This is a genomic window from Kineococcus aridisoli, from assembly GCF_050871885.1.
Classification (GTDB): Bacteria; Actinomycetota; Actinomycetes; order Actinomycetales; family Kineococcaceae; genus Kineococcus.
Genome location: NZ_JBJLSF010000015.1, coordinates 1 through 56022 on the forward strand (window position 1 = coordinate 1; position 56022 = coordinate 56022).

56 protein-coding genes and 1 tRNA gene (1 of these 57 only partly in view) are annotated in these 56022 nt (G+C 75.9%); 30 read left to right on the forward strand and 27 right to left on the reverse strand.

Annotation, left to right across the window (positions count from 1 at the left end):
* Positions 1-18: 18 nt before the first annotated feature.
* Entirely contained in the window at positions 19-657 is a 639-nt protein-coding gene (locus ACRYM2_RS06340) for a hypothetical protein (RefSeq protein ID WP_432520756.1), read from the reverse strand.
* Positions 658-989: 332 nt separating this feature from the next.
* Between ACRYM2_RS06340 and ACRYM2_RS06345 the strand changes: the two genes are divergently transcribed.
* Genes ACRYM2_RS06345 through ispF form a run of 3 tightly spaced genes read left to right on the forward strand, consistent with a single transcriptional unit; the run spans position 990 to position 2628 of the window.
* On the forward strand, positions 990-1472 hold the full coding sequence (locus ACRYM2_RS06345) for a CarD family transcriptional regulator (RefSeq protein WP_166615106.1): 483 nt from the start codon (positions 990-992) through the stop codon (positions 1470-1472).
* Complete coding sequence (ispD, locus tag ACRYM2_RS06350) at positions 1469-2152, forward strand: 2-C-methyl-D-erythritol 4-phosphate cytidylyltransferase (RefSeq protein WP_432520851.1); 684 nt, start codon at positions 1469-1471, stop codon at positions 2150-2152. Before ACRYM2_RS06345 ends, ispD begins: the two co-directional genes overlap by 4 nt.
* Complete coding sequence (gene ispF, locus ACRYM2_RS06355; protein WP_432520758.1) at positions 2149-2628, forward strand: 2-C-methyl-D-erythritol 2,4-cyclodiphosphate synthase; 480 nt, start codon at positions 2149-2151, stop codon at positions 2626-2628. Before ispD ends, ispF begins: the two co-directional genes overlap by 4 nt.
* Before the next feature lie 63 nt (positions 2629-2691).
* Here ispF and ACRYM2_RS06360 read toward each other — a convergent pair whose 3' ends face one another.
* From ACRYM2_RS06360 to ACRYM2_RS06370, 3 genes are all read right to left on the reverse strand, one after another.
* Positions 2692-3915: an AI-2E family transporter gene (locus ACRYM2_RS06360; RefSeq protein ID WP_432520760.1), complete on the reverse strand. Its 1224-nt coding sequence runs from the start codon at positions 3913-3915 to the stop codon at positions 2692-2694.
* A 125-nt stretch (positions 3916-4040) separates the two neighbouring features.
* Positions 4041-4682, reverse strand: a complete 642-nt coding sequence (locus ACRYM2_RS06365; RefSeq protein ID WP_432520761.1) for an MBL fold metallo-hydrolase — start codon at positions 4680-4682, stop codon at positions 4041-4043.
* Positions 4679-5812 carry an S-(hydroxymethyl)mycothiol dehydrogenase gene (locus tag ACRYM2_RS06370; RefSeq protein WP_432520762.1) on the reverse strand — a complete coding sequence of 378 codons (1134 nt, stop codon included), beginning with the start codon at positions 5810-5812 and terminating at the stop codon, positions 4679-4681. The genes ACRYM2_RS06365 and ACRYM2_RS06370 overlap by 4 nt, the downstream gene beginning before the upstream one ends.
* 57 nt (positions 5813-5869) lie before the next feature.
* Between ACRYM2_RS06370 and cysS the strand changes: the two genes are divergently transcribed.
* The 3 genes from cysS to ACRYM2_RS06385 are packed head-to-tail and all read left to right on the forward strand — an operon-like array spanning position 5870 to position 8812.
* On the forward strand, positions 5870-7285 hold the full coding sequence (gene cysS / locus ACRYM2_RS06375; protein ID WP_432520763.1) for a cysteine--tRNA ligase: 1416 nt from the start codon (positions 5870-5872) through the stop codon (positions 7283-7285).
* A complete protein-coding gene (rlmB, locus tag ACRYM2_RS06380) occupies positions 7285-8262 on the forward strand; it encodes a 23S rRNA (guanosine(2251)-2'-O)-methyltransferase RlmB (RefSeq protein ID WP_432520765.1) in 978 nt (325 codons plus the stop codon). Before cysS ends, rlmB begins: the two co-directional genes overlap by 1 nt.
* Positions 8263-8305: 43 nt before the next feature.
* Positions 8306-8812 carry a MarR family winged helix-turn-helix transcriptional regulator gene (locus ACRYM2_RS06385; protein WP_432520767.1) on the forward strand — a complete coding sequence of 169 codons (507 nt, stop codon included), beginning with the start codon at positions 8306-8308 and terminating at the stop codon, positions 8810-8812.
* Between the two features lie 45 nt (positions 8813-8857).
* Here ACRYM2_RS06385 and ACRYM2_RS06390 read toward each other — a convergent pair whose 3' ends face one another.
* From ACRYM2_RS06390 to ACRYM2_RS06400, 3 genes are all read right to left on the reverse strand, one after another.
* Positions 8858-9745: an NAD-dependent epimerase/dehydratase family protein gene (locus ACRYM2_RS06390; protein ID WP_432520769.1), complete on the reverse strand. Its 888-nt coding sequence runs from the start codon at positions 9743-9745 to the stop codon at positions 8858-8860.
* A 23-nt stretch (positions 9746-9768) separates the two neighbouring features.
* Positions 9769-11031 carry a DUF4032 domain-containing protein gene (locus ACRYM2_RS06395; RefSeq protein WP_432520770.1) on the reverse strand — a complete coding sequence of 421 codons (1263 nt, stop codon included), beginning with the start codon at positions 11029-11031 and terminating at the stop codon, positions 9769-9771.
* Positions 11032-11136: 105 nt separating this feature from the next.
* Complete coding sequence (locus tag ACRYM2_RS06400) at positions 11137-12213, reverse strand: ABC transporter ATP-binding protein (RefSeq protein ID WP_432520772.1); 1077 nt, start codon at positions 12211-12213, stop codon at positions 11137-11139.
* 306 nt (positions 12214-12519) lie between these two features.
* On the opposite strand from ACRYM2_RS06400, the gene ACRYM2_RS06405 reads away from it, so the two are divergent.
* A complete protein-coding gene (locus ACRYM2_RS06405) occupies positions 12520-13002 on the forward strand; it encodes a cation:proton antiporter regulatory subunit (RefSeq protein WP_432520773.1) in 483 nt (160 codons plus the stop codon).
* A 64-nt stretch (positions 13003-13066) separates the two neighbouring features.
* Positions 13067-14248 carry a cation:proton antiporter gene (locus ACRYM2_RS06410; protein ID WP_432520775.1) on the forward strand — a complete coding sequence of 394 codons (1182 nt, stop codon included), beginning with the start codon at positions 13067-13069 and terminating at the stop codon, positions 14246-14248.
* 42 nt (positions 14249-14290) lie between these two features.
* On the opposite strand, the gene otsB is transcribed toward ACRYM2_RS06410, so the two are convergent.
* Both otsB and otsA read right to left on the reverse strand, forming a co-directional pair.
* Entirely contained in the window at positions 14291-15073 is a 783-nt protein-coding gene (gene otsB, locus ACRYM2_RS06415) for a trehalose-phosphatase (RefSeq protein ID WP_432520776.1), read from the reverse strand.
* The gene (gene otsA / locus ACRYM2_RS06420; protein WP_432520777.1) at positions 15070-16494 is read right to left on the reverse strand and encodes an alpha,alpha-trehalose-phosphate synthase (UDP-forming); all 1425 of its coding nucleotides are present in this window, start codon (positions 16492-16494) and stop codon (positions 15070-15072) included. Before otsA ends, otsB begins: the two co-directional genes overlap by 4 nt.
* A 171-nt stretch (positions 16495-16665) precedes the next feature.
* Between otsA and ACRYM2_RS06425 the strand changes: the two genes are divergently transcribed.
* Positions 16666-18627 (forward strand): serine/threonine-protein kinase, encoded by a 1962-nt coding sequence (locus ACRYM2_RS06425; protein ID WP_432520779.1) that lies wholly within the window; start codon positions 16666-16668, stop codon positions 18625-18627.
* Between the two features lie 37 nt (positions 18628-18664).
* Here the strand turns inward: ACRYM2_RS06425 and ACRYM2_RS06430 are convergent, their stop codons facing one another.
* From ACRYM2_RS06430 to ACRYM2_RS06445, 4 genes are all read right to left on the reverse strand, one after another.
* Entirely contained in the window at positions 18665-19768 is a 1104-nt protein-coding gene (locus ACRYM2_RS06430; protein ID WP_432520781.1) for a LacI family DNA-binding transcriptional regulator, read from the reverse strand.
* A 26-nt stretch (positions 19769-19794) separates the two neighbouring features.
* On the reverse strand, positions 19795-20085 hold the full coding sequence (locus ACRYM2_RS06435; RefSeq protein ID WP_432520783.1) for a GNAT family N-acetyltransferase: 291 nt from the start codon (positions 20083-20085) through the stop codon (positions 19795-19797).
* 109 nt (positions 20086-20194) lie between these two features.
* Complete coding sequence (locus tag ACRYM2_RS06440) at positions 20195-20938, reverse strand: HAD family hydrolase (RefSeq protein WP_432520785.1); 744 nt, start codon at positions 20936-20938, stop codon at positions 20195-20197.
* Entirely contained in the window at positions 20935-22473 is a 1539-nt protein-coding gene (locus ACRYM2_RS06445) for a mannitol dehydrogenase family protein (protein ID WP_432520787.1), read from the reverse strand. The genes ACRYM2_RS06440 and ACRYM2_RS06445 overlap by 4 nt, the downstream gene beginning before the upstream one ends.
* Positions 22474-22682: 209 nt before the next feature.
* On the opposite strand from ACRYM2_RS06445, the gene ACRYM2_RS06450 reads away from it, so the two are divergent.
* The gene (locus ACRYM2_RS06450; RefSeq protein ID WP_432520789.1) at positions 22683-23486 is read left to right on the forward strand and encodes a formate/nitrite transporter family protein; all 804 of its coding nucleotides are present in this window, start codon (positions 22683-22685) and stop codon (positions 23484-23486) included.
* A gap of 20 nt (positions 23487-23506) precedes the next feature.
* On the opposite strand, the gene ACRYM2_RS06455 is transcribed toward ACRYM2_RS06450, so the two are convergent.
* A tRNA-Thr gene (locus ACRYM2_RS06455) sits at positions 23507-23582 on the reverse strand.
* 72 nt (positions 23583-23654) lie between these two features.
* On the opposite strand from ACRYM2_RS06455, the gene ACRYM2_RS06460 reads away from it, so the two are divergent.
* Positions 23655-24233 carry a hypothetical protein gene (locus ACRYM2_RS06460; RefSeq protein ID WP_432520790.1) on the forward strand — a complete coding sequence of 193 codons (579 nt, stop codon included), beginning with the start codon at positions 23655-23657 and terminating at the stop codon, positions 24231-24233.
* A gap of 23 nt (positions 24234-24256) precedes the next feature.
* On the forward strand, positions 24257-24724 hold the full coding sequence (locus ACRYM2_RS06465; RefSeq protein ID WP_432520791.1) for a hypothetical protein: 468 nt from the start codon (positions 24257-24259) through the stop codon (positions 24722-24724).
* On the opposite strand, the gene ACRYM2_RS06470 is transcribed toward ACRYM2_RS06465, so the two are convergent.
* Both ACRYM2_RS06470 and ACRYM2_RS06475 read right to left on the reverse strand, forming a co-directional pair.
* On the reverse strand, positions 24725-25150 hold the full coding sequence (locus ACRYM2_RS06470) for a DoxX family protein (RefSeq protein ID WP_432520792.1): 426 nt from the start codon (positions 25148-25150) through the stop codon (positions 24725-24727).
* A complete protein-coding gene (locus tag ACRYM2_RS06475) occupies positions 25150-25572 on the reverse strand; it encodes an organic hydroperoxide resistance protein (RefSeq protein ID WP_432520793.1) in 423 nt (140 codons plus the stop codon). The genes ACRYM2_RS06470 and ACRYM2_RS06475 overlap by 1 nt, the downstream gene beginning before the upstream one ends.
* Positions 25573-25678: 106 nt before the next feature.
* On the opposite strand from ACRYM2_RS06475, the gene ACRYM2_RS06480 reads away from it, so the two are divergent.
* Positions 25679-26248: a TetR/AcrR family transcriptional regulator gene (locus ACRYM2_RS06480; protein ID WP_432520795.1), complete on the forward strand. Its 570-nt coding sequence runs from the start codon at positions 25679-25681 to the stop codon at positions 26246-26248.
* 30 nt (positions 26249-26278) lie between these two features.
* Here ACRYM2_RS06480 and ACRYM2_RS06485 read toward each other — a convergent pair whose 3' ends face one another.
* Both ACRYM2_RS06485 and ACRYM2_RS06490 read right to left on the reverse strand, forming a co-directional pair.
* Complete coding sequence (locus tag ACRYM2_RS06485; RefSeq protein ID WP_432520797.1) at positions 26279-27547, reverse strand: APC family permease; 1269 nt, start codon at positions 27545-27547, stop codon at positions 26279-26281.
* Between the two features lie 111 nt (positions 27548-27658).
* Positions 27659-28090, reverse strand: coding sequence for a LuxR C-terminal-related transcriptional regulator (locus ACRYM2_RS06490; RefSeq protein WP_432520798.1), 432 nt, complete (start codon positions 28088-28090; stop codon positions 27659-27661).
* Between the two features lie 128 nt (positions 28091-28218).
* Between ACRYM2_RS06490 and ACRYM2_RS06495 the strand changes: the two genes are divergently transcribed.
* Both ACRYM2_RS06495 and ACRYM2_RS06500 read left to right on the forward strand, forming a co-directional pair.
* The gene (locus tag ACRYM2_RS06495; protein WP_432520800.1) at positions 28219-29268 is read left to right on the forward strand and encodes a LacI family DNA-binding transcriptional regulator; all 1050 of its coding nucleotides are present in this window, start codon (positions 28219-28221) and stop codon (positions 29266-29268) included.
* 95 nt (positions 29269-29363) lie between these two features.
* Positions 29364-30338, forward strand: coding sequence for a universal stress protein (locus ACRYM2_RS06500; protein ID WP_432520802.1), 975 nt, complete (start codon positions 29364-29366; stop codon positions 30336-30338).
* A gap of 32 nt (positions 30339-30370) precedes the next feature.
* Here ACRYM2_RS06500 and ACRYM2_RS06505 read toward each other — a convergent pair whose 3' ends face one another.
* Entirely contained in the window at positions 30371-31018 is a 648-nt protein-coding gene (locus tag ACRYM2_RS06505) for a CBS domain-containing protein (protein ID WP_432520804.1), read from the reverse strand.
* Between the two features lie 203 nt (positions 31019-31221).
* Here ACRYM2_RS06505 and ACRYM2_RS06510 point away from each other — a divergent pair, with 203 nt between their 5' ends.
* The gene (locus ACRYM2_RS06510; RefSeq protein WP_432520806.1) at positions 31222-33666 is read left to right on the forward strand and encodes a phosphoketolase family protein; all 2445 of its coding nucleotides are present in this window, start codon (positions 31222-31224) and stop codon (positions 33664-33666) included.
* Between the two features lie 10 nt (positions 33667-33676).
* On the opposite strand, the gene ACRYM2_RS06515 is transcribed toward ACRYM2_RS06510, so the two are convergent.
* Complete coding sequence (locus tag ACRYM2_RS06515; protein WP_432520807.1) at positions 33677-34729, reverse strand: PP2C family protein-serine/threonine phosphatase; 1053 nt, start codon at positions 34727-34729, stop codon at positions 33677-33679.
* Between the two features lie 70 nt (positions 34730-34799).
* Between ACRYM2_RS06515 and ACRYM2_RS06520 the strand changes: the two genes are divergently transcribed.
* The 4 genes from ACRYM2_RS06520 to ACRYM2_RS06535 are packed head-to-tail and all read left to right on the forward strand — an operon-like array spanning position 34800 to position 39943.
* Positions 34800-35585: a GNAT family N-acetyltransferase gene (locus ACRYM2_RS06520; protein WP_432520809.1), complete on the forward strand. Its 786-nt coding sequence runs from the start codon at positions 34800-34802 to the stop codon at positions 35583-35585.
* A gap of 33 nt (positions 35586-35618) precedes the next feature.
* Positions 35619-36806: a hypothetical protein gene (locus ACRYM2_RS06525; RefSeq protein ID WP_432520810.1), complete on the forward strand. Its 1188-nt coding sequence runs from the start codon at positions 35619-35621 to the stop codon at positions 36804-36806.
* On the forward strand, positions 36803-37558 hold the full coding sequence (locus ACRYM2_RS06530) for a DUF72 domain-containing protein (RefSeq protein ID WP_432520811.1): 756 nt from the start codon (positions 36803-36805) through the stop codon (positions 37556-37558). Before ACRYM2_RS06525 ends, ACRYM2_RS06530 begins: the two co-directional genes overlap by 4 nt.
* A 60-nt stretch (positions 37559-37618) precedes the next feature.
* Positions 37619-39943 carry an EAL domain-containing protein gene (locus tag ACRYM2_RS06535; RefSeq protein WP_432520813.1) on the forward strand — a complete coding sequence of 775 codons (2325 nt, stop codon included), beginning with the start codon at positions 37619-37621 and terminating at the stop codon, positions 39941-39943.
* A gap of 80 nt (positions 39944-40023) precedes the next feature.
* On the opposite strand, the gene ACRYM2_RS06540 is transcribed toward ACRYM2_RS06535, so the two are convergent.
* Positions 40024-40845 carry a helix-turn-helix domain-containing protein gene (locus ACRYM2_RS06540; RefSeq protein ID WP_432520815.1) on the reverse strand — a complete coding sequence of 274 codons (822 nt, stop codon included), beginning with the start codon at positions 40843-40845 and terminating at the stop codon, positions 40024-40026.
* A 78-nt stretch (positions 40846-40923) separates the two neighbouring features.
* Here ACRYM2_RS06540 and ACRYM2_RS06545 point away from each other — a divergent pair, with 78 nt between their 5' ends.
* Genes ACRYM2_RS06545 through ACRYM2_RS06555 form a run of 3 tightly spaced genes read left to right on the forward strand, consistent with a single transcriptional unit; the run spans position 40924 to position 42884 of the window.
* A complete protein-coding gene (locus ACRYM2_RS06545; RefSeq protein WP_432520817.1) occupies positions 40924-41451 on the forward strand; it encodes a VOC family protein in 528 nt (175 codons plus the stop codon).
* Between the two features lie 46 nt (positions 41452-41497).
* The gene (locus tag ACRYM2_RS06550; RefSeq protein WP_432520819.1) at positions 41498-42022 is read left to right on the forward strand and encodes a DnaJ family domain-containing protein; all 525 of its coding nucleotides are present in this window, start codon (positions 41498-41500) and stop codon (positions 42020-42022) included.
* 10 nt (positions 42023-42032) lie between these two features.
* The gene (locus ACRYM2_RS06555; protein ID WP_432520821.1) at positions 42033-42884 is read left to right on the forward strand and encodes an LLM class flavin-dependent oxidoreductase; all 852 of its coding nucleotides are present in this window, start codon (positions 42033-42035) and stop codon (positions 42882-42884) included.
* Between the two features lie 57 nt (positions 42885-42941).
* On the opposite strand, the gene ACRYM2_RS06560 is transcribed toward ACRYM2_RS06555, so the two are convergent.
* The 4 genes from ACRYM2_RS06560 to ACRYM2_RS06575 are packed head-to-tail and all read right to left on the reverse strand — an operon-like array spanning position 42942 to position 47798.
* On the reverse strand, positions 42942-44504 hold the full coding sequence (locus tag ACRYM2_RS06560) for an alpha-N-arabinofuranosidase (RefSeq protein WP_432520823.1): 1563 nt from the start codon (positions 44502-44504) through the stop codon (positions 42942-42944).
* Between the two features lie 7 nt (positions 44505-44511).
* Positions 44512-45432 (reverse strand): carbohydrate ABC transporter permease, encoded by a 921-nt coding sequence (locus ACRYM2_RS06565; RefSeq protein WP_432520825.1) that lies wholly within the window; start codon positions 45430-45432, stop codon positions 44512-44514.
* A gap of 1 nt (position 45433) precedes the next feature.
* A complete protein-coding gene (locus ACRYM2_RS06570; protein ID WP_432520827.1) occupies positions 45434-46375 on the reverse strand; it encodes a carbohydrate ABC transporter permease in 942 nt (313 codons plus the stop codon).
* 37 nt (positions 46376-46412) lie between these two features.
* A complete protein-coding gene (locus tag ACRYM2_RS06575) occupies positions 46413-47798 on the reverse strand; it encodes an extracellular solute-binding protein (protein WP_432520828.1) in 1386 nt (461 codons plus the stop codon).
* 371 nt (positions 47799-48169) lie between these two features.
* Between ACRYM2_RS06575 and ACRYM2_RS06580 the strand changes: the two genes are divergently transcribed.
* The 4 genes from ACRYM2_RS06580 (at position 48170) to ACRYM2_RS06595 (ending at position 53027) form a co-directional block, all read left to right on the forward strand.
* Positions 48170-50011 (forward strand): glycoside hydrolase family 2 protein, encoded by a 1842-nt coding sequence (locus tag ACRYM2_RS06580; protein ID WP_432520853.1) that lies wholly within the window; start codon positions 48170-48172, stop codon positions 50009-50011.
* 102 nt (positions 50012-50113) lie between these two features.
* Positions 50114-51523, forward strand: coding sequence for a CAP domain-containing protein (locus tag ACRYM2_RS06585; RefSeq protein WP_432520830.1), 1410 nt, complete (start codon positions 50114-50116; stop codon positions 51521-51523).
* Between the two features lie 25 nt (positions 51524-51548).
* Positions 51549-52598 carry an aldo/keto reductase gene (locus ACRYM2_RS06590; protein ID WP_432520832.1) on the forward strand — a complete coding sequence of 350 codons (1050 nt, stop codon included), beginning with the start codon at positions 51549-51551 and terminating at the stop codon, positions 52596-52598.
* A gap of 117 nt (positions 52599-52715) precedes the next feature.
* Positions 52716-53027 (forward strand): ANTAR domain-containing protein, encoded by a 312-nt coding sequence (locus ACRYM2_RS06595; protein WP_432520833.1) that lies wholly within the window; start codon positions 52716-52718, stop codon positions 53025-53027.
* Here the strand turns inward: ACRYM2_RS06595 and ACRYM2_RS06600 are convergent.
* Positions 52981-53844: an endonuclease/exonuclease/phosphatase family protein gene (locus ACRYM2_RS06600; protein ID WP_432520834.1), complete on the reverse strand. Its 864-nt coding sequence runs from the start codon at positions 53842-53844 to the stop codon at positions 52981-52983. The two genes, ACRYM2_RS06595 and ACRYM2_RS06600, sit on opposite strands and share 47 nt — an antisense overlap.
* Before the next feature lie 36 nt (positions 53845-53880).
* Between ACRYM2_RS06600 and ACRYM2_RS06605 the strand changes: the two genes are divergently transcribed.
* Entirely contained in the window at positions 53881-54495 is a 615-nt protein-coding gene (locus ACRYM2_RS06605; protein WP_432520836.1) for a nucleotidyltransferase family protein, read from the forward strand.
* 19 nt (positions 54496-54514) lie between these two features.
* Here ACRYM2_RS06605 and ACRYM2_RS06610 read toward each other — a convergent pair whose 3' ends face one another.
* Positions 54515-54754, reverse strand: coding sequence for a hypothetical protein (locus tag ACRYM2_RS06610; RefSeq protein WP_432520838.1), 240 nt, complete (start codon positions 54752-54754; stop codon positions 54515-54517).
* A 175-nt stretch (positions 54755-54929) separates the two neighbouring features.
* Between ACRYM2_RS06610 and ACRYM2_RS06615 the strand changes: the two genes are divergently transcribed.
* Together ACRYM2_RS06615 and ACRYM2_RS06620 are read left to right on the forward strand one after the other, a co-directional pair.
* Positions 54930-55565 (forward strand): biliverdin-producing heme oxygenase, encoded by a 636-nt coding sequence (locus tag ACRYM2_RS06615; protein WP_432520839.1) that lies wholly within the window; start codon positions 54930-54932, stop codon positions 55563-55565.
* A protein-coding gene (locus tag ACRYM2_RS06620) for a SpoIIE family protein phosphatase (protein WP_432520840.1) crosses the window boundary here: on the forward strand, positions 55562-56022 show its beginning. Its footprint extends 1792 nt past the window's final position; the window shows 461 of its 2253 coding nt (coding positions 1-461); it begins with the start codon at positions 55562-55564; its stop codon lies off the right edge, out of view. Before ACRYM2_RS06615 ends, ACRYM2_RS06620 begins: the two co-directional genes overlap by 4 nt.

A 56022-nucleotide genomic window follows, 5' to 3' on the forward strand; every position in this document is an offset into this window, starting at 1 on the left:
AGTTGTGATATAAGAGTGTTAAGCGGGTGCCGCGGCCCCCCCGGCCGCCGCGGCGGCGCTCGGGTCGGCGGTCGCCGAGGCGGCCGCACCGGAGGTCGGGGGGACCGGGGCCGGGGTGGGGGTGAGCTGCGCGTACTCGAAGCACGGCAGCACGACGGGGGCCTCGACGACCCGGTCCGTGCCGGCGACGGTGAACGTCATGGGCACCGTCTGGCCCGGCAGCACCGGCACCTGCGGGATCTGCACCCAGCCCGCCTGCTGGCCCGGCCCGCCGACGGCCCGGCCGTCGGTGTTGTCGCCGGCGGCCGCGCTCGGGTCGCCGATCTGCACCGTGGCGCCCGCGGGCACGGTGAACGTCTGCGGCGGCGTGCTGCCCGCATCGACGTCCACGCTCACGCCGACCGAGGCCTCGTCGTCGCCGGCGTTGACGAAGACCACCGACAGCACGCCGGGCTCGTCGATCCCCGAGGAGACGACGAGGGCGTTGCGGATCGCGACGTCCCCGACGGCCGTGCCCATGCCGTCGCTGGGGTCGTAGGGCTTGTGCACGATCGCGGGCGAGAACACCGAGCAGCCGGCGATCCCGAGGGTGCTGGCGACGGTGACGAGCGCCACGGCGGAGCGGTGCGCGGCGGGTCGGCGCAGGCGGAGCTTCACGCGTTCAGACTACCGGCAGTCGTAGCCGGGGTCGCAGCGGAGCGGTGCGCGCGCCGCCCCGCGCGGGCTGCGGGCGGAGCGGGGACGGGCCCGCGGACGGGCCCGCGGACGGGCCGGGGGGCGGAGCGGGGGACGGGCCGGGAGGCGGCGCGGCGTGCTCGCGCGATCACCGTCGGCGAACGCCCGTTGCGCGCGCGAAGCACGCGAACGCGGGCCTGTCAAGAGCTCCGCACTGGAGGTGTGAGCCTCTGACCTGCGCAAACGCTGCGCGCGGGGCTGGGATCCACTGGTTCGCCGTGGTAATCTGGAGCCAGGGAAAGGGGTCACGTTCTATGGCTTTCACGGTCGGCGAAACGGTCGTCTACCCCCACCACGGGGCTGCACTGATCGAGGAGATCAAGACCCGCACCATCAAGGGCGAGGAGAAGCTCTACCTCGTGCTCAAGGTCGCCCAGGGCGACCTGACGATCGAGGTGCCCGCGGACAACGTCGACCTCGTGGGCGTCCGCGACGTCGTCGGCCGCGAGGGGCTGGACCGGGTGTTCTCGGTCCTGCGCACCCCCTACGCGGAGGAGCCCACCAACTGGTCCCGCCGCTACAAGGCGAACCTGGAGAAGCTCGCGTCCGGGGACGTCGTGAAGGTGGCCGAGGTCGTCCGCGACCTGTGGCGCCGCGACCAGGACCGCGGCCTGTCCGCGGGGGAGAAGCGGATGCTCGCCAAGGCGCGGCAGATCCTCGTCTCCGAGCTCGCCCTGGCCGAGAACACCAACGAGGACAAGGCCGAGTCGCTGCTCGACGAGGTCCTGGCCTCCTGAGGTCGGCGCTCGTCGTCCCGGCCGCCGGCCGGGGCGACCGCCTCGGGGCCTCGCGTCCCAAGGCGCTCGTGCCACTCGCGGGCGAACCGCTCCTCGTGCACGCGCTCCGGCGCGCGGCCGCCTCCGGCGTCGTCGACGTCGTGGTGGTCGTCGCGCCGGCCGGCGCGTGCGACGAGGTGCGGGACGTGCTCGCGGGCCTGTCCCTGCCCGACCTGCGGGTCGTGCCCGGTGGCGCCGAGCGGCAGGACTCCGTCCGCCTCGGGCTCGCGGCCCTGCCCGGCGACGTCGACGTGGTGCTCGTGCACGACGCCGCGCGCTGCCTGACGCCCCCGGCCGTCTTCGCGCTCGTCGTGCGGACCGTGCGGGCCGGCCACCCGGCCGTCGTGCCCGCGCTGCCCGTCTCCGACACCGTCAAGCGCGTGGCCGGCGACGCCGTCGTCGAGACCGTCGACCGCAGCGAGCTCGTGGCCGTGCAGACACCGCAGGGCTTCGCGGCCGCACCGCTGCGCGCCGCCCACGAGGCCGCCGCCGCCACGGCCCCGGCCACCGACGACGCGGGGATGCTGGAGGCCCTGGGCCACCCCGTGTGCACCGTGCCCGGTGACGACCGCGCCTTCAAGGTCACCCGCCCGCTGGACCTCGTCCTGGCCGAGGCGCTGCTCGCGCGGGCACCCTCGTGAGCGCCCTGCCGCGGGTGGGCACCGGCGTCGACGTCCACCCGCTGGCCCCGGGCCGGCCCTGCTGGGTCGCCGGCCTGCTGTGGCCCGACGAGCCCACCGGTCCCGAGGGCCACTCCGACGGGGACGTGGCCGCGCACGCCTGCTGCGACGCCCTCTTCGCCGCCGCCGGGCTCGGCGACCTCGGTGCCCACTTCGGCACCGCGCGCCCGGAGCTGGCCGGAGCCTCCGGCGTGCGGCTGCTCGGCGAGGCGGCCCGGCTGGTGCGCGCGGCGGGCTTCGAGATCGGCAACGTCTCGGTGCAGGTCGTCGGCAACCGCCCCAAGATCGGCAGCCGCCGCCGCGAGGCGCAGGAGGCGCTGTCGGCGGCGTGCGGCGCCCCCGTCTCGGTGGCCGGCACGACGACCGACGGCCTCGGTCTCACCGGTCGCGGCGAGGGCATCGCCGCGATCGCCACCGCCCTCGTCGTCGCCCGCTGACGCCCCGCCGACCACCCGCCGCTCGGCGGGAGCCGGTGGGGAGCCGGCGGGCAGGCGGTGTCCTCAGGACGTGGGCGCGGTGCCGCCGTCCGCCGCGGGCGGTCCGCTCGTCGCGTCCGTCTCCGGCGAGCGCACCCGGCGGCGGCGCTTGTTCGTCTCCTCGTGCACGTTCGGGTTCTCCGGCTCGTCCGGCACGAGCTGGTGGTGCACGTAGCGCAGGACCACGGTCACGATCGCCGCGACCGGCACGGCGAGGAACGCGCCGGTGATGCCGAAGACGGTGCCGCCGAGGGTGACCGAGCCGATGACGACCACCGGGTGCAGCGCCAGGGACTTGCCGACGAGCAGCGGCTGCAGGACGTTGCCCTCCAGCTGCTGCACCAGCAGCACGATCCCGAGCACGATGAGCGCCTGCACCCACCCGAGGGTGACGAGCGCGATGAGGATGGCGATCGCGCCGGAGGCGACGGCACCGACGATCGGGATGAACGCGGCGAAGAAGATGAGCACGGCCAGCGGCAGCGCCAGGGGCACGTCGAGGATCCACAGCCCGATGCCGATGAAGACCGCGTCGACGAGGGCGACCGCCGCCTGGGAGAGCACGTAGCCGCGCACGGCCGACCAGATCCGGCTGCCCAGCGCCACGGCGTGGGTGTGCGAGCGCTCGTCCAGCCAGCGGCGCGACCAGGGCAGCAGCCGGTCCCCGTCGGCGAGGCAGAAGAACGACAGCACGAGCACGAGCAGCGTGGTGACGACACCGGAGCCGACGCTGGAGGCGCCGGCGATGACGCCGCCGGCGATGTTCTGCGCGTTCGCCTGCAGCTCGGCGACGCCCCGGTCGATGAGGTTGTTGATCTGGGTGTCGCCCAGGTTGAGGGGCGGGCCGCTGACGTAGGTCTGCAGCGTGTTGAGGCCGGCGATCGCGGAGTCGCTGATCTGCGTGGCCTGCCCGGCGACGTTGGGGATCAGGGCGGCGAAGATGCCGAGGACGGCGACGATGAGCAGCAGCAGCGCCAGGATCGCCGCCAGCGAGCGCGGCAGCACCGTGCGCAGCACCTGCGCCAACGGCCACAGGATCGCGCTGAGCAGGACGCCCAGCAGCAGCGGCAGCACCAGGGACCAGCCCTTGCCGAGCAGCCAGAACAGCCCGGCGAGGGCGAAGGCGATGACGAGCAGCCGCACCGACCACCAGAACGCCGTGTCGATCCCGCGCTGCACGGCGCGGGTCGGGCGTTCCAGCGGGCCTCGGTGCGACCCGGTGGGCGGGGTGTTCGCCTGATCACTCACGCCGAGGATGCTCTCAGCAGATCCCGCCACCGGCACCTCGCAGCGGCGACGGGCACCGCCCGCCGCCGCTCAGCACCCCCCGCCGGCGCCCGAGGCGCCTCGCCCGCCGCTCCTGCGGCCGCCGGTCAGTGCCCCCGCGCGATCCACTCGGCCAGGTGCGGGGCCTCGTCGCCGATCGTGGTGTCCTCGCCGTGGCCGGTGTGCACGCGGGTGTCGGCGGGCAGCTGCAGCAGCACGTCGCGGATCGAGTCCACGATGGTGGGGAAGCTGGAGAAGGAGCGCCCCGTCGCCCCCGGCCCGCCCTTGAAGAGGGTGTCGCCGGTGAAGACCGTCGCCAGCTCCGGGGCGTAGAAGGACACCGCGCCGGGGGTGTGGCCGGGGGTGTGCAGCACGTGCAGGTCGGTGCCGGCCACCGTCAGCACCTGCCCGTGGGCCAGGTCGGTGGTGGGCACCCCGGGGTTCGTCAGCTCCCACACCTCGCGGTCGGCCGGGTGCAGCAGCACCGGCACGCGCCGTTCGGCGGTGCTGCAGCGCTGCGCCAGGGCCGGTGCCTCGCGGACGTGGTCGTCGTGGGCGTGCGTGCAGGCCACGGCCAGCAGCAGCCGGTCGCCCACGGCCGCGGCGATGGCCTCCGCGTCGTGCGGGGCGTCCAGGACGACCACCTCGGAGTCGTCGCCGACCAGCCAGACGTTGTTGTCCACCTCGAAGCTCTGCCCGTCGAGGGTGAAGGTGCCCGAGGTGACCAGGTGCTCGATGTGCGCGCTCACGCGCCCGCCCCGTCCAGCACCACGACGCTGCGCAGGACCTCGCCGCGCGCCATCGTCGCGAAGGCCTCCTCCACCCCGTCCAGGCCGATGCGCTCGGAGACGAAGGCCTCCAGCGGCAGCCGCCCGCGCGCGTGCAGCTCCAGCAGCGCCGGGAAGTCCCGCTCGGGCAGGCAGTCGCCGTACCAGGAGCTCTTCAGGGCCCCGCCGCGCCCGAAGACGTCCAGCAGCGGCACCTCCAGCTGCATCTGCGGGGTCGGCACCCCCACCAGCACGACCGTGCCGGCCAGGTCGCGGGCGTAGAAGGCCTGCCGCCAGGTCTCCGGGCGCCCCACCGCGTCGATGACGACGTCGGCGCCGAAGGAGCCGGTCAGCTCCTGCACCGCGGAGACGACCTGCTCCTCGGACATGCCCCGGGAGTCGATCGTGTGGCTGGCGCCCAGGGCCTGCGCCCACGTCAGCTTCTTGGCGTCCACGTCGATCGCGATGACGCGCCGCGCGCCGGCCAGCACCGCCCCGGCGATCGCCGCGCAGCCCACTCCGCCGCAGCCGATGACGGCCACGGTGTCCCCGCGCTGCACCGGGGCGGTGTTCACCGCGGCACCGATGCCGGCCATGACGCCGCAGCCGAGCAGCCCGGCCACGGCCGGGTCGAAGTCCAGCGCGGAGCCGTCGTAAATCGAGGTGTCGATCCTCGTGGCCTGCCCGGCGGCCACCAGCGTCTTGGGTGCGAAGGCGCCGATGCCCAGCGCCGGGCTCAGCGGCGTGCCGTCGGTCAGCGTCATCTTCTGCGTGGCGTTGTGCGTGGCGAAGCAGTACTGCGGGCGCCCGCGCTTGCAGGCGCGGCACTGCCCGCACACCGCGCGCCAGTTGAGGACCACGGTGTCGCCGACGGCGACGCCCTCGACGCCCTCGCCGACCGCGGAGACGGTGCCGGCGGCCTCGTGGCCCAGCAGGAAGGGGTAGTCGTCGTTGATGCCGCCCTCGCGGTAGTGCAGGTCGGTGTGGCAGACGCCGCACGCGGCGACGTCGACGACGACCTCACCGGCGATCGGGTCCGGCACCACGATGTCGACGGTCTCGACGGGGGCGCCCTTGGCGCGCGAGATCACTCCGGGAACGGTCCAGGCCATGCCAGGGACACTAACGACGATCCCGGACACCCCGCACGCGCCGGTAGCCTGGCCCCCGTGACCCTGCACCTGCACGACAGCGCCGCCGGCGCGGTGCGCGAGTTCGCGCCGCTGGTCCCCGGGCGGGTCGGCATCTACGTGTGCGGCGCCACCCCGCAGGGCTCTCCCCACCTCGGCCACGTGCGCGCGCAGGTCGCCTTCGACGTGCTGCGCCGCTGGCTGCTGCGCACCGGTCACGAGGTGACGATGGTCCGCAACGTCACCGACATCGACGACAAGATCCTCGCCAAGGCCGCCGAGGCCGGGGTGCCGTGGTGGGCGCACGCCTACCGCTTCGAGCGGGAGTTCGCCGCGGCCTACGACGCCCTGGGCGTCCTGCCGCCCACGGTGGAGCCGCGCGCCACCGGGCACGTGCCGGAGATGGTCGAGCTCATCGCCCGCCTGGTCGAGCGCGGCCACGCCTACGCGGCACCCGACGGCTCCGGGGACGTCTACTTCGACGTGCGCAGCTGGCCCTCCTACGGCGAGCTGACCCACCAGTCGCTGGACGACATGGAGCCGGCCGCCGACGCCGACCCCCGCGGCAAGCGCGACCCGCGCGACTTCGCGCTGTGGAAGGGCGCCAAGCCCTCCGAGCCCGCGAGCGCGTCCTGGGACACCCCGTGGGGGCGCGGGCGCCCCGGCTGGCACCTGGAGTGCTCGGCGATGGCCGGCCGCTACCTGGGCCCGCGCTTCGACGTCCACGGCGGCGGCCTGGACCTGCGCTTCCCCCACCACGAGAACGAGCAGGCGCAGTCGCGCGCGGCCGGCGACGGCTTCGCGAACTTCTGGCTGCACAACCACTTCGTGACGATGGCCGGCGAGAAGATGAGCAAGTCGCTGGGCAACGTCCTCGGCATCCCGCACCTGCTGCGCGAGCACCGCGCGGTGGTGCTGCGCTACTACCTGGTCTCCGCGCACTACCGCACCGCGCTGGAGCACTCGGCGACCTCCCTGGTGGAGGCCGAGGCGGCCTACTCCCGGCTGGAGGGCTTCGTGCGCCGGGCCGCCGAGCGCCTCGGCGAGCAGCCCGCCGGGCAGGTGCCGGACGCGTTCGCCGCCGCGATGGACGACGACCTGGCGACCCCGGCGGCGCTGGCGGTCCTGCACGAGGCCGTCCGCGCCGGCAACTCCGCCCTCGCCGCGGGCGACGAGGCGGCGCTGCGCACCGCGTACGAGCAGGTGCGGGCCGGGCTCGACGTGCTGGGCCTGGACCCCTTCAGCGAACCCTGGGCCTCGCAGGCGCAGGGTTCGGACACCGCGCGGGCGGCACTCGACGTGCTCGTCCGCGCCCGGCTGCAGGACCGTGCGACCGCCCGCGCCGCACGCGACTTCGCCACCGCCGACGCGGTGCGCGACGCACTCAAGGACGCGGGCATCGTGATCGAGGACACGCCCACCGGCGCCCGGTGGTCGTTGGAGGGCGAGCAGTAGTGGCAGGCAACTCGAAGCGGCGCGGAGCCGTGGCCAAGGGCAAGAAGGGCCCGACCGTCGGCAGCGGCGGCAAGAACCGTCGCGCCCTGGAGGGCAGGGGCCCGACGCCGAAGGCGAGCGACCGCCCGTACCACCCGGCGGCGAAGGCGGCGAACAAGGCGGCGCACCGCGCGGCCACGTCGAACGCGCCGGCCGGCACCCGCAGCGGTGGCCGTCCGCCGGTGCGCCGCAAGGCCGGCGGCGAGACGGAGTGGATCGCCGGGCGGAACTCGATCGTGGAGGCGATCCGCGCGGAGCTGCCGATCACGGCGATCCACGTCGCGAGCCGCATCGACGCCGACGAGCGGGTCAAGGAGATCCTGACCGCCGCCGGTGACCTGGGCATCCCGCTGCTGGAGTCCTCCCGCCAGGACCTGGACCGCCTCACCGACGGCGCGGTCCACCAGGGCGTCGCCGCCAGCGTCCCGCCCTACGACTACGCCCACCCGCAGGACCTGCTGGAGCGCGCCGCGGACAGCGGCCGCCCGCCGCTCGTCGTCGCGCTGGACGGGGTGACCGACCCGCGCAACTTGGGTGCCGTCGTCCGCTCGGTCGGCGCGTTCGGCGGCCACGGCGTCGTCGTGCCCGAGCGGCGCGCGGCCGGGATGACCGCCTCGGCGTGGAAGACGTCGGCCGGTGCCGCGGCCCGCGTGCCGGTGGCGCGGGCCACCAACCTCGTGCGCGCGCTGGTGGAGTACAAGGAGGCCGGCCTGTTCGTCGTCGGCCTGGACGCCGACGGCGACGTCTCGCTGCCCGAGCTGCGGCTGGCCGACGGCCCGCTGGTGGTCGTGGTGGGTGCGGAGGGGGCCGGGCTCTCGCGCCTGGTGCGCGAGAAGTGCGACCAGGTCGTCAGCATCCCCATGTCGGGGGCCGTGGAGTCGCTCAACGCCGGTGTGGCGGCGGGCATCGCGCTCTACGAGGTCTCGCGGCACCGCTGACGCGGAACGTGAAGCGGCAAGTACCTGAGGGTACGATCCCGGGATGGACGAGCAGACGCCGCAGCCGCGCTGGTTGAGCACCGAGGAACGCCGGGTGTGGCTGCGGCTCAGCGCCGTCATGGAGCTGCTGCCGGCGGCCCTGGACGCGCAGCTGCAGCGCGACGCCGGCCTGACCGTCACCGGCTACCTCACGCTGGCGATGCTGTCGGAGGAGCCCACGCGCAGCCTGCGGATGAGCGAGCTGGGCGCGCGCTCCAACGCCAGCCCGTCGCGCATCTCCCACGTCGTCAGCCGCCTGGAGAAGGACGGCTGGGTGCGGCGGGAGCGCAGCGCCGACGACGGCCGCGGGCAGGTCGCGATCCTCACCGACGCCGGCTGGGACAAGGTCGTCGCGACCGCGCCCGGTCACGTGGAGCGGGTCCGCCAGCTGGTCTTCGACCCGCTGCAGGACGGGGACGTCGCCGACCTGGACCGCACGATCACCCGGGTCCTGGACGTCCTGGACCCGGACGCGCGCTTCGCCGCCACGGCGCTGGCCCGCGAGGTCTGAGCCGGCGCCGCGGCACGGGCGGCGGGTGCGGGGGGAGGCGGGGCCTCAGACGTGGTCGCGCCAGGAGTGCTGCGGGTCGTAGCCCAGCACCCGGCGGGCCTTGTCGATGGACAGCAGCGTCTCGTGCTCCCCGAGCTCCTTGCGGACCTCCACGCCCGGGTACACCTCGGCCATGAGCTCGGCCGAGGAGCGGCCCATGACGGTGTCGGCGTTGGCGATGACGAACACCTCCACCCCGGGGTCGGTGCGCTGCAGCGAGCGCCGGACGGCCTGGGCGCCGTCGCGGGCGTCGATGTAGCCCCACAGGTTCCACTTGCGCAGCTGCGGGTCGGCGTCGAAGGAGGGGAAGGCCGCGTAGTCCTCGACGTGCATGACGTTGGAGAAGCGCAGGCCCGTCATCGTCAGCTGCGGCTCCCACCGGCAGAAGTGGTGGGCCATCTCCTCCTCGAGCGCCTTGACGAGGGAGTACGTGGACTCCGGGCGGACCCGGTACTCCTCGTCCAGCGGGGCGTACGGCGGGGGAGCGGCGTCGAAGGGCAGGCCGAGCAGGGTCTCGCTGGAGGCCCACACCACGTTGCGGATCCCCGCCGAGCGGGCGGCGTCGAACACGTTCCACGTCGCCGCGGAGTTGTTGCGGAACGTCGCGGAGTTGCTCAGCAGCCCCGGCGCCGGGACGGCGGCCAGGTGCACGACGGCGTCGAAGGGGCCGGGGCGCTCGTCGGTGCGCCCGGCGAGGGCCTCGAGCACCTGGCCGTGGTCGGTGAGGTCGATGCGCAGGAACTGCGCGTCGTCCTGCTCGGTCAGGCCCGGCGGGCGCACCTGGTCCAGGGCGAGCACGGAGAACCCGTGCTCCAGCAGGTCGCGCAGCACGACCCGCCCGAGCTTGCCCGCGGCGCCGGTGAGCGCGACGCGGGGTGCGGTGGGAGTGGACAACCTCGTCCTCCTGGTCGGTGGGGTCAGCGTTCCGCGATGACGCGGATGGCCTGGGTGTCGACACCGAGCACGGCGCGCTCGTCGGGCTTGGTGGGCAGCACGCTCTCCACGTACGAGTGCACGGCCTCGTCGAGGCCGACGTCGCGGCCGGCGCGCTCGGACAGGTACCAGCGGTGCTCCAGCACCTCGTGGAACAGCTCGGCGGCCTCCAGCTTGCCGCGCATCTCGCGCGGCACGGCGCGCTGCACGGGTTCGAAGACCTCGGCCATCCAGTCGTGGGCGACGATCTCCTCGTCCTCGTTCTGCCGGTCGACGGCCGCCATGTAGGAGTCGAGGTCGTTGAGCAGCCGGCGCGCCTGGTTCTCCTCGGCGTCCAGGCCGGTCAGGCGCAGCAGGCGCCGGGAGTGGTGCCCGGCGTCCACGACCTTGGGCTCGATGCGCACGCTGGTGCCGTCGATGTCGGTGGTGATCGCCAGCTCGCCGACGTCGAAGCCGAGGTCGTTGAGGCGCCGGATGCGGGCCTCCACGCGCCAGCGCTCGCCGCGCTCGAAGGACTCCGGCTCGGTCAGCTCCGACCACAGCGCCCGGTAGCGGGAGACGATGCGGTCGGAGATGGCCAGGACCTCGTCGAGGTCGGCGTCCAGCGCCTCGGAGGCCACGACGTCCAGGAGCTCGCCGGCGATGTTGGTGCGCGCCAGGTCCAGGTCGTACTCGCGCTGGCCGGTGGACAGCTCGTCGTACAGCTCGCCGGTCTCGGCGTCGACGAGGTAGGCGGCGAAGGCGCCGGCGTCGCGGCGGAACAGCGTGTTCGACAGGGACACGTCGCCCCAGTAGAAGCCGGTCAGGTGCAGCCGCACGAGCAGGACCGCGAGGGCGTCCACGGCGCGCTTGGCGGTGTCGGGGCGCAGCGTCTGGCTGTACAGGGCGCGGTAGGGCAGCGAGTACTGCAGGTGCCGGGTGACGAGCACGGAGTTCAGCGGCTCGCCGTCGCGTCCGACGCGGCCGGTGATGACGGCGACGGGGGAGACGGAGGGCACCTCGAGCCGGTTGAGCATGCGCAGCATCCGGTACTCGCGGTGGGCGATCTCCGCGTTGGTCTCCTTGACGGCGAGCACGCGGTTGCCCAGCTTCACGAAGCGCACGATGTGCCGGGAGATGCCCCGCGGCAGCGCCGCCAGGTGCTTGTCGGGCCACTCCTCCAGCGGCACCTCCCACGGCAGGTCGAGCAGTTCGGGGTAGGGCCTGGCCGCGGTGATCTGCAGGGAGGCCGTGGTGGGCGCGCTCACGCTGGTCATCCTCTCAGGAGCGGCGCGTGGCCGGAGGGCCCGGACGCGGCACGGGCCGCCACCCCGTCGTGCGGGGTGGCGGCCCGTGCCGTGGTGCCGGGGCGCTCAGGCCTCGATGCGCTGACCGGTGGTGTGGTCGAACAGGTGCACGTGACCCACCTTGGGGGTGAAGTGGACCGTCGAGCCCTTCTCCGGGGGACGGCGGCCGTCGACGCGCGCGATGACCTGGTGGGCCTCGCCACCCGGCTGGGCCAGCGAGCCGTAGATGTAGGCGTCCGCGCCGAGCTCCTCGACGACCTCCACCTGCACCGGCAGGCCCGCGCTGGACAGCTCCAGGTCCTCCGGGCGCACGCCCAGGGTCATCTTGCTGCCGGTGCCGGCCAGCGCGGCGCGCTCGACCGGGTGCACGGTGTCGCCGAAGCGCACCCCGCCCTCGGTGACGTCCAGGGTCAGCAGGTTCATGGCCGGGGAGCCGATGAAGCCGGCGACGAAGACGTTGTTGGGGTGGTCGTACATGCGCCGCGGGGTGTCGACCTGCTGCAGGATGCCGTCCTTGAGCACCGCCACGCGGTCGCCCATGGTCATGGCCTCGGTCTGGTCGTGGGTGACGTAGACCGTGGTGACGCCCAGGCGCCGCTGCAGGGAGGCGATCTGGGTGCGCGTCTGCACGCGCAGCTTGGCGTCCAGGTTGGACAGCGGCTCGTCCATGAGGAAGACCTGCGGCTGGCGCACGATGGCGCGGCCCATGGCCACGCGCTGGCGCTGGCCGCCGGAGAGGGCCTTGGGCTTGCGGGTCAGGTACTGCTCCAGGTCCAGGATCTTCGCCGCCTCCTGCACGCGGCGCTTGATCTCGTCCTTGGGGGTGCCGGCGATCTTGAGGGCGAAGCCCATGTTGTCGGCGACCGTCATGTGCGGGTAGAGCGCGTAGTTCTGGAACACCATCGCGATGTCGCGGTCCTTCGGGGGAACCGTGGTGACGTCGCGGTCACCGATGAGGATGCGTCCGCCGTTGACGTCCTCGAGACCGGCGAGCATGCGCAGGGAGGTGGACTTGCCGCAGCCGGAGGGGCCGACGAGGACGAGGAACTCGCCGTCCTCGACGTGCAGGTCCAGGGCGTCCACGGCGGGCTTGTCACCGCCGGGGTAGATGCGCGTCGCCTTGTCGAACGTGACCGTGGCCATCGTTGCGTCCTTCCACCGGCAGGTACGTGCCGGACGATCCGTCGTGGAGGACCCGGTCGCGGAGGGCGCCCGGGCGATCTTCGGTTGTGCCGTGGCGCCGTCGCCCCTGCATCGGATCGCGGCGCCGCGGTGGTCGGATCATGCACGACGGATCGCGGGAGGGCAAGGGCCGGTGCCGGGACGCGTGCCGGGATGCGCTCGGGCCCGCGCGGTGTTGGAGGGTGTGGACACCGCAGCGGTGCGGCGTCCGGGGGACAGCTGACGCCCTGGTCGTCGGCTCCCCTCGCCCTGGAGGACACTGGAACCGTGGACCTGGAAGAGACCAAGCTGCCCGGGGTCGGCCTGCGGCACGACTTCACCACCGCGCGCGGCCGGCGCATCGGCGTCATCTCGACCCGCGGCGGTGAGCGGGAGCTGCTCGTCTACTCCCAAGACGACCCCGACGCCTGCCACGCCGTCGTGGACCTCGACGGCGACGAGGCCGAGGTCCTCGCCGAGCTGCTCGGCCAGCCGCGCGTCATCGAGCGCCTGGCCCGCCTGCGCGAGCAGATCGAGGGCCTGGCCACCGAGGGCATCTACCTGGAGGACGGCTCGCCGTACGTCGGCAGGACGCTCGGCGACGCGGCCGTGCGCAGCCGCACGGGCGCCTCCGTCGTCGCGCTGGTGCGCAACGGCGAGGTCATCCCCTCGCCCGCGCCGTCCCAGGAGTTCCGCTCGGGTGACAAGATCGTGGTCGTCGGCACCCAGGAGGGCGTGCGGGCGACTGCCGACCTGCTGCACAACGGCTGACGACGAGGGGCGGCTGACGCCGCGGACCGGCTGACGCGGCCGGGGGGAAGGACGGTCTCGACAGGTGCACACCGCTGCTCTGCTCATCGAGCTCGGCGCGGTGATCCTCGGGCTCGGGCTCGTCGGCCGCCTCGCCGGGCGGCTCGGCATCTCCCCGGTGCCGCTGTACCTGCTGGCGGGGCTGGCCTTCGGGGCCGGCGGCATCCTGCCGCTCAACGCCCCCGACGAGTTCCTCGAGGCCTCCTCGGAGATCGGCGTCGTCATGCTCCTGCTGCTGCTGGGGCTGGAGTACTCCGCCGGGGACCTGCTGGGCAACCTCAAGCGGCAGGCGCCCGTCGGCGTGCTGGACCTCTTCCTCAACGGCCTGCCGGGCGCGGCCTTCGGCCTGCTGCTCGGCTTCGGCCCCGTCGGCGCGCTGGCCATGTTCGGCATCACCGCGGTCAGCTCCTCCGGCATCGTCGCCAAGGTGCTGGCCGACCTGGGCCGGCTGGGCAACCGGGAGACCCCCTCCGTGCTCGGGATCCTCGTGCTCGAGGACCTCGGCATGGCCGTCTACCTGCCGGTCCTCACCGCGGTGCTGGCCGCCTCCGGGGTGTGGGAGGCCACCGGTTCCGTGCTCGTCGCGCTGGCCTGCCTGGCCGTGGCCCTCGTGGTCGCGCTGCGCTGGGGGTCGGTCATCTCGAGGTTCGTCTCCGGCGGTTCCGGCGAGGTGACGCTGCTGCGCGTGCTGGGCCTGGCGCTGCTGGTGGCCGGGGTGGCCGAGCAGCTGCACGTGTCCGCCGCCGTCGGCGCGTTCCTGCTGGGCATCGCCCTCTCCAACGACCTGGAGGAGGAGGCCCACCACCGGCTGGAGCCGCTGCGCGACCTGTTCGCCGCCGTCTTCTTCGTCTCCTTCGGGCTCTCCACGGACCCCAGCAGCCTGCCGCCGGTCCTGCTGCCCGCCCTGGCCCTCGTCGTCGTCGGGGTCGCCACCAAGCTGGTGACCGGCTGGTTCGCCGCCAAGCGCGCGGGCATCGCCCTGCCCGGCCGCGTGCGGGCCGGCGCGGCGCTGATCCCGCGCGGGGAGTTCTCCATCGTCATCGCGGGGCTGGCCACGGCGGCCGGCGTGGACGGCCGGCTGGCGGCGCTGGCGGCCGCCTACGTGCTCGCGATGGCCGTCCTGGGTCCCGTCCTGGCCCGCTTCGCCGACCCGTGGGCCCGCGCCTACGCGCGGCGCCAGCGCGAGCGCGCCGTCACCGCCCGCTGAGGCCCGCACCGCCCGCTCGGCGGGGGACGGGCCCGCGGCGGGTCAGGCGCGCAGGTCGGCGAGGGTGGTCAGCAGTTCGGCCACGGCCGCCGGGTCCGCCACGCGCAGGGCCGCGGCCGTGGCGCCCTCGCCGACCTTCACCGTCACGTCGCCGTCGGCGGGGGACAGGGCCGCGAACGCGTCCTCGTCGGTGACGTCGTCGCCGGCGAAGAGGACGGCCCGCACGGGCGGGCCCTCGGCGGACAGCTCCTCGCGCAGCCGCAGCAGCCCACCGCCCTTGCCCAGCGGCACCGCGCCGAGCTCGACGACCTCCTTGCCGCGCAGCGCGTGCACACCCGCCCAGGTGGCCGGCCCGGCCAGCGCCGCAGCCGTGGCCGCCTCGGCGTCCGGGCGCGCGGCGCGCCGGGTGTGCAGGACCGCCGACATCGGCTTGCGCTCGACGGAGACGCCCGCGCGGCCCGCGGCGATCTCGTCGAGGGCGCCGCCCAGCCGCGCCAGCAGCTCCTGCTCCCCGGCCGAGAGCACCGCCGTGCCCGCCGTCGAGCGCGAGCTCTGGGTGCCGTGACCGCCCACGAGCACGACCTCCGGCGGCACGGCGGCGCGGGCGCGCAGGTCGGCCAGGTCGCGGCCGGAGACGAGCGCGACGTCGGTGCCCGCCACCAGCCGCTCCAGCGCGGCGCTCGCGGCCGGCAGGGCGCGGGCGGCGTCCGGGTCGTCGACGATGGGGGCGAGCACGCCGTCGAAGTCCAGCGCCACGAGGACGCGGCCGCGGCCGGCGAAGGCCTCCAGCGCCGCGCGGACCTCCCCGGGCAGCCCGCCGCTCACGAGGCCCGTCCGGCGACCTGGCCGTGGTGCTCCTCGAGGGCCTCCAGGAAGGAGGCCGCCCAGCGCTGCACGTCGTGGTCGGCGACCCGCCGCCGCAGGGCCCGCATGCGCCGGGCCTGCTCGCGCGGGGACATCCGCATCGCGCGCACGATCGCGTCCTTGAGGCCGTCGATGTCGTGCGGGTTGACCATGAGCGCCTGCCCGAGCTCGTCGGCGGCGCCGGTGAACTCGCTGAGCACGAGCACGCCCCGCTCGTCGTGGCGGGAGGCGATGTACTCCTTGGCGACGAGGTTCATCCCGTCGCGCAGCGCCGTGACGAGCATGACGTCGGCGGCCAGGAACAGCGCCGCCATCTCCTCGCGGCCGTAGGAGTGGTGCAGGTAGTGCACCGCGGTGTGCGCGATCGTCGCGTGCGTGCCGTTGATGCGCCCGACGGTCACCTCGACGTCCTGGCGCAGCTGCACGTACTGCTCGACGCGCTCGCGGCTGGGGGTGGCCACCTGCACGAGCACGGCCTCGCCGACGTCGCTGCGGCCGTCGTCGAGCAGCTCCTCGAAGGCCTTCAGCCGGTGCAGGATGCCCTTGGTGTAGTCCAGCCGGTCCACGCCGAGCAGCAGGAACTCGGGGTTGCCGAGGTCGCGGCGGATCTCCGCGGCGCGGGCCTCGACGTCCTCGCGCTGGGCGAGCTCGTCGAGGGCCTTGTAGTCGATGGAGATGGGGAACGAGGCGGCCCGCACCTCCCGCCCTCCCTCGGCGTCCAGCCGGATGCGCCCCGAGCGCGCGGGCAGGTTGGAGGCCCGGCGGCAGGCGCGGGTGAAGTTGTTGGCGTCCGCGGCGCGCTGGAAGCCCACGAGGTCCGCGCCCAGCAGGCCGTCGATGATCGCCTTGCGCCAGGGCAGCTGCGCGAAGATCTCGAACGGCGGGAACGGGATGTGGTTGAAGAAGCCGATGGACAGGTCCGGCCGGCGCCGGCGCAGCATCCGCGGCACCAGCTGCAGCTGGTAGTCCTGCACCCACACCGTGGCGCCCTCGGCGGCCTGCTGCGCCGCCGCCTCCGCGAAGCGCTCGTTGACGCGCACGTACGCCTCCCACCAGCTGCGGTGGTAGCCGGGCGCGACGATGACGTCGTGGTACAGCGGCCACAGGGTGCCGTTGGAGAAGCCCTCGTAGTACTCCTGGACCTCCTCGGCCGACAGCCCGATGGGCACGCAGCGCACGCCCTCGGCGTCGAAGGGCTCCGGGGGCTCGCCGGGCGCCCCGGCCCAGCCGACCCACGCGCCGTCCTCGCGCTTCATCACCGGTTCCAGCGCCGTCACCAGGCCGCCGGGGCTGCGCCGCCACGACGTGGAGCCGTCGGGCTCCTCCACGCGGTCGACGGGGAGGCGGTTGGCCACCACCACCAGGTCGTAGTCGCCGGCCATCCGGGAACCCTCCTCGCGCTCGGTCGCGGCCGACCCTACCCGGCGGTGCACCGGGTCACCCGTCGTGATCCGGAGGCCGCCGGGCGGCGCCCCGGCCGCGGCCGTGTCACGAGGACGTGGAGGAGTCGTGCGCACCCGGGGAGCGCGCCCCTCCTGCCGTACGGTGGGGGCGTGGTCACCCCCTACCCGCAGTCGCCGGGCGAGGCGCGCACGCGCGCCGTCGGCACCGGGGCGGCGGGCCGCGAGCACCACGCCCCGCAGCACGCCCCGCAGCTCGATCCGCAGCTCGATCCGCAGCCCGGTCGCACCCCCGCCGCCACCTGGCACCCGCCGGCGCACGCGCCCTCGCCCGGCGAGCGCCTCGGCCGCTACCGGCTGGACCGCGAGATCGGCCAGGGCGGGATGGGCATCGTCTACCTGGGCCTGGACGACGAGCACCGCGCCGTCGCCCTGAAGGTCCTCAAGCCGCACATCGCCGCCGACCCGCAGGCCCGCCAGCGGCTGGCCCGCGAGGTGCAGACCCTCGAGCGGGTCCGCTCCCCGCGCGTGGCCGAGGTGCTGTCCGCCGACGTCGACGGCACGTGGCCGCACCTGGTCACCCGCTACGTGCCCGGGCCCCCGCTGGAGCACGTCGTGCAGACGCGCGGGCCGCTGCGCGGCACCCGGCTGCGCGACCTCGGGCACGGGCTGGCCGAGGCGCTGCACGCCATCCACGCCGCCGGCGTCGTCCACCGCGACCTCAAGCCGAGCAACGTGCTGCTGCTGGACGGCCTGCCGGTGGTCATCGACTTCGGCATCGCCCACGTCGCCGACGACGTCCGGCTCACCTCCACGGGCCTGGTCATGGGCACCCCCGGCTACCTCTCGCCCGAGGTCGTGGCGGGCGGGCTGGTCTCCCCGGCGACCGACTGGTGGGGCTGGGCGGCCACCGTGGCCTACGCCGCAAGCGGGCGGCCGCCGTTCGGCACCGGCCCGATGGAGGTCGTGCTGGACCGCGTCCGCCGCGCCGACGTGGACCTGTCCGGCGTCCCCGCCGACCTGCGCGGGCCGCTGCTCGCCGCGCTGGCGGTCAACCCCTCGCACCGCCCGCACCCCGAGGCGCTGCTGCGCGCGCTCGACGGCGCCACGACGGGTCCGCTGGAGCAGTCCGGTGCGGCGGCCACGACCGCCGTGCCCACGCCGCACGGCGCCTCCCCGCGACCCGCGCCGCAGGAGCCGTCCGCGCGCTCGCGCTTCGCCTCGCTCATCTCCGACGAGACCACCCAGCTGCCCGCCGCGGCGCCCGCCACCCGGCAGGTGCCGCCGCCGGGCGCGCGGGCGCACGCCCCGGCGGACCTGCCGGCGGACGCCACGCGCACGCTCCCGCCGGTGGCGGGGCCCGCGCCGCAGGGCCCGCCCGTGCACCAGGCCCCGCCCGGCTGGATCCCCCGCGCCCCCGGTCCCGGGCCGCTGGCCCCGCCGCCCGGCTACCCCCCGCTGGGGCAGCGGGGCGGCCACCCGGTCGCGCCCCGTCCCGGCGAGCAGGAACCCGTGCGCCGGGGCACCAGCGGCGAGCCGGCGCGCCCGCAGCGCACGTGGACGCTGCTCGCGGGCCTGCTCGCGCTCGTGGGCGTCTTCGCCGTCGCGCCCGCGGCGGGCGTCGTGCTGAGCCTGGTCGCGGCGGCCGCCGCGCGCACCGTCGACCGGGCGGCCGCCGGGCTGTTCCGCCGCCGCTGGGAGGCGGGCCCGCGCGCCAGCGACGCGCTGGCCGTCGGCGCGGCGACCCCCTGGCACGCCGTCCGCGCGGCGGTGTCGACGGCCTTCGCGGCCGTGGTCCCGCTGCTGGTGGGCACCAGCGTCGTCTTCGTCCTCGGCACGTTCGGCGGCTCCGGCCGGCTGGCCCACGGAGCCCCGCTGACCCTGGCGCTCGGCGGGCTCGCCGGTGTGCTCGTCGCGTGGAACGGGCCCGGCAGCCGCTCGCTGCAGCGCGGCACCCGCACGGTGGTGCGCAGCGTGCTGCGCGGCGAGCGCGCGACGGGCGTCGCGATCGGCGTGCTGCTGCTCGTCGCCTTCGCCGCGCTGCTCGTCGTGCTCGGCGGCGGGCAGCCCGACTGGCGCCCGCTGACCTCCTCGCCGCTGACCTGGCTGAGCTGACCCCTCCTCCGGCGGCGGGGCGCGGGCCGCGGCCGGCTCAGGCCGACGCCTCGGCCTCGGCCCCTGGAGGCTGTGCGGGGGTGCTGGCGCGCAGCAGCACCTCGCTGTCGACGTGCCGGTGGCGCACCCGCCCGTCCTCGGCGGACTCGACGAGGTCGAACGCGGCGGCGCCGATGTCGGCCAGCGGCAGGCGCACCGTCGTCAGCGCCGGGGCGATGTCGCGCAGCGTCGGGATGTCGTCGAAGCCGGCGACGGCGAGGTCCTCGGGCACCCGCAGCCCCGCGTCGCGCGCCGCGGCCATCGCCCCCACGGCCATGACGTCGTTGGCGGCCAGCACCACCGGCCGGCGCCCCCCGGTGCGCGGCGGGGGCCCCTCGCGCAGCGCCCGCGCGAGGGCGGCGTACGCGCCGTCGCGGGTGAAGGAGCTGTCCAGCACGGCCTGCGGCACCAGCCCGCGGGCCTGCAGGCCCGCGCGGAAGCCCGCCGTCCGCTCGGCCGCCGTCGACAGCTCCTGCGGGCCGGGCAGCAGCCAGAACTCCCGGTAGCCCGCGTCGACGAGCGCCGCGGCGAGCCGCCCGGCCGCGCCGCGGTTGTCGACGAGGACGGTGTCGACCCCCAGCACGTCCTGCGTCACCGCGGCCACCCGCCCGCCGCCGGAGCGGAAGGCCTCCAGCTCCGCGCGCAGCGCGCTCGTCGACGCCCCGTCCTGCCAGCGCGAACCCGCCAGCAGCACCGCCCGCACCCGCTGGCGGCGCAGGGCCGCCACGTGCTGCACCTCGCGCCAGGGGTCCCCGCCGGTGACGGCCAGGGTGACGATGACGTCGGAGCCCGCGGCGCGCGCCATGACGCCCGCCGCGATCGTGGAGAAGTACGGGTCGGCGATGTCGTGCACGACCAGGCCCACCACGTTCGAGCGTCCCCGGGCCATCGCCTGCGCCTGCGCGTTGGCGCTGTAGTCCAGCCGCTCGGCGGCGGCCGTCACCCGCTCGCGCAGCGCCTCGCCGACGACCCGGGTGCTGCCGTTGAGCACGCGCGAGGCGGTGGCCAGCGAGACCCCCGCCTCGCGGGCGACGTCGTCCAGGGTCACCGGCCCGCCGGCGCGCTGGCGGGGGCGTCGGCGAGGGGGGGCGGGGTCGGCCACGCCGACATCCTGCCGCGCCGGCGCGCTCACAGGATGTCGGCGTGCTCCTCGGCGTGCCGCCGCAGGTGCAGCCGCACGAACGAGCACGCGGGGACGACCTTCAACCCGCGCGCCCGCACGTCGGCGAGGGCGGCCTCGACGACCTTGGTCGCCAGCCCCTCGTGCTCGTGCTCGGGCGCCACCTCGGTGTGCACCATCGCGATCGCCCCGTCCTGCGGGACGTAGTCGGCCAGCGCGACGACCCGCCCCTCGAGGCGGCCCTCCCACCGGTGCGCCTGCTCGTCGTGCGTGACGACCAGGTCGTCCACTGCTGCCACGTCCGGCTCCCTCCGCCCGTCGGCCGCGCCCTCGCGCGTCCCGCCGTGCCAACCCGCGCGGGCGCGGCGGCGTTCCCGGCCACCCCGCCGCCGCGCGCCGGGGCGCGGCTCAGCCGGGCAGCAGCAGCTCGCACGCCTGCTCCCACGAGGAGACGACGGCCGCGCAGCCGGCCTCGCGCAGCCCGGCGGTGCGCGCCTCGCGCTCGGCGGGCGGCACGAACTGCACGGTGCCGATGGTGCGGAAGCCCGCGGCCACGGCCGACAGCGCACCGTTGAGGGAGTCCTCCACGGCCACCGCCCGGTCGGGGGTGACGCCGAGCCGCTCGCCCGCCAGCACGTAGACGGCCGGGTCGGGCTTGCTCGTGGGCTCGGGCAGGGAGTCCTCGGCGCTGAAGCGGTGCCGGGGCTCGAACAGGTCCTCCAGCCCCGTCACCGCCAGGCAGGCGTCCAGCCGCGAGGAGGCGCTGGAGGTGACGGCCGCCAGGCCGTAGCGCTGCGCCAGCTGCGCCAGCGGGTCGCGCACCCGCGGGTCCGGGCGCAGGACGGTGCGCAGGTGCGCGGTGACGACGTCCTTCTCCTGCGCGACCCACCGGTCCAGGTCGTCGCGCTGCAGCTCGCGCCCGTACCCGCGGGCCAGCTCCTGGGCGGCGGCGCGGAAGTTCTTGCCGTTGGTCATCGCCTGCAGCTCGGCGGGGCTGTAGGGCCGCTCGGCCCCCAGCTCGGCCAGGAACCGGTTGGTGACGTCCGCCGAGGCGGCGTAGGCCGGTTCCTCCGAGGGGAAGAGGGTCCCGTCGGCGTCGACCAGCAGGGTCGTGACCCCCGCGGGGTCGAGGTCGGTGGAGCGGTTCGTCATGCGGCGCCCTTCTCGTCCAGTGCCAGGTACAGCTCGATCACCTCTCGCGGACCCTGCTCCTCCAGGGCGCGCAGCGCCACCTCGACCGAGGCGGCGAAGTGCTCGTCGAGGGAGAGGCTGTCGAAGACGCTGCGCTCGCTGAGCAGCGCCGAGGGGTCGACCTCGCCCGCGCCGGCCAGCTCCACCAGCCGCTCCGAGAGCGGGCCCTCGACGGGGATCGGCTCACCGGCGTAGTCGTAGCCGCGCAGGAAGCGCATCCAGCCGGCGACGGCCAGCACGAGCAGCTGGTGCGGGCGCTGCTGCGCCAGCGCACCGCGCAGCGAGGGGAAGACGTAGTTCGGCATCTTCGTGGCCCCGCGCCGGCACAGCCGCAGCAGCTGGTCGCCCATCTCGGGGTTGCTCAGGCGCTGCACCAGCGTGCGCTGGTACTCCTCCAGGTCGATCCCCGGCACCGGCGGCAGCAGCGGGACGATCTCGTCGCGCATGAGGTGCTCGAGGTAGGCGCGGAAGACGTCGTCGGCCATCACCTCGTCGATGGTCCGGTACCCCGCCAGGTACCCCAGGTAGCCCAGGGCGCAGTGGCTGGCGTTGAGCAGCCGCGTCTTCATCGTCTCGTAGGGGGTGACGTCGTCGGTCAGCTGCACGCCGACCTCCTCCAGCGGCGGGCGGCCGTTGCAGAAGTCGTCCTCCACGACCCACTGGGAGAAGGGTTCGGTGATGACGGGCCAGCGGTCGTCGACACCGGTCGAGGCGGCGACGGCGTCGCGCTCCTCGGGGGTGGTCACGGGGGTGATCCGGTCCACCATGGAGCTCGGGAAGCTCACGCGCTCCTCGATCCAGCCGGCCAGGTCGTCGCCGGTGCGCTCGTCGCGCAGCCGGGCGAAGGAGACCAGCGCGGTGCGCGCGGCGGAGCCGTTGTGCTGCATGTTGTCGCAGGAGAGCACCGTGAACGGCGCCGCGCCGGCCGCCCGCCGGCGGGCGAGCGCCTCGGTGAGGTACCCGAACACCGTCGCGGGCTGCCGCGGGTGCTCCAGGTCGGCGCGGACCTCGTCGTCGTCGGCGTCGAACTCGCCGGTGTGGGGGTCGATGCGGTAGCTGGTGCCCGTGATCGTCAGCATGACGAGCCGGGTGCGCTCGTCGGCGAGGACGTCGAGCACGGCCTGCGGGTCCTGCGCCGCCAGCAGGTAGCGCGTCATGACGCCGACGACGCGGGCGCGCTCGGAGCCGTCGCCGCTGCGCTCGACGACCGTCCACAGCCGGTCCTGGTCGGCGAGGACCTCGCCCATCTGCGGGCTGTGCATCCCGACGCCGACCAGGCCCCAGTCGCGGTGGCCGCGGCGGGCCAGCTCGTCGAGGTAGACGGCCTGGTGGGCGCGGTGGAAGCCGCCCACGCCGATGTGCACCACGGCGGGTGCCAGCGCGGCGCGGTCGTACTCGGGGACGGACACGTCCGGCGGCAGCTCCCGCAGCGTGCCCTCGCGCAGGGGGGTCGTCCGGACGGTGGTGGTGGTGTCGGTGGTGGTGGTGTCGGTCAACGGGGCTCCTCGGCCGTGCCCGCCGGCGGCGGGGTCAGTGGACAGCCCACGGGTTGGAGCCTGGTACGGAGCCCACCTGCTGGAACTCCCGCGAGGGGGTCGTACCCCGAGGAGGCCGGATCCAACCGGCGGGTCCCGCGTGGTCCCGTCCCGGGCGGGTACGGCGGGGGCAGGCGGAAGCAGCCGCCCCGCCCGACCCAGGAGCTCCCGTGAGCGATCGACCCGCCCTGTCCACCGAGACCCCCCGGCACCCCGAGCCGGAGGTGGAGCACGCCTTCGACCGGCTCGTGGGGGAGGGGCGGGAGCGGCTGAGCAGGCCGTTCCTGCCGCTGCTGTGCACCGGCCTGCTGGGCGGCATCGACATCGCCACCGGTGTCCTGGCCTACCTCGTGGTCATGGCGGAGACCGGGGACCACCTGCTGGCGGGGCTGGCCTTCTCGCTGGGCTTCGTGGCCCTGCTGCTGGCGCGCAGCGAGCTGTTCACCGAGAACTTCCTCGTCCCCGTGGCGGCCGTCGTCGCCCGCGAGGGCACCGTCGGGGCGCTGCTGCGGCTGTGGGCGGTCACCCTGGTCGCCAACCTGGCCGGCGGGTGGGTGCTCACCTGGCTGGTGGTGCAGGGCCTGCCGCGCCTGCGCGCGACCGCCGTCGAGGCCGGCACCACGTACGCGACGATCCCCGTCGGCCTGCAGTCGTTCTGCCTGGCCGTCGTGGCCGGTGTCGTCATCACCCTCATGACCCGCATGCAGCACGGCACCGACAGCACCGGCGTGCGCATCGTGCCGGCGGTCCTCTTCGGCGCCCTGCTCGCCGGTGGGCAGCTGTTCCACTCCGTGCTGGACTCGCTGCTGGTGTTCGCGGCGATCCACGCGGGCGCCGACGTCGGCTACGGCGACTGGCTGCCGCGGCTGGGGTGGTCGGCCCTGGGCAACCTGGTGGGCGGCCTCGTGCTCGTCACCGCGATCCGCCTGCTGCGCGTGCCGCACCGGGTCGCGCAGGCGCGCGCCGAGGGCTGAGCGGGACGGGTGCCGGCGGGTGGAGCCCCAGGCCGGAGTCGAACCGGCGACCATCCGCTTACAAGGCGGGCGCTCTGGCCTCTGAGCTACTGGGGCGGGTCCTGCGCGCCGAGTCTGCCACAGGGGCGCCCGGCGGGACCCGGGCCGCGCGGCGCCTACCGTGGCCGGGTGGGTGCGAGCAGCGGCGGGCTGCCGGGGGCGCGCGGTGCGGCGACCTGGCTGGGGGAGCGGGTCGGGCGGCTGGACGACGGGCGGCTGCGCGCCGAGCGGGACCCGGTGGCCCTGCTGCGCGCACTCGTGGAACCGGGGGAGCGCGCGTTCGTGGTGGAGGCGATGCGCGAGCAGGTCGTCGTCTTCTTCGCCGGGCAGCGGTGGTGGGCCACCAGCCTGCCGACGATGGCGAACCCGACGAGGGCGCGCCCGGGACGGGCGCTGACCGAGGACGTCTACGGCTGGGAGCACTGGTCGGCGTACGTGCGCCGCAGGCACCTGCTGTCGGTGACGGTGCTCGGCCCGGCGGACTCGGCCACCACGCTGGCGCAGGAGATCGCCGGGCACCTGCAGAGCGACCTGCGCGACCACATGGTCACCGCGGCGCTGGCCGGGGTGCCCGAGGGCGACCGGGCCGCGGCGGAGTTCCTGCTGGCGCTGAGCGGCCACGCCGTCCCGCGCGGGCCGGAGGTCGCCGCGATCACCGGGGACGCCGCCGGGGGGACCGCGCCGCCGTCCCCGCAGCCGCCGTCGTAGGGGCGCCGGCGGTACCGTGCCGCGTGCCCCTCCCCGTCAGCCACCCCCACCAGCGCTACAGCGTCACCGGCTACCAGGAGCAGGACACCGACGACGGGGTCCGCTGGTCCTGCGAGCTGCTGCGCCACGGCCAGAGCATCGGCCTGGTCAGCGGCGACGACGCCGGTGGACCGGACCGCTACACCTTCCCCGACCCCGCCCGCGGCGAGGAGTTCCTGGCCGCGGCGCGCACCCTGCACCCCGCGGCGGAGCGCCCCGGGGACGTGCTGGTCGAGGAGCTCGTCACGATCCGGATGCTCGACGCCCTGGACCAGGTCGCCTACTGCTTCGCCGAGGACCGCTTCGAGGAGACCGGCGCGCACCGGCTGGCCGAGCCGGGGCGGACGGCCGCGCAGGTCCGCGAGGAGCTCGCGGCGCAGCACGCCGGGCGCCGCCCGCGCGTCTGGGACAGGAACCTCTCGCAGATGGTGCCGGTGCTCCCGGAGGGCTGATCAGCGTCGCCGCCGGCGCTCCCGCAGCGCCCGCCAGGCGCCCGTCGACCACAGCGCCCACACCACGAGCACGGGCTGGAAGAGCAGCCGCACAGCGCGCGCGGTGTCGCTGTCGAGGCCGAAGGCGTCGGTGCGGGTGAGCAGCTGGGAGACGTTGCCGGGGAAGACGGCGACGAGGAAGACGGCCGTGGCGGCGCCCGCCAGCGGGCGGGCCGGCCGGCGCCACGCCAGCAGCAGCGCCCCGCCGAGGGCGAGCTCCACGACGCCGGAGGCCACGACGACGAGGTCCGCGTCCAGCGGCAGCCACGGCGGCACCTGCGCCTGGAACTCCTGCCGCCGGGTGGTCAGGTGGCCGGTGCCGGCGGTCAGCAGCACCAGGCCGAGCGCGGCCTGCGCGGCGGTGCGGGCCGCCCCGCGCGCGCCCATCAGGCGGTGACGGTCTCGAGGGTGACGGGCACGTTGCCGCGGGTGGCGTTGGAGTAGGGGCACACCCGGTGGGCGGCCTCGACGAGCTGCTCCGCGGCGGCCTGCTCGATGCCGCCGAGCTCGACGTGCAGGGTGACCTCCAGGCCGAAGCCGCCGGCGCCGTCCGGGCCGATGCCGACCTCGGCGGTGACGGCGGAGTCGGTGAAGGACGCCTTGCGCTCGCGCGCGACGGCCTTGAGGGCGCTGTGGAAGCACGCGGCGTAGCCGGCGGCGAACAGCTGCTCGGGGTTGGCGCCGCCGCCGGGGCCGCCCATCTCCTCCGGCACGGCGAGGTCGAGGTCGACGAGGCCGTCGGAGGAGCGCGTGCGCCCGCTGCGGCCCTCCCCGGTGGCGGTGGCGACGGCGGTGTAGACGACGGGCACGGGAGCCTCCCAGTAGGTAGAACGTTCGTTCTCCCAGGAGTGCACACCCTCCGGACGGCCCGGTCAAGCGGAGCGGCCCGGCGCCGGCCGCGGCTACCGTGGTCCGGTGACGACCGACGTGCGCTCCACCCCGGCCCGGGAACGGTTGCTGCGCACGGCGTCCGCGCTCTTCTACGCCGAGGGCCTGCGCTCGGTGGGGGTGGACCGGGTCGTCGAGGAGGCCTCGGTCACCCGGGCCACCTTCTACCGGCACTTCGCCGGCAAGGAGGCCCTCGTCGTCGCCTACCTGCAGGACGTCGACCGCGGGGTGCGCGAGCGGGTCGCCGAGCCGCCCGCCGCACCGGAGGAGGCGGCGGCCTTCGTGCGCCGGCTCACCGGTGCCGTCGGCGAGCAGCTGTGCGGGCCGGGCTTCCGCGGCTGCCCCTTCATCAACGCCGCCGCCGAGCACCCCGACCCCGCCAGCCCCGTCCGCCGGGTCGTGCGCGAGCACCGCCGGTGGCTGGGGTCCACGGTCGAGCGGGCGCTGGGCGCCGCCGGGCACCCCGACCCGCCGGGCGCCGCGCGGCGGTGGACGGTGCTGCGGGACGGGGCGATGGTGGCCGGCTACCTCGACGACCCGGCGCAGGCGCAGGCCACGCTGGAGGCCGCCGTCGACGACCTGCTCGCCGGCCGCTGAACCCCGCGCCGCCGCGGCGGGCCCGGGCGCTCAGCGGCCGGCGGGCCGCCGCGCGCGGAACCGCTCGCGCACCCACCACACCAGCGCACCGGCCGCCAGCACCGCCGCGCCGCCGAGCAGCGGGCCGGTGGGCAGGCTCAGCGCCAGCACCACGCAGCCCAGCAGCCCGAGCGCGGGCACGACGCGGGGCGGGCGGCCCTGCTCGCGGGTGAGCGTCCACGCGCTGGCGTTGGCGACGGCGTAGTAGACGAGGACGCCGAATGAGGAGAACCCGATGGCGTCGCGCAGGTCGACCGTGGTGACCAGCACGGCGACGACCGCCCCCACGGCCAGCGCCGCGCGGTGCGGGACCCCGTGGACGGGGTGGACGGCGGCCAGCACCGGCGGCAGGTCGCGCTCGCGGGCCATCGCGAACGTGGTGCGCGAGACGCCCAGCAGCAGCGTCAGCAGGGAGCTCAGGGCGGCCAGCGCGCCGCCGACCGCGACGAGCGGGGCCCAGCCGGCCGCCGAGCCCGCTTCCACCGCGCGCCGCAGCGGCGCCGGGCCCGCCGCCAGGGCGTCCGGGCCGAGCGCGGCGAGGACGGCCACCCCGACGGCGGCGTAGACGGCGAAGGTGGTCCCCAGGGCGATCGGCACCGCCCGCGGGATGGTGCGGGCCGGGTCGCGCACCTCCTCGCCGAGCGTGGCGATGCGCGCGTACCCGGCGAAGGCGAAGAACAGCAGGCCCGCGGAGGTCAGCACCCCGCCGGCGTCCACGCCCTCCCAGCGCAGCCGCCCGGCGTCCGCGGTGCCGCCGGCCAGGGCGGCCACCACGACGACGGTCAGCGTGAGCAGGACGGCCACGACGAGCAGGCGGGTCACCAGCGCCGACTTCTGCACGCCGCGGGAGTCCAGGGCGGTGATCGCGGCCACGGCGGCCAGGGCCAGCGGGCGGGCGTGCTCGGGCGCCACCTGGGTGGCGAACGTCAGGGCCATCGCCGCGCAGCTGGCGCTCTTGCCGACGACGAACGCCCACCCGGCCAGGAAGCCCCAGAACTCGCCCAGGCGCAGGCGGCCGTAGGCGTAGGTCCCGCCGGACTCGGGGTGGACCGCGGCCAGGCGGGCCGAGGACGTCGCGTTGCAGACGGCGACGACGGCGGCCACGGCGAGCCCGAGCAGCAGCCCGCTGCCGGCGGCGGCGGCGGCCGGGGCCCAGGCGGAGAAGACCCCGGCCCCCAGCATGGCGCCCAGCCCGACGACGACCGCGTCGCGGACGCCGAGGCGGCGGGCCAGGGCGGGACGGCTCGCGGGGGTGGGCAACGCGGGGCTCCTCGCGGGCGTCGGGGTCGCGGCCCGGGCAGGGTAGCGAGCCGGGCGCGGTGCCCGGGTGCTCAGGTGCCCGGGTGCGCAGGTCCCCGGGCGCCCGGGTGCTCACCCGGGCGGCAGCTCGCCGTCCGCCCGGGCGCGCTCGACGGCCGCGCGCGTGCTGGAGACGCCGTACTTGCGGCGCACGCCCACCAGGTGCTGGCTGACGGTGTTGACGGCGACGCCGAGCACGGTCGCCGCGCCCGCCGCGGTGCGACCGGTGGCGACGAGCAGCAGGACCTCCCGCTCGCGCGGGGTCAGGCGGACCGCCGCCGGGCGGGAGGGGCCCGCCTCCGGGGTGGCACCGCCCGGCGTCCCGGCGGCACCAGCGGCCCCGGTGGCGCCGGTGAGGCGGGTGAAGGCGTCCTCGGTGAGGCAGACCAGCCGGACGCCGTCCACGGCGAGCACGAGCGGTTGCCGCGCGGCCTGCCGGGCGAGCGCCCGCAGGTGCCCGCAGGCCGCGCCCGCGGCCTCGTGCCCGGCCCCGGTGGCGTCCACGCCGCGCTCCGATCTCCCAGGTGCCCGTCCCGCGGCGCCTCCAGCGGCGACTCCGGGGACGCTACGCGTGTTTGCGCTAACACACAACGCTCGACCCGTCGCGGCCGGGTGCGTGCCACCATGCCGCCGTGGAGATCACCGGGCCGGGGGGGCCGCGGGTCGGCCGGCGCCTGCACCGGGCCGCGAGCATGGCCGACGTCGCGCGCCTGGCCGGCGTCTCGGCGCAGACGGTCTCCCGGGTCGTCAACGACCGCGCCAACGTCGACCCGGCCACCCGCGAGCGCGTCCTGGCCGCCGTCGACCAGCTCGGCTACCGCGCCAACGCCGCCGCCCGCACGCTGGCCACGGGCTCCTCGCGCACCATCGGCGTCATCGCCTCCACGCTGAGCACCCACGGCGCCGTCCTCGTCCTCGACGGCATCACCGAGGAGGCCGCCCGGCACGGCTACCGGATCTCCCTGGTGCCGGTGCACGCGCCCTCGCTGCGCGACGTCTCCGGCGTCGCGACCGCCCTGGCCGGCCGCGACGTCGACGCGCTCGTCGTCTGCGTGGCCTCCTCGGTGCTGCGCGAGGCGAGCGCGGGGCTGCCCGTCGACGTGCCCGTCGTCGTCACCGACGGCGACGGGCAGGACGTCTTCCCCGCCGTCGACAGCGACCCCCGCCCGGGGGTGCGCGCCGCCGTCGAGCACCTGCTGGGCCTGGGGCACCGCCGGATCGCGCACCTGGCCGGCCCGGACGACTCCGCGACCGCGCGCCGGCGCACCACCGTCTGGGCGCAGGTGCTGCGCGAGCACGGCCTGCCGGTGCCCGCCGCGCCCGCGGGGGACTGGAGCGCCGCCTCGGGCGCCGCCCTCGGCGCCGCCCTGCTGGCCGAGCACCCCGCCACGACCGCGGTCGTCTGCGCGAACGACCAGATGGCGCTGGGGCTGCTGCGCGCGTGCGCCGACGCGGGGGTGCGGGTGCCGCACGACCTCAGCGTCACCGGCTTCGACGACGTGGAGGCGGCCGCGTACGCGGTGCCCCGCCTGAGCACCGTCCGGCACGACCTCGTCGAGGTCGGCCGCCGCGCCGTCCGCGCCGTGCTGCAGCGGCTGGACCCCGGCGCGGACGTGGGGCCGGTCGGCCTGGTGCCCAGCGAGTTCGTCGTGCGCGAGAGCACGGCGGCCCCCCGCGGCTGATCCGGGGGCGCCGGCCCCTGGTCCGCGCGCCGCGGCAGCGCGATGCTGGAGCCGCAGCGGCAGCGCAGCCGTGGCGGCGGGGTGAGGAGGACGTCGTGGACGCGGACGGGCAGCGGACGGTCGTGGTGGGCACCAGCAGCCTCGCGGAGTCGCGGGCGGCCCTGGTGTGGGCCGCGCGCGAGGCCTCCCGGCGCGGGGCGCTGCTGGTGCTCGTGCACGCGCAGGCCCAGCCGGTGGTGCTCGACGGCACGGCGGCCGTCCTCACCCCCGAGGTGGCCGCCCACCTCGAGGCCGCCGCCCGCGAGGAGCTGCGCGCGGCGCGGCGCGCGGCCCGGGAGAGCGCCGACGTGGAGGTCCGCGCCGTCCTCGCCCGCGAGAGCCCCCGCCGGGCCCTGCTGCGCCACGCCCGGCACGCGGAGCTCGTCGTCAGCGGCGCCCGCCGCCGCAGCCGCCTGCGCGCCGGGCTGTTCGGCGCCTTCCAGCTGGGCTCCACCAGCCTCTTCCTCGCCTCGCACGCCTGCTGCCCCGTCGCCGTCGTCCGGGACCTGCCGGCGCCGGGCGCGCAGGGCGTCGTCGTCGGCTGGGACGGCTCGCCCGCGGCGCAGGCCGCCGCCGGCTGGGCCGCCGCGCACGCCGCGGCCCTCGACGTCCCGCTGCGGGTGGTGACGGCCTGGCAGACCCCGCTGGACCGCACCGCCGACCTCGCGCCCGCGGCGTTCGGCGAGGCCCACGAGGCCGCCGAGGCGGCCGCCCGCGGCGCCCAGCAGGACCTGCTCTCCCGCTGGCGCGCCCAGCACCCCGGGCTGCGGGTGCGCGGCGAGGTCGTGGAGGACCCCTTCGCCTCCGACGCGGTCCTGACCGCCGCCGAGGGCGCCGAGCTCGTCGTCGTCGGCTCCCGCGGGCACGGCGCGTTCGCCAGCGCGCTGCTGGGCTCCACCAGCCACGAGGTGCTGCACCGCGCCCGCGGCCCGGTGGTCGTCGTGCCCGACGCCGAGCGCGCCGCCGCGCGCAGCCGGCGCAGCCCCCTGGACGGCCCGGCCGGCGGCCAGGTCGACGAGGTCGTCGACTGAACCCCGCCGGGGGCGCGGGTCGGGGGCGCGGCTCAGGGGCGCTCGCGGCGCACCGGTGCGTCCACGCTGGTGGGCTCCTCACCGCCCACGCGCACCACGCCCGGCACCGTGCGGGCCAGGACGGCCGCGATGCGCCGGGCGGCCTCCTCGTGCGGACCGGCCAGCACGACGACGCCGTCGGTGACCTCGACGGTCCACGACTGCCCGGGCAGGTCGGCGGCGAGCTTGGCCGCGACGGCGTCGCGGACCTCCTCGTCGTCGAGGGTCGTCACGCGCAGCACGTCGCGGCGGGCAAGCACGCCGACCAGGCGGCGGCCGTCCAGGACGGGCAGCGCGCGGATGCCGCGCTCGACGAGCAGGTGCACCGCGTCGGCGAGGTCGCCGTGCACGTCGACCGTGACGGGGTGCTCGGTCATGACGTCGGCGACCAGGCGCGGCGGGGCGTCCTCGTCGGGACGCTCCAGGAAGTGCGCGCGCGGGTCCCGGGCCAGCCGCCCGCGCAGCAGGTCGGACTCGCTGACGACGCCGACGAGCCGGCCGTCGGCGTCCAGGACCGGGGCCGAGGCGATCCGGTGGCGCAGCAGCACCCGCGCCGCCGAGGGGACGTCGTCGTCGCTGCGCACCGTGACGACCTCCCGGCCGTCCCGCGGCAGCGCCTCCCGCACCAGCACCCGCACCACCCGCCCGCTCCTGCGCCCGCGCGGGCGCTCGCGGTCAGCCTGCCCCCGCGCGCCGCCCCGCGCCAGGGGCGCGCCGGTGCGGGAGCGCCGCACCCGCCGCTCACCCGCCCGTCACCGGACGTGCGGACCTCCGGCCCTGGTCCCGGGCGGGCGGGTCGGGTAGGACAGGGGTGTCCTGGAACCCAGACCCGAACGGGGCGACCGTGTCCAGCAGCACCTCCACGTCCAGCACCCTCCAGAGCGCCACCGACCCGGCCACCGGTGCGGCGGACCGGCTCGGCACGCTCGACGAGGCCGAGCTCGCCGCGCTCGACGCCTGGTGGCGGGCGGCCAACTACCTGACGATCGGCCAGATCTACCTGCAGGACGACGCCCTGCTGCGGCGGCCGCTGGAGCCGGGCGACGTCAAGCCGCGCCTGCTCGGCCACTGGGGCACCAGCACGGGGCTGTCCTTCCTCTACGCGCACCTGTCCCGCCTGGTGCGGCTGACCGGTCAGCGCGCCCTGTACCTGGCCGGCCCCGGGCACGGCGGCCCGGCGCTCGTGGCCGCCGGCTGGCTGGAGGGCACCTACAGCGAGGTGTACCCGCACGTGGGCCAGGACGCCGAGGGCGTGCGGCGGCTGTTCCGGCAGTTCTCCGCCCCCGGCGGCATCCCCTCGCACGCCTCCGTGACGACCCCGGGCTCCATCCACGAGGGCGGTGAGCTGGGCTACGTCCTCATGCACGCCTTCGGCGCCGTCATGGACAACCCCGACCTGCTCGCGGTCGCCGTCGTCGGCGACGGCGAGGCGGAGACCGGGCCGCTGGAGGGTTCCTGGAAGGGCGTCTCCTTCCTCAACCCCGCCCGCGACGGGGCGGTGCTGCCGGTCCTGGACCTCAACGGCTACAAGATCTCCGGGCCGACCGTCCTGGCGCGCAAGGACCCCGCGCAGCTGCGCTCGCTGCTGCAGGGCCACGGCTACGAGGTGCTCGAGGTCGAGGGCGACGACGTGCCCGGGATGCACCACCGCTTCGCCGCGGCGCTGGCCCGCGCCCACCGGAGCATCCGCGAGATCCAGACCGCCGCCCGCAGCGGCGCCTGGGACGGCCGGCAGCCGACGTGGCCGATGATCGTGCTGCGCACCCCCAAGGGCTGGACGGGACCGCGCGAGGTGGACGGCGTGCAGGTCGAGGGCACCTGGCGCTCGCACCAGGTGCCGCTGTCGGGGGTGCGCGACGACCCCGAGCACCTGCGCCTGCTGGAGGAGTGGCTGCGCTCCTACCGCCCCGAGGAGCTGTTCGACGCCGACGGCCGCCCCAGCGCCGCGGTCCTGGCGAACAACCCGGCCGGCGAGCTGCGGATGTCGGCGACCCCGCACGCCAACGGCGGGCTGCTGACGCGGGACCTGGACCTGCCGGACTTCCGCGACTACGGCGTGCAGGTGCAGCGCCCCGGCGGGGCGCGGGCGGAGTCCACCCGCAAGCTGGGCGAGTTCCTGCGCGACGTGTACCGCGACAACCCCGACACGTTCCGGCTGTTCTGCCCCGACGAGACCAACTCCAACCGCCTCGGCGCGGTGTTCGAGGTCTCCGACCGGGCGTGGATGGAGCGGACCGAACCCGGCGACGTCTCGCTCTCGCGCGACGGGCGGGTCATGGAGGTGCTCAGCGAGCACAACTGCCACGGCTGGCTGGAGGGGTACACCCTCACCGGCCGGCACGGGCTGTTCGCCACCTACGAGGCGTTCGCGATGGTCAGCGCCTCGCAGACCGTCCAGCACGCCAAGTGGCTGGAGGAGGCCGCGCACCTGCCGTGGCGGGCGAAGGTCCCCAGCCTCAACGTGCTGCTCACCTCCACGGCCTGGCGCAACGACCACAACGGCTTCAGCCACCAGGGACCCGGGCTCATCCAGACCGCGCTCACCCAGCGCTCCAGCGTCGCGCGCGTCTACCTGCCGCCGGACGCGAACTGCCTGATGTCGGTGGCCGACCACTGCCTGCGCTCGCGCTCGTACCTGAACCTCGTCGTCATCGACAAGCAGCCGCAGCTGCAGTACCTGTCGATGGACGAGGCCGTCGAGCACTGCACCCGCGGTGCGGGCGTGTGGGAGTGGGCGGGCACCGACGACGGCTCGGCTGCCCCCGACGTCGTCCTGGCCTGCGCCGGTGACGTGGTGACGATGGAGACCGTGGCGGCCGCGGCGATCCTGCGCGAGCGGCTGCCGCAGCTGCGCACCCGCGTCGTCAACGTCGTGGACCTCATGCGGCTGCGCCGGCCCGCCGACCACCCGCACGGCATGGACGAGTTCACCTTCCGCGAGACGTTCACCGACGACGTGGACGTCGTGTTCGCCTTCCACGGCTTCCCCGGGGCGATCCACCAGCTCGTGCACGGCCGCCCCGACGCGGACCGCTTCCACGTCCGCGGGTTCATCGAGGAGGGCACCACGACGACGCCCTTCGACATGACGGTGAAGAACCGCGCCTCGCGCTACCACCTCGTGATCGACGCGCTGAACAACGCCCGGCGGCTGCCCGTGGGGGCCGGCGAGGTGAAGGCGTGGTGCCACCAGCAGCTGGAGCGGCACGCCTCCTACGTCGTGGAGCACCTGGAGGACATGCCCGAGGTGCGCGACTGGAGCCTGGGGGACTGGGCGACGCGGGGCTGAGGCGCCCCGTTCAGGCGGCGGCCCGGCGCTGCAGCAGCAGCAGCGCCAGGTCGTCGTCGATGCGGCCGCCGGCGTGCTCGCGCACGTCCTCCAGCAGGCGCTCCAGCGCCGCGTCCAGGTCGTCACCTGCCGCCAGCACCGCCGCGGCCGCCTCCACGTCGAAGAAGCGCCCCGCCGCGTCGCGCGCCTCGGCCAGGCCGTCGGTGAACAGCAGCAGCCGGTCGCGACCGCCGAGCCGGGTGGTCTCCACCAGCGGGTCCACGCCCAGGCCCAGCGGCGGGCTGCGGTGCGCCCCGACCGGCGTCACGACCCCGTCGGCGCCCACGCGCAGCGGGGCGGGGTGCCCGCACAGCACCACCCCCAGCGAGCCGTCCGGGCCGACCTCGCACAGGACGGCCGTGACGAAGTCCTCCGCGCCCAGCCGCGGCGCCACGGACGCCTCGACGCGGCGCGCCAGCTCGGCCAGGCCCACGTCGGCCAGCGGCGCGTCGTGCCGGAACGCCGACAGCACGGCCGCGGCGGTGTGCACGGCGGGCAGCCCCTTGCCGCGCACGTCGCCGAGCACCACGCGCACCGCGTCCCCGGTGGCCACCACGTCGAACAGGTCCCCGCCGACCAGCGCGTGCGCGCTCGCCGAGCGGTAGCGGGAGGCCAGGCCGAGGTGGCCGACGCGGGCCGGCACGGGGGGCAGGATCGCGGTCTGCGCGACCGTGGCGACCTCGGTGACCTGCCGCACGTGCTCCTCGCGCCGGGCGCGCACGTGGGCGCTGAGCACGGCCACCAGCGCCAGCGCCGCGCTGCCGGCCACGCGCACCAGGCCGTCGCGGCCGGGAAGGTCGCCGGCGTCCGCGCTGAGCAGCGCCACGGCCGCGGTGGCCAGGCCCGCGACGAGCGAGGTGGCCCGCCAGGAGGTGTAGAGCGAGGCCACGAACGCCGCCAGCGCCAGCCACGGCACCACGACCAGCCGGCCGTCGGCGAACCACTGGGTGGCGGTCAGCACCACCACCCACGTCAGCGACAGCGCGAGCACCAGCGCCCGCCTGCGCGCACCGTCGTCAGCCATCGCGCCGAGTCTCGCAGCCGCCCGCTGCCCGGCGGAAATCCGCTCGTGCCCGCCGCGGGGAGCGGCCAGCATGGGCGCCGTGGACCTCGCCGACCTCGTGCTGCACGCCCAGGCCGACGCCTGGGCCGAGCAGGCCCGCCTGCGCCCGGGCGGCGCGAGCGCCGAGCTGCCGGGTGCCCGGCTGGCCGGCAGCGGGCTGCCGCACCCCCAGCACAACGGCGCCGACCTCACCGACGCGCACGCCGTCGACGAGGCCGCGGTGGCCCGCTGGTTCGCCGGGCGCGGGCTGCCGTGGGCCTGGCGGGTGCCCGCGCGCTCCGGCTGGGAGGGCGGGCGGCTGGTGCTGGAGCAGCGGCTGATGGGCCTGCCGGCCCAGGACCTGCGCCCGGCCCCGCTGCCCGCCGGCGTCGCGGTGCGCACCGCCGGCCCGGCGGACGCCGACGCGGTGGTCGCCGTCGACGTCGCCGCCTTCGGCGGCCCACCGGCACCGGCGCGCGCCTGGCTGCAGGGGCTGCTGGAGGCCTCCGGCTCCCGCGCCGGGAGGGCCGAGGTGGCGCTGGTGAGCGAGCACGGGCAGCCGGTCGCCACCGCCTACGCGGTCCGCTCCGCCGGCCGCGCCGGTCCCGCCGTGCTGCTGGCCGGGGTGGCCGTCGTCCCCGCCGCGCGCCGGCGCGGCATCGCGGCCGGGACCTCCTCGTGGCTGCTGGCGCGGGCCTTCGCCGCGGGCGCCGCCCTGGCGCACCTGCAGCCCGACGACGAGCGCGCGGCGCGGGTGTACCGGCGGCTGGGCTTCACCGAGGTCCCGGGCCTGCAGATCCGCTCGCCGGACCCGGAGCGCGAGCCGGCCCGTCGTTAGGCTGGCCCGGCCCGTCCGTCGAAGGGGAGTCGCGTGCCCAAGAAGAAGTCCCGTCGCACCGCGGTGCGCGCCCGCCCCGCGGGCCTGTCGCCGCTGCGGACGGGCGGCCGCGCGCTCGGCGCCCTGCAGGTCCCCTTCCGCCGCTTCCTGGAGGCCGAGCAGGAGGAGGACGAGCGGGAGGGCGAGGTGGCCCTGCCCGCCGGCGACCTCGAGGCCCGGCTGATGGAGTCGCTGGGCTGGCTGCTCATCGACGCCGGCGTGGACCCCGCACCCGGCTCCGCGGACTCCTTCCGGGCCGCCGACCTGCACGTGCTCTTCAGCGAGCTGGTGCCCGCCGTCGCCGAGCACAACGGCCTGGACCCGCAGGAGCTCGTCGACGAGACCCGCGTCGCCTGGACGACCTACCTGCTGTTCCTGGGGGAGTCCGGTGCCTGGCGCGGGGAGCCGGAGGAGCTCGCCGACTGCCTCGACGTCGCCTCCGGCGGGGTCGGCGGGTCGGCCTCCGGCCAGGCCAGCGTGCTGGACGCGCTGCAGGCCGCCGAGGTGGCCGTGCCGCTGGAGCGCCGGCTGGAGGACCTGCTCTCGGTGCCCGTGGTGGCCGCGGTGGTGGCGGCCCACGACCGGCTGGCCGCCGGGGTGGACGTCGGCGACGACCCGCTGGAGGGTCCCGCGGCCGTGGTCCGCGAGGCGCTGGCCCCCTTCGGCGACGCCCTGGACGCGGACACCTTGTGGATCGACTGGCAGCGCTCGGGGGTGGTGGGCGTCGTCGGCGGGCGCACCGCCGTGGAGGCCGCCGACCAGCCGGAGCACCGGTTCGTCGTCGCCACGAGCGCGCTGCGCGCCGTGGTGGAGGAGGCCCTGGCGGCCTCGGCGAGCCCGGCGGGCGTGGTGGGCGCCCTCGCGGTCGTCGCCTCCAGCGTGCTGGACCCGCTGACGACCGGCGGGCTGCACGAGGTCATGGCCCGCACCGGCGACGAGGAGCGGCTGGAGGACGCGCTGGCCACCGTCACCCGCCTGGCCGGGCTCGGCGTCCTGTCCCCGGTGGAGCCGTGGACCGCGCGTCCCGGGCTGGCCTCCGCCGTCCACGACGTCGTCGCCGGGTACTTCGCCGCGGACGACGAGGACGGGCGCGACGAGGACGACGACGAGGACGAGCGCGAGGACGAGCGCGGGCAGGGCGAGCGCGACGCCGGCGCGGTGGCGGGGGCGGCCCGGGCGTGAGCGCCGACGGGCGCGGTGCGGTGCGCATCGGCACGTCCGGGTGGAGCTACGACCACTGGGACGGGGTGCTCTACCCGCCGCGCACCCCGGTGCGCGCCCGGCTGGAGCACTACGTGCGCGCCTTCGACACCGTCGAGGTCAACACCAGCTTCTACCGCTGGCCGCCGCCGGCGACGTTCGCGGGGTGGGCCGCGCGGTTCCCGCCCGGCTTCACCGCCGCGGTCAAGGCCTCGCGCTTCCTCACCCACTACCGCCGCCTGGGCGACCCGGACACCTGGCTCGAGCGGGTGCGGGAGGGGCTGGCGGCCCTCGGCCCGCACGCGGGACCGCTGCTCGTGCAGCTGCGCCCCGACCACGCGCGCGACGACGAGCGCCTGGAGGGGTTCCTGGAGCGGGTGCCCGCCGGGGTGCGGGTCGCGGTGGAGTTCCGCCACGACAGCTGGGACGCCGACCCCGTCGCCGACGTCCTCACCCGCCACGGCGCCGCCTGGTGCGTCACCGACGGCGCGGGCCTGCCGACGGCCCGCAGGCTGACCACCGACGTCGGCTACCTGCGCCTGCACGGCCCCGCCGACCAGCCCCGCTACGCCGGCGGCTACTCCGAGCAGCAGCTGCGCGGCTGGGCGGAGCTGGTGCAGCGCTGGCGCACCGCGGCGCACCAGGTGCACGTCTACTTCGACAACGACATCGGCGGCCACGCCGTCCACGACGCCCGGCGGCTGCGGGAGCTGCTGCGGCAGGAGGAGGGCTGAAGGCTGCCGAACGGGTGCACCGGGACTCATGCCGGGGGCGGGAGCTGCCGATGTGCGGACGTGTCCTCCGGCAACCTGCAGCAGGTCCTGGCCGACGCGGCGGTGCGCAGCGTCTTCCAGCCGATCGTCGACCTCGAGGGCGGCCGGGTCGTCGCCTACGAGGCGCTGGCCCGCGGCCCGCAGGGCCCGCTGCAGCGGCCCGACGCGCTGTTCGCCGCCGCCCGCGAGCAGGGGCTGCTCGCCGAGCTCGACCAGGCCTGCCGCGTGGCGGCGTTCCGCGGCGCCATCGAGACCTCCCTCGTCGCCCCGCTGACGCTGTTCGTCAACGTCGAGCCCGAGGTGCTGGACACCGCGCCCGTGGAGGAGCTGCTGGCGATCGCCGACGCCGCCCCGGGGGGCCTGCGCGTCGTCGTGGAGATCACCGAGCGGGCGCTGGCGGCCCGGCCCGCGGAACTGCTGCGCACCGTCGCGCGGGTGCGCGACCTCGGCTGGGGCGTCGCCCTCGACGACGTCGGCGCCGACCCGTTGTCGCTGGCGTTCATGCCGCTGCTGCGCCCCGACGTCGTCAAGCTCGACCTGCGCCTGGTGCAGGAGCGCCCCGGGCCGGCGGTGGCCCAGATCATGAACGCGGTCAACGCCTGCGCCGAGGAGACCGGCGCGCTCGTGCTCGCCGAGGGCATCGAGGACGAGCGGCACCTGCTGACCGCCCGCGCCCTCGGCGCGCGGCTGGGCCAGGGCTGGCTGTTCGGGCGCCCGGGCCCCGGTCCCGTCGACGGCCTCGAGCACGGCGAGCTGGTGCTGCCCGCCCCGGTCGCCGGCCCCGACCCGGCCGGCTCGTCGCCGTTCGCGCTGCTGCCGGCCGGCACCGCGCTGCGGCGCGGGCCCAAGCCGCTGCTCATCGAGGTCAGCAAGCACCTGGAGCGGGAGGCGCTGCGGCTGGGCGAGACCGGTGTCGTCGCCGCCACCTTCCAGGAGGCGCGGCACTTCACGCCCGCCACCACCGGCCGCTACCGCGACCTGGCCGAGCGGGTCGGCTTCGTCTGCGCGCTGGGGGAGGGGCTGCCGCCGGTGCCGCTGCCGGGCGTGCGCGGGGCGACGCTGGCCGCCGACGACGCCGTGCGCGGCGAGTGGGACGTCGTGGTCCTCGGCCCGCACTTCGCGGCGGCGCTGCTGGCCCGCGACCTCGGCAGCACCGGCGCCGACGCCGAGCGCAGCTTCGAGTTCGCGCTCACCTACGACCGCCCCACCGTCGTCGCCGCCGCGCACGCGCTGCTCTCGCGCGTGGTGCCGCGCCCGCTCGCACCGGCCCGCCCGCCCGCGCTCACCCGGCCCGCGCCCACCCGCCCGGCCGCCGGCCTGCCCGCAGCGCTCGGGGACCTCGCCGGTGCGCTCACCGGCGCGTCCCCCGCCGCCCCCGACGGGGTCCTGCACCGCGCCCTGGCGGCCACCGGCAACGGCGTCTCCATCGCCGACGTGCGCCGCCCCGACGAGCCGCTGGTCTACGTCAACGCGGCCTTCGAGCGGCTCGCCGGCTTCCCGGCCGCCGACCTGCTCGGGCGCAACTGCCGGTTCCTGCAGGGGCCCGACACCGACCCGGCCACCGTCGCAGCGATCCGCCGGGCCATCGCCGCCGGCGAGGAGTGGCACGGCGTCGTGCGCAACGTGCGCGGACCGCAGCGCACCGGGTGGTGGAACGAGGTGCACCTGTCGCCGGTGCGCGACGAGCGCGGCCGGATCGTGCAGTACGTCGGCGTCCAGAACGACGTCACCGACCGGGTGCAGGCGCAGCGCGACCTGGAGGTCGAGCGGGACCGCTCGCGCGCCTGGGCCGCGCGGGTGGAGGAGCTGGCCGCCACCGACGCGCTGACGGGGCTGCCCAACCGCCGCCGCATCGCCGAGCAGGTGGAGAGCGCGCTGTGGGAGGCCCGCGTCGCCGGCGGTGCGCTGGCGCTGCTGTTCTGCGACCTCGACGGGTTCAAGGCCGTCAACGACGGGCTCGGCCACGCCGCGGGCGACGACCTGCTCGTGGAGGTCGCCGGCCGGCTGCGCGGTGCGCTGCGGCGCGGCGACCTGCTCGCACGGCTGGGCGGTGACGAGTTCATCGTGGCGCTGCCCGGGCTGGAGCCGGCGCGCGCGGCCGCCGACGCCGCCGCCGTCGCCGACCACCTGCGCGAGGCCGTCGCGCGGCCCGTGCGGCTGGGCGGCCCGGACGGGCCGGTGCCGGTGCGCGTCGGCGTCAGCGTCGGCGTCGGCGCCTGGCCCGCCGACGGCGACGGCTTCGCCGCGCTGCTGCACGCCGCCGACGTCGCGATGTACGCGGACAAGCGGGCGCGCCGGGGCGCGGACGTCCCGGCGGGCGCGGCGGTGCGGGGCGCCCGGGACTGACCGGGCCGAGCACCCCGGCACCTGCGGCCCGCTCGCGCGCGGCCTGCCCCGCGGCCGGTCCGGTGGCGCCGGGGGAGGGTTCAGGAGGCGCCGGGGGCGGGGTGCTCGCGGCGGTACTCGCTGGGGACCGTGCCCAGCACCGCGCGGAAGTCGCGGGTCAGGTGCCCGTGGTCGGCGTAGCCGAGGTCGGCGGCGAGCGCGGCGAGGTCGGTGCCGGGATCCGTGCGCAGGCGCTCGGCGGCCTCCTGCAACCGGCGGCGGCGGATCATCGCCGCCGGCGGCAGCCCCACGTGGCGGCGGGCCAGCCGCTGCAGGGTGCGCGCCGAGACGCCCAGCCGCGAGGCCGCGTCCTCCAGCCGCAGCACCGACGGGTCGCCGTCGAGCAGGTCGGCCACCGCGTTCGCCAGCCGCCCCTCCGCGGTGACCTCGGGGACCCGGGCGGCGAGCCGGCGGGCGAACTCCCCGACCGCGCGCCGCACCTGCTCCGCGGGCACCTGCGCACCCGCCGCCGTGCTCATCGCGGCGCTCACGGCGGTGACGAGGTCGGGTGCCTCCACGCGCACGTACGCGTCGCGCAGGGCGGCGGGGTCGTCGGTGAACGCGGGGACCGCCGCCGGGCGCAGCAGCGCCCCGACGGCCCAGCCGCGACCGGTGAGGTCGCGGTGCGAGCGGCGCGTCGTCGGCCCGGCCAGCGCGGCGAACGGGTCGCCGGCGCCGGACTCCACGACGAGGTTGCAGGCGGGGAAGGCGACGACGTGCTGGCGCGAGGTGCGGCCGGGGTCGACGTCCCACTGCGGGACCCAGAACCAGCGCACGAGGTCGGCGACGGACGGCGGCGGCGGCAGCCGGGTGAACGTCGGCAGCCGCGCCGGGTAGAGGATCCCGCGGGTCGACGCCGTCACGGGCCCAGCGTAGGAGCCCCCGGCAGGTTGTCGCGGATCTCCAAGCCCCGCGCCCCGCCCGCGCGGCAGGCTCCTGCCATGAGCGAGCAGACCGTGACCGAGCAGACCACCAGCCCCCGCCGCGCCGCCGACGGGGAGCACACCACCCGCGGGGTCCCGCACGGCTCCACCAGCCTGACGCCGTTCCTGGTCGTGCCGCGGGCGCGCGAGGCCATCGCCTTCTACCGCGACGTCTTCGGCGCCCGTGTCGTCGACGTCACCGAGGTGGGGGGCGTCGTCGTCCACGCCGACCTGGACCTCGGCCACGGCCACCTGCAGCTGGGGGAGCCCGACCCCGGCTTCCACCTCGTGCCCGGCCCGGCCGGTGACGACGACTGCTTCTCGCTGGGCCTGTACTGCGAGGACGTCGACGGCGTCGTCGCCCGCGCCGAGGCCGCCGGGGCGGTCGTGCGCGAGCCGGTGTCGGACTTCGTCTCCGGCGACCGCTTCGCCGGCGTCCGCGACCCCTTCGGGGTGCGCTGGTCGATCATGACGCGCGTGGAGGACCTCTCGGAGGCCGAGAGCGCGCGCCGGGTCGCGCGGTGGGCCGCGAGCGCCGCCGGCTGACCGGCAGGACGTGCGGCACGCGGGGAGCGCGGGTTAGCGTCGCCGGGTGAGCGGGCGCAAACCGGCGGGCATCCGCTTCGAGGACTGGGTGGAGCGCCAGGTCCGCGAGGCCACCGAGCGCGGGGAGTTCGACGGCCTGCGCGGCAGCGGCAAGCCGCTGCCGGGGCTGGACCGGCCGTTCTCCGCCGAGGAGTGGGCCGCCGACAAGGCCCGCCGGGAGGGCTACGACGTCAGCGCGATGCTGCCGCCGGCGCTGGCCATGCGCCGCGAGCGCGAGGTGCTGGTGCGCGACGTCGTCGGGCTGCGCTCGCCGGGCGAGGTGCGGGCCGTCGTCGAGGACTTCAACGCCCGCGTGCGGGAGCTGTACCTGCGCCCGGCCGACGGCCCGCTCGTCGTCGTCGCCCCGCTCGACGCCACCGCCCTCCTGGAGCGCTGGGAGGCCGCCCGGCCACCCGCCCCCGCGCCCGCGCCGACGGCCGCGCCGGTGCCGCGGCGGCGCTGGTGGTCGCGCTGGTCCCGACGCGGCGCCGGGCACCCCGCGCCGGGCGACGGCGGGGCGCTCGCGCCGTAGGGTGCGGCCCGTGCTCGCACTCTCCTGCGTCGTGCTCAACGACCTGGCCCCCGGCGCGTTCGCGGCCACGGCCCGCGAGGCGGAGTCCGCCGGGTTGCGGACGGTCTTCAGCTACGACCACCTGTCCTGGCGCGACATGCGCGACGGCCCGTGGTTCAACGCGGTGCCGCTGCTGGCCGCGGCCGCCACGGCCACCTCCTCGGTGCGGCTGGGCACGCTCGTGGCCACCCCGAACTTCCGCCACCCGGTGACCTTCGCCTCGGAGGTCATGACGCTGGACCACCTCAGCGGCGGGCGCATCGAGCTGGGCGTGGGCGCCGGCACCTCCGCCCACGACGCGAGCGTGCTCGGGGTGCCCCCGCTGACCTCGGCGCAGCACCAGCGCCGCTTCCAGGAGTGGACGCGGCTGCTGACGACGCTGCTGGGCCAGCGGGCCACCGACGTGCGCGGGGAGTTCTACGCGGCCGTCGACGCGCGGACGATCCCCGGCCCGGTCCACGGCCGGGTGCCGCTGACGATCGCCGCGGCCGGTCCGCGGGGGATGCGCTTCGCGGCCCGCACGGCCGACACCTGGGTGACCTACGGCGACGCCGAACCGGCCGGGGACGCCGCGGCCCGCTTCACCGCGCCCGCGCGGCGCTTCGACGCGGTGGAGCGGGAGCTGGACCTGGGGCGCCGGGTGCGCCGGATGGCGATGCTGGGGCTCGAGGAGGAGGCCGCCTTCGCCGACTACCCGCGCCTGGTGGCCGCGCTGGAGGCGGCGGGCTTCGAGGAGGTCTGCGTGCACTGGCCGCGCCCGGACGGGCGGGGCGTGCCCGAGGCGGTGCTGCCCGCGGTCCTGGCGGCCCACGGGCTGGGCTGAGGCCCGGGGGCCGGGGGGCGCTCGGGCGCGACCTGTGCGGCCGCGCCCGAACGCGTCCTAGAGGCTCAGGTCGACCGTCGCGAAGGAGTGCGGCGGCAGCTCGACCACGAGCACGTCCCCCTCGCGGCGGGCGCCGTCGAAGGGGGCGGGGGCGACCGCCGAGAGGTCCTCGGCGGTGTTGTGGGCCTGCGGGCGCTCCGCCGTGAGCAGCGTCGCCCCGCTGACCTGCCAGTCGCGACCGCGCAGCGCCAGGCGCACGGTGGCGGGGCGCTCGAGGTCGAGGTTGGTCAGCGACACCAGCGCCGACCCGTCGCGCGAGCTGACCGACGTGGTCAGCGTGCGGTAGGAGCCGGTGCCGTCCTCGTGGCGGGCGTCCTCGGCCACGACCTGCACGGGGTGGCTGGTGGCGTCCTGGTGCCGGGCGTTCATCGCGAACACGTGGTACGTCGGCGTCAGGACGGCCGTGGGGCCGTCGGTGAGGACCATGGCCTGCAGGACGTTGACCGTCTGCGCGATGTTGGCCATGACCAGGCGGCGGGCGTTGGCGTGGAAGACGTCGAAGTGCAGGCCCGCCACCAGGGCGTCGCGCAGGGTGTTCTGCTGGAACAGGAAGCCGGGGTTGGTGCCGGGCTCCACGTCCCACCAGGTGCCCCACTCGTCGCAGACGAGGCCGATGGCGGCGTCCGGGTCGTAGGCGTCCATGACCCGCGAGTGGCCGCGGACGATCTCGTCGATGCGCCAGGCGTTGACCATGGTGCTGTGGTACTGCTCGGCGCCGAACTCCGTCGCGGAGCCCTTGTGCTGCCAGTCGTCGGTGGCGTGCGTGTAGTAGTGGAACGACAGCGCCTGCCACGAGGTGTGGTGCTTGGGGACGACCGGGCCGCCGAGCGCGGCCACGGACTTCATGAGGGTCTCGGTCCAGGCGTAGTCGTCGCGGTTCGGGCCGGCCGCGATGCGGTACAGCTGGTTGCCGTCGTGGTCGCGGCAGTAGGTCGAGAACTGCGAGGCGAGCTGGGTGTACTGCTCGGCGGTCATGTTCCCGCCGCAGCCCCAGGCCTCGTTGCCGACGCCCCAGAAGGGGACCTTCCAGGGCTCCTCGCGGCCGTGCTCGCGGCGCAGCCGGGACATCGGTGCGTCGCCGGAGCGGGTGAGGTACTCCACCCAGTCGCTCATCTCGCGGACGGTGCCGCTGCCGACGTTGCCCGAGACGTAGGGCTGCGCGCCGAGCAGCTCGCACAGCCGCATGAACTCGTGGGTGCCGAAGGAGTTGTCCTCGACGACGTCGCCCCAGTGGGTGTTGACCATCGACGGCCGCTCCTCGCGGGGGCCGACGCCGTCCATCCAGTGGTACTCGTCGGCGAAGCAGCCGCCGGGCCAGCGCAGGTTGGGGATGTCGATGGCCTTGAGGGCGGCGACGACGTCGTCGCGGATCCCCTCGGTGTTCGGCAGGTCGGAGTCCTCCCCGACCCAGAAGCCCTCGTAGATGCACCGGCCGAGGTGCTCGGCGAAGTGGCCGTAGAGGTGGCGGCTGATGGTGGGCCCGGCGACGTCGAGGTCGACGACGCCCTGCAGGACGCCGTGCGCGGCGCCCGCCGGTGCGGTGGTCGGTGCGGTGGTCATGGAGCGGTCAGCCCTTCAGCCCGGTGCCGGCCACACCTTCGACGATGCGCCGTTGGAAGATCAGGAACAGGATCACCAGCGGCAGGGCGCCGAGGATCGTGGAGGCCTGGATGTCGGAGAAGCGCTGCCCGAAGGAGCCCTGGACGGTGGCCAGGCCGACCGGGATCGTCATGAGGTCCGGGTTGGAGAGCACGAACAGCGGCAGGATCAGGTTGTTCCAGACGCCGACGAAGGTGACGATCGCCATCGCCGACAGCACCGGCCGCGACAGCGGCATGACGACCGAGCGGTAGATCCGCCAGTTGGTGGCGCCGTCCAGGCGGGCGGCCTCCTCCAGCTCCTTGGGCAGCCCGTCGAAGAACTGCTTGAAGACGAAGAGCGCGATGACGCTGGAGACCTGCGGGAAGATCACCGCCCAGTAGGTGTTGAGCAGCCCGACGGTGTTGAGCATCTGGAAGATCGGGATGATGAGGACGTCGGCCGGCACCATGATCCCGGCCAGCATGAGGACGAAGACGACGTTGCGGCCGCGGAAGCGCATCCGGGAGATCGCGAAGGCCGCCATCGAGGCGAAGACCACGACCAGCAGCGCGGACAGCGTCGAGGTGATGAAGCTGGCCAGGTACCAGTTCCACAGGTCCCCGCCGCCCAGCAGCGCCGAGTAGGACGCCAGCGTCGGGTTGACGTCCCTGAGGATCGCCTGGGTGCCCAGCGCGGAGACCGCGTTGTCGGTGAACGAGGTCTTGATCGCCCACAGGCTCGGGATGAGCCAGATGACCGCGAAGACCACGAGGACCACGGCGGTGATCCGGTTGAAGGTCTTGCCGCCGTTGGTGCCGACCCTGGCCGGGCGGGCGGCGGGAGCGGCCGCGGAGACGCCGTTGCGGCGGTTGCGGGCCTGCGACCCGGTGGCGTCGGTGGTCGCCATGTCAGGCTCCCTTCTGCTGGGCGCGCTCGGCGAGCTGCCGGATCACGGCGAAGACCACGATGACGACGAAGAGCATGAACGAGGCCGCCGCCGCCGCGCCGAGGCGGTAGTCGGTGAAGCCGACCTTGGTGATGAAGACGAGGGCGGTCTCGGTGCTGGTGCCCGGCCCGCCGCTGGTCATGAGGTAGACCTGGTCGAAGATCTTCAGGCTGGCGATGATCTGCAGCAGCAGGACCAGGGTGGTCGTGCGGCTGAGCATCGGGATCGTCAGGTGGCGGATCTGCTGCCAGGGCGTCGCGCCGTCGATGGCGGCCGCCTCGTAGAGCTCGCGCGGGATGTCCTGCAGGCCGGCCAGGTAGAGGATGAAGTTGAAGCCGATCGTCCACCAGATGGTCGCGACCGCGATGCCGAGCATGGCCAGGCTCGGGGTGCCGAGCACCGGGGTGGGGGCCTCGGAGCCGAGCCACTTCTGCGCGGTGGCCCACAGGCCGGTGTCCGCGGTGAAGATGAACACCCAGATCAGCGAGATGGCCGCCGACGGCAGGATGAACGGGGTGAAGAAGGCCAGCCGCCAGAAGGTCTGCCCGCGCGGCATCCGGTTGGCCAGGACGGCGAAGACGAAGGACAGGATCACCAGCGGCGGCACCGTGTACAGCGTGAACTGCAGCGTGTGCCACATCGAGGACCAGAAGTCGCTCGACTGCACCAGCGCCGCGTAGTTGTCCAGGCCGATGAAGTTGCCCAGCCCGTTCTTGACGAGCGAGGCGTCGAAGAAGCTGGCCACGAACATGTACACCGACGGGCCGAGCAGGAAGCACAGGTAGAAGAAGGCGAACGGGGCGATGAACAACCAGGCGGAGCGCTGGCTGCGCAGCGGCGGGTTGGGTCCACCGCGGGGTGTGGTGGCGACGGCGGGCTGTGCGCCGACGGTCTGAGCGCTCATCGGGTCTCGTCTCCAGGAGCGGGGGAGGTCGGGGCGGTCACAGCGGGTTCGGCGTCTTCGCGTAGTTCTCCAGCGCCGAGCGGATGCTGGCGACGGCGTCCTGGGGCGTCGTGAGGCCCTGCTGGACGAGGCCGATCGTCGCGCCGGTCACGGTCTCGAAGTTCGAGCCCGAGCCGGAGTACCAGGCCGGCGGGTCGTACGAGGCGTAGGAGGCCGCGTCGGCGTAGTTGGACTGCGGTTCGAGAGCCGCGTACTCGGGGCTCTCGAAGGCGGGCAGGTAGGTCGGGATGTGCCCGCCCTCGGCCCAGGTCATGCTCTGGTCGAGCAGCGACTTCACGAAGCCCATGGCGCGCTCGAGCTGCGCGTCGTCGCGGTCCATGCGGGGCAGGATGAAGGCGTGCGAGTCGGCGTGCGCGGCCGGCCGGTCGAACAGGGTCGGGAAGGCGACCATGCCGAAGTTCAGGCCCTCGATGCTCTGGGCCGTCGTGATCTCCCACTCGCCGTTCATGAAGAACGCCGACTTGCCGGTGAACATCAGCGTCTCGGCGCCCGGGGTGTCGACGGTGGCGGGCATGAGGCCCTTCTCGACCCAGCTGCGCATCGTGGCCAGCGTGTCGATCGCCAGCTCGTCGTTCATCGTCACCGACAGGCCCTCGTCGTCGATGAGCGGGGTGTTGCCCTCGCGCTGGCTGTAGACGGTGTTGAAGAAGCGCCAGTTGTTGGAGTCGTCGGCCACCGTGGCCGTCGTGGCCCCGAACTGGCCGGAGGCCTCCTTGCCCGCGGTGAGCGCCGCCTCCCACGCCTCCAGGCCCTCGATGGGGGCCAGTTCGCCGTCCGGGCCCAGCAGGCCCGCGGCCTGGCAGACGTCGGCGTTGTAGAAGAGCACCCACGGGTGGGTGTCCATCGGGATGCCGTACACCTGGCCCTCGAACTGCGAGGCCTGCCAGGCGCGCTCGTTGAAGTCGCTGCTGGAGAGCCCCGCCAGCGCGAGCACGTCGTCGGTGATGGGCTCCAGCAGCCCCGCCGCGGCCAGGTTGGACGCGCGCGTCAGGTGCGCGACCGCGACGTCCGGCGGCTTGTTGCCCAGCGTCGCCAGCGACACCTTGGTGTAGTACGGGTTGCCCCACGCGAAGGTGGCCGCCTGCAGGGAGCCGGGGCTGCCCTGCTGCTTGCGGTACTCGTCGAGCATCAGCTGCAGGCGGGCGCCGTCGCCGCCGCCGAAGAGGTTCCAGAAGGTGACCGTGCCCGGGTTGAGCTGGGTGCCCGCCAGGCCGGCGGACAGGGGGCTGCCGCACCCGGACGTGGTGGCTGCCAGGCCGAGGCCGCCCGCGGCGAGCCCGCCGCGCAGCAGCGATCGCCGGCTGAGGACACCCGTCGTCGTCATCGTCGTCGTCGTGCGGGGTGTCGGGGGATGACTGTTCACTGCTGTCCGTCCCTGCCGTCGTTGGCGGTCGAGGTCACTGGTCGTGGCCCGGCTGGTCGGTGCGGGGCGGCAAGGGCCTCGCAGGCCCCGGAACCGCTCTGTCCCGTCCAGTGGAGCGGGACGTTAGCACGCCGTTTGCAACGCTGCATAGACTTCGGCGGACCAGTCCTTGCAACGATGCACGGGCGAGGGGGGGCGGTGTTGCCCGCGCTCGGGGCCAAGGGGCAGAGTGAGGGGCGGCCGCACCCCCGACGCGCCGGCACCGGAGCCGGCCACCGACAGGAGATCCCGTGCCCGACACCCCTTCCGCCGCCGCGACGAGCGCCCAGGCGCCCGGTGCGCAACCGCGGCCGGAGCACCCGCGCCCCTCGATGGTGCGCCCCGACTGGCTGTGCCTGAACGGTCGCTGGGACTTCGAGGTCGACCGCGCCGACACCGGCCTCGAGCGAGGACTGCTCCAGCGCCCCCTGGCGGGCTCCATCACGGTGCCCTTCGCGCCCGAGTCGCGGCTGTCCGGCGTGGAGGACACCGACTTCCTGCACGCCGTCTGGTACCGCCGCGAGGTGGAGCTGCCGGCCGCGTGGGCCGGCCGGCGCACCCTGCTGCACTTCGGCGCCGTCGACCACGACGCGACGGTCTGGGTGGACGGCGAGGAGGTCGGCCGCCACCGCGGCGGCTTCACGCCCTTCGCCGTCGACCTCGGCCACCGCACCGGCACCGTCACCGTGGTGGTGCGCGCCCGCGACAGCCGCCACGAGCCGCAGGCCCGCGGCAAGCAGTCCACCCGCCACGACAACTACGAGTGCATGTACACCCGCACCACCGGCATCTGGCAGACCGTCTGGGCCGAGCCCGTGCCCGACGTCTCGCTGGCCCGCCCGCGCATCACCCCCGACGTGGCCGCCTCCGCCCTGCACCTGGAGCAGCCGCTGCGCCGCAGCGGCACCGGGACGGTCGGCGACCGCGCCGGCTGGACGCTCACCGCCTCCGTGCGCGACGGGTCGGGGGAGGTCGTCAGCGCCACCGTGCGCGCCGACCTCGACCTCGCCCCGCGCCTGGTGCTGGCGCTGCCGGCGGAGCGGGTGCGCCTGTGGGAGCCGGCCGACCCGCACCTGTACGACGTGACGATCACCCTGCGCGACGCCGCCGGGGAGGTCGTCGACACCGTCGAGACCTACGCCGGGCTGCGCTCGGTGAGCATCGACGGCAAGGCCGTCCTGCTCAACGGCCGCCCGGTCTTCCAGCGCCTGGTGCTCGACCAGGGCTACTACCCCGACGGCCTCATGACCGCCCCCAGCGACGAGGCGCTGGTGCGCGACATCGAGCTGAGCCTGGCGGCGGGCTTCAACGGCGCGCGGCTGCACCAGAAGGTCTTCGAGGAGCGCTTCCTCTTCCACGCCGACCGGCTCGGCTACCTGTGCTGGGGCGAGTTCGGGGACTGGGGCGCGGTCGAGGAGGGCAGCAGCCGGCGCGGGGAGTACCAGCAGCCGACGGCGGGCTTCGTCACCCAGTGGCTGGAGGCGCTGGAGCGGGACTACTCCCACCCCTCGATCATCGGCTGGTGCGGGCTCAACGAGACCCACCAGCCGCTCACCGACCGCGGGCAGGTCCTCGACGACGTGACCCGGGCGATGTTCCTGGCCGCCAAGGCCATGGACACCTCCCGCCCCGTGCTGGACGCCTCGGGCTACTCCCACCGCGTCCTGGAGTCGGACGTGTGGGACTCGCACAACTACACCCAGGACCCGGCGCAGTTCGCCGAGGAGATGGCGGGTCTGGCCGACGGCCGCCCGGACACCAACTTCGCCCACGGGACCACGACGGTGATCTCCCTGCCCTACCAGGGGCAGCCGTGGTTCTGCAGCGAGTTCGGCGGCATCTGGTGGCGCCCGGACACCGAGGCCAGCGACTCCTCGGTCGACCGCGGCGCCGAGTCCTCCTGGGGCTACGGCGAGCCCCCGCGCAGCGAGGAGGAGTTCCACCACCGCTTCGAGGGGCTGACCGGCGTCCTGCTGGCCGACCCGCTGATGTTCGGCTACTGCTACACCCAGCTCACCGACGTCTTCCAGGAGCAGAACGGCGTCTACTCCTTCGACCGCTCCGAGAAGCTGGACGTCGCCCGGGTCCGCGCCGCCCAGCAGCGCCCCGCGGCCATCGAGGGGAGCCGGGCCGAGGGGAGCCGGGCCGAGGAGAGCCGGGCCGGGGGGAGCTGAGCCGGGGGAGCCGCGCCCTCACGCAGGGTGAGGGCGGCCACCCGGACGGCACCACCTGCGCGGTGGCTGTCGTGACAGCGGCCCCGCGACGACGACTGAGGGGTGAGAACCCCTCGTCGCCTGCTCGCGCCCCTGCTGGCCGCGCTGGTCGCCCTGCCCTGCGCCGCCGTGGCCGCCGCCGCACCGGCGGCCGCGGCGCAGGTGCTGCAGCCCGTGGTCCCCGCGGCCACGCAGGAGCAGCAGATCCTCGACGGGCTCAACCGCGAGCGCGCGCGGGTCGGTGCGCCCCCGGTCGTCCTGGACCCCGTGCTGGAGGCCGTCGCGCAGTCCTGGGCCGACGTCCTGGGCCAGGGCGACGGGATGAAGCACAACCCGGACCTGCCCCGGCTGCTGTCCGACTTCCCCTACTGGGGCGAGATCGTCGCCACGGCCGACATGGCCGAGCCCGACCGCTGGGGGCTGGAGAACGGCGACCTGGCCGTGAAGAGCTGGATGGAGTCCGCACCGCACCGCGCCGTCCTGCAGGACGCCAAGTACTCCAGCGTGGGCATCGGCCTGGTCTACACCGCCACCCGCTCCGGCGGCCGCGACGTCTGGCGCTCCTACTGGGTCGCGGACTTCGGCACCGCCCGGCGCACCCCGCTGGTCACCCAGAACGCCGACGGCTCCCGCAGCTACGCCGGCGTGCCCGTCAAGGGCGCCCTGCTCGGCGCCTACACCGCGGCCGGGGCGAACACCGGGCCGCTGGGGCTGCCGATGGCGCGCGAGGTCGGCCCGCTGGCCGGCGGCGGCTTCGGCCAGCACTTCGCCGGCGGCTCGGTCTACTGGAGCCCGGCCACCGGCGCGCAGCTCGTGCGCGGCGCGATCCGCGAGCGCTGGCAGTCCCTGGGCTGGGAGGGCTCCTGGCTGGGCTACCCGGCCGCCGCGGAGCTCGCCGTGCGCGGCGGCGTCGTGCAGCGCTTCCAGGGCGGCGCGGTCTACTGGAGCCCGGCCACCGGCGCGCACGCGCTGCGCGGGGCGGTGCTGGAGCGCTACGCCGCCACCGGCTGGGAGAACGGCCCGCTGGGCTTCCCCACCACGAGCACCACCGCCCTGCCCGCCGGCTCCTACGCGCACTTCCAGAACGGCTCGATCTACTCCAGCGCCGCCGGCACCCGCGTCGTGGCCGGCGCCGTCCGCGACGCCTGGGCCCGCGCGGGCTGGGAGAACGGCGCGGGGTACCCGACCTCCGACGCGTTCGGCGGCCTGGTCGGCGGCGGCAGCGGCCAGCACTTCACCGGCGGCTCGATCTACACCAGCCCCGCCTCGGGCACGCACCTCGTGCCCGCCGCCGTCCGCGAGGCGTGGGCGGCGCGCGGCTGGGAGGCCGGCGCCCTCGGCTACCCCGTCAGCGGCGCCCGCGCGGTGGCCGGCGGGGTCCGCCAGGACTTCCTCGGCGGCAGCGTCACCGTGGCCTCCGGCAAGGCGGCCGTCGTGCTCAACCGCGTCGAGCGCTCCAGCCGCGCGCGCTGAGCCGGGGCCCACTAGGGTCCGCGGCATGGAGTACCGACGACTGGGCAGGTCGGGGCTGCGGGTCTCGACGATCACCATGGGGACGATGACGTTCGGCGGCAAGGGGGCCTTCGCCGACGTCGGCTCCACCGACGTCGCGCAGGCGCGCCGGCAGGTCGACCTCGCGCTGGAGGCGGGGGTGAACCTGTTCGACACCGCGGACATCTACTCCGACGGCGCCAGCGAGGAGATCACCGGCGAGGTCCTGCAGGGCCGCCGCGACGACGTCCTGCTGGCGACCAAGGCCCGCATGACCACCGGGGAGGGCCCCAACGACGGCGGCGCCTCCCGGTACCACCTGGTCCGCTCGGTCGAGCGCAGCCTCAAGCGGCTGCGCACCGACCACGTCGACCTCTACCAGATCCACGAGTGGGACGGGCAGACGCCGCTGGAGGAGACGCTCGAGGCGCTCGACACCCTCGTGCGCTCGGGCAAGGTCCGCTACGTGGGCGCCTCCAACCACAGCGGCTGGCAGCTCATGAAGGCGCTGGCCGTCGCGGACGCCCGCGGCTACCAGCGCTACGTGTCCCAGCAGATCCACTACACCCTGCAGGCGCGCGACGCCGAGGACGAGCTCGTCCCGCTCACCCTCGACCAGGAGCTCGGCATCCTCGTCTGGAGCCCGCTCGCCGGAGGCCTGCTGTCCGGCAAGTACCGGCGGGGCACCACCGCGCCGGAGGGCTCGCGCCACCTCACCGACTGGAACGAGCCGCCGGTCCACGACGAGGACAAGCTCTACGACGTCGTCGACGTCCTCGTCGAGGTCGGCCAGGCCCACGGCGTCTCCGCCGCCCAGGTCGCGCTGGCCTGGCTGCTGGGCCGCCCCGGCGTCACCTCGCTCGTCGTCGGCGCCCGCACCGAGGAGCAGCTGAGCGACAACCTCGCCGCCGCCGACCTCGTGCTCGACGAGGCCGAGCGCGCCCGGCTGGACGCGGTCAGCGCGGTGCCGCTGCGCTACCCGCACTGGCACCAGGCGGCCACGGCGAAGGACCGGCTGTCCGCGGCGGACCTGTCGCTGCTCGGCCCGCACCTGTGAGCGGCGGCACGCCGTGAGCTCGTCCTAGGATCGTCCGGACCGCCCCGCCCGGACCTCGCTGCGCGGACCAGCACCCGCCGCAGCGGCGGGGGGAGAACCACGGGAGGAAGCACGAGGATGCAGCACGCCACCCGCGCTGCGCAGGGCCAGGACCAGGACCGGGACGAGCTGGAGGCCCTGCGCACCGAGGTCGCCCAGCTGAGGACGGCCCTGTCGCGACGACCCGTCATCGACATGGCCAAGGGCGCGATCATGGCGATCGTGCACTGCGACGAGGACACCGCCTTCCGGCAGCTGGCGGCCGTCTCGCAGGAGCACAACGTCAAGCTGCACGACCTGGCCAGCGCCCTCGTGGGCGACCTGGCCCGGCCGGCGCCGCCGGTCAGCGAGGCCGACCGCCTCGTGCAGGAGCACTGGACCCGCCGCTGACCCCGGACGCCCCGCCGTCGCGGACGTCCACCTCCTGCGCGAGGCGGACGTCCACGACCAGCGCCAGGTGGTCCGACAGCGGCAGCCGCCGCGCCCCGGAGGCGACGACCTGCACGAGCCCGGGCCGCTGCTCGCCCACGAGGACGTGGTCGAGCTGGCGGTCCGGGGCGTGCGCGGGGAAGGTGTCCGCCTGCACCAGCGAGCGCATCCCGCTGGCCCGCCGCGCGCCCTCGGCCTCCAGGTTGAGGTCGCCCATGAGCACCACCGGCCCCGGGGAGCGCCGCAGCGAGCGCGTCAGCCGGCGCAGCTGCCAGGCGCCCCAGCCCGGCAGGAACGACAGGTGGGTCCCGGCGACGGTGACCGGGCTGCCGGTGTCCGGGTCGGTGACGGTGGCCACGGCGGCCACCCGCGGCTCGTCGCGCACCAGCTTCGGGCGGCGCTGGCCCGGGAAGAGCACGGGCACCGTCCACGAGATCGTCGGCAGCCGCACGACCTGCCAGCTGGAGACCGGCAGCCGCGACAGCAGCGCGACCCCGTACGCCGCCGAGTCCGGCTGCTCCTCGCCGGTGGCCGCCATCCACGTCAGCCCCGGCGTGCCGTGCAGCGCCGCCACGAAGCGGTGCTCGCGCGCGCCGAGCGCCTCGGCCGCGACGGCCGTCAGGTCCGCGCAGGCGGAGCGCTGCTGCGCGCGGTCCACCTCCTGCAGCGCGACGACGTCGGCGTCCAGGCTGGCGACGGCCTCGGCGAAGCGGTCGACGTCCACCCGGTCGTCGTCGAGCGATCTGCCGTGCAGGATGTTGAAGGTGGCGAGGCGCACCCCTCCAGGGTGCCCCGCCGTGAGGGAGGGAGCACGGTGAGCGTCGACGCAGGCGTGAACGCCACCCGGACCACGCCCGAGCAGCGGCGGACGGCGCTCAAGCGCGTCGCCGTGGCCCTCAAGGGCTCAGGGGTCCCCTTCGCCCTGGCCGGCGGGTACGCCGCCTGGGTGCACGGCGCCCCGGAGCCGGTGCACGACGTCGACTTCGACGTGCGCCCGCAGGACGCCGGACGGGTCGCCGAGCACCTGCGCGAGCAGGGCTTCACCGTCGAGCAGCCGCCGGAGGACTGGCTGTTCAAGGTCCTCAGCGACGGCGTGCTCGTCGACGTGCTGCACCGCGGCGGCGGGGCCCCCGTCGACGACGCGCTGCTGGCGCGCGCGGTCGTCGTCGAGGTGCTGTCGGTGGAGATGCCGGTCATCGCGCCCACCGACGTCGTCACGCACAAGCTCTGCGCCTTCGACGAGCACACCTGCGACTTCGCCCCCGCGCTGCGCGTGACCCGCAGCATCCGCGAGTCCGTCGACTGGGAGCAGGTGCGCGAGCGCACCGCGGGCCGCCCCTTCGCGGAGGCGTTCCTGCACCTGCTGGGCCTGCTGGACGTCGTGCCCCCGGCGCAGGGCGGGCAGCAGGGCGGGCAGCGGGCCGGCTAGCAGGGACCGGGGGAGCGGGTCAGCCGAGGAAGGTGGCCGGGTCCGGCCCGCTGCGCCGGGGCAGCCGCCGCCCCGGCCGGCAGCGCTGCTCCAGGCTGCGCACCAGCTCGGCGTTGCGCGTCAGCTCGGTGTCCGGCGCGTCCTCGGCCAGCAGCCGCCAGCGCTGCTCGTAGGCGCGGTGCAGCGCCTCCAGCGGCTCCTCGCGCAGGTCGAGGACGGTGCTGGCCGACGGGTGCGCGGGTGCGGTGCTGGTGCTCACGGGAACCTCGCCCTCCGGGGACCGGCCCCGCTGCACTGCGGGGCACCTCCGATGGCACCACCGGTGCGCACCCGCGGCAACCCGGGCGTGTCGGGTGCCCGGGCTGTCGGCGGCGCGGCCCAGCGGTTAGCGTCGGCGCGTGCACGGTGCGTCGCCGTGCCGTGGACGGAGGACCGTGGCGGAGCATCGACCGGCGCCGGTGGCGGCGGGGGCCCCCGCGCGGCGCAGGGACCCGGACGGTCCGCTGGCGCGGCTGCGGGCGGCGACGGCGCAGGCGCACGAGCGGCTGGACTCCTCGATCGCCGTGCTGGAGCGCCCCTGGGGCGTGCAGCTGCACCAGCGCTGGCTGGAGCTGACGTGGGGCCTGTTCGCCCCGCTGGAGCGGGGACTGGCCGCCCACGCCGCCACCGACCCGGGGATGCTCGACGTGGCGCAGCGCGCCCGCGCCGACCTGGCGCTGGCGGACCTGGCCGTCCTCGGCGTCGCGCCGCAGCGGGTGGCCGGACTGGAGCAGTGCCCGCACGTGCCGGTGCCGCGCGACCGGGCCGCCGCCCTCGGGATCTGCTACGTGCTGGACGGGTCCACGCTCGGCGGCAAGCTCATCGCCGACGCCGTCGTGCGCGCCGGGGTGCCGGTGGGGGCGACCCGCTCGCTGACCGGCCGCGAGGGGGCCGGCCGGCGCTGGCGGGAGACGATGGCCGCCGTCGACGCCGCCGGGCCGGAGGCCGTGGACGCCATGGCGGCCGCGGCGACGGCGACCTTCACCGCCTACGAGCGCTGGCTCGCCCCGGTGGGAGCCCTCGCGCGGTGAGGAGCGAAGTCGACCCGTACGTGCCCGCCTACGGCCACGTCGACCTCACCAACTGCGACCGGGAACCCATCCACGTCCCGGGCGCGGTGCAGCCGCACGGGTTCCTGCTGGCCGTCGACCGCGGCACCCACGAGGTCGTCGTCGCCTCGGAGTCCACCGCCGCCCACCTCGGCGTCGCCGCGGACGCGGTGCTGGGGCTGCCGCTGCCGCGGGTGCTGGGGGAGCAGCTGGCGCGCGAGGTCCTGGCCGTCGACGCCGCCGACAGCCTGTCGGAGCCGCTGCGCGCCACGCTGCCGCTGGTGGTCGGGCCCACCGAGGTCGACGTCGTGCTGCACGTGTCCGGGGAGCGCCTCGTCGTCGAGGTGGAGCCGGTGGGCGTGCAGACCGGGGTCTCGGCGGTCTCCTACCGCTCGGCGCGCGCCGCCGTCGCGCGCCTGTCGGAGACCGCGACCGTCGA

Excerpts from the sequence above, each read along its gene's own strand:
- ACRYM2_RS06370 (WP_432520762.1), bottom strand. The coding sequence starts at position 5,812 with ATGGCCTGGACCGTTCCCGGAGTGATCTCGCGCGCCAAGGGCGCCCCC.
- ACRYM2_RS06560 (WP_432520823.1), bottom strand. The coding sequence starts at position 44,504 with ATGACCACCGCACCGACCACCGCACCGGCGGGCGCCGCGCACGGCGTC.
- ACRYM2_RS06470 (WP_432520792.1), bottom strand. The coding sequence starts at position 25,150 with ATGGGCGCGCGCGGGGCGGCCCGCACCGCCGCGCAGGCCGCGCTCGGC.
- ACRYM2_RS06440 (WP_432520785.1), bottom strand. The coding sequence starts at position 20,938 with ATGACGAACCGCTCCACCGACCTCGACCCCGCGGGGGTCACGACCCTG.
- ACRYM2_RS06400 (WP_432520772.1), bottom strand. The coding sequence starts at position 12,213 with ATGGCCACGGTCACGTTCGACAAGGCGACGCGCATCTACCCCGGCGGT.
- ACRYM2_RS06545 (WP_432520817.1), top strand. The coding sequence starts at position 40,924 with ATGAGCGAGCAGACCGTGACCGAGCAGACCACCAGCCCCCGCCGCGCC.
- ACRYM2_RS06345 (WP_166615106.1), top strand. The coding sequence starts at position 990 with ATGGCTTTCACGGTCGGCGAAACGGTCGTCTACCCCCACCACGGGGCT.
- ACRYM2_RS06385 (WP_432520767.1), top strand. The coding sequence starts at position 8,306 with ATGGACGAGCAGACGCCGCAGCCGCGCTGGTTGAGCACCGAGGAACGC.
- ACRYM2_RS06515 (WP_432520807.1), bottom strand. The coding sequence starts at position 34,729 with ATGGCTGACGACGGTGCGCGCAGGCGGGCGCTGGTGCTCGCGCTGTCG.
- ACRYM2_RS06590 (WP_432520832.1), top strand. The coding sequence starts at position 51,549 with ATGGAGTACCGACGACTGGGCAGGTCGGGGCTGCGGGTCTCGACGATC.
- otsA (WP_432520777.1), bottom strand. The coding sequence starts at position 16,494 with ATGGCCGGCGACTACGACCTGGTGGTGGTGGCCAACCGCCTCCCCGTC.
- ACRYM2_RS06570 (WP_432520827.1), bottom strand. The coding sequence starts at position 46,375 with ATGAGCGCTCAGACCGTCGGCGCACAGCCCGCCGTCGCCACCACACCC.
- ACRYM2_RS06565 (WP_432520825.1), bottom strand. The coding sequence starts at position 45,432 with ATGGCGACCACCGACGCCACCGGGTCGCAGGCCCGCAACCGCCGCAAC.
- ACRYM2_RS06595 (WP_432520833.1), top strand. The coding sequence starts at position 52,716 with ATGCAGCACGCCACCCGCGCTGCGCAGGGCCAGGACCAGGACCGGGAC.
- ACRYM2_RS06580 (WP_432520853.1), top strand. The coding sequence starts at position 48,170 with ATGGTGCGCCCCGACTGGCTGTGCCTGAACGGTCGCTGGGACTTCGAG.
- ACRYM2_RS06520 (WP_432520809.1), top strand. The coding sequence starts at position 34,800 with ATGGGCGCCGTGGACCTCGCCGACCTCGTGCTGCACGCCCAGGCCGAC.